Origin of the sequence: Spirosoma oryzae (assembly GCF_003002825.1) — a bacterium.
In the GTDB taxonomy this organism is placed as follows: Bacteria; Bacteroidota; Bacteroidia; order Cytophagales; family Spirosomataceae; genus Spirosoma; species Spirosoma oryzae.
Window position 1 is genome coordinate 1 of the sequence record NZ_PVTE01000029.1, and the last position, 57,671, is coordinate 57,671.

Here is a 57,671-nt window from a genome sequence, read left to right on the forward strand (position 1 = left end):
TTCAGCATTACCAGTGTGAGCCTGACCGGCTGCGAGCAGGTGACGGCCAGCGAGCGCCGGGTAACGCTGCTGCCCAACTACGCGGGCCTGACGGGGGAGGTCATCCGCTTCCGGGTGGCCAACGAGATCGACGCCACCACGTCGGCTGGTCCCTACACCCTGCGCTTGTACACTGACAACCCGGTCATCAGCCTGCGGGCTATTCAGGGCAGCGGTGCTGAGGTGAGCTACAGCTACAACTGGCTGGCGGCTTGCACCAGCAATGGCCGGGTCCGAGCGCAGGAACAAACCGAGCCATTGACTGTAACCGTACTGGGTAACCCGGTCATTGGTGAAACGGTCGACGTGGAGATTCGCGGAGTCGAAGGGCAGGCGGTTCGCGTTCTGGCCGTCGATGGACGCGGGCATACCGTTAGCGACAGCCGTATTGAGCAGGCGACTGGCGTTGAAAAAACGTCGGTACGACTCGGTCGCGCACCGGGTATCTACCTGCTACAGATCAGCACAGCCAGTCAACAGCAAACGGTTAAGCTGATCCGGGAGTAAAAGCCAGCCTGACCAACAAACAGGAGGGGGCTTCCTGCGCAGGAAGCCCCCTCCTGTTTGGCCGATAGGTCAATTGATTTGATGAAAATAACCGTCGTTTTGCCTTACCCTCAACCCCCTGAAGGGGGCTTTATTCGTCTGTGAACTGAGCCCCCTTCAAGGGGTTGGGGGTAAGGTAGCTTGCTAATTCGGCTATTGTTTAATTCAACCTACTAACTCAAAACACCAGATTGTCGATCAGCCGGACCTTGCCGAGGTGCGCGGCAATACAGATGGCGGTCTGCCCCGGTGCCAGTACCTCGTCGGCGGGCATTAGCGTATCAGCGTTGGCAATTTCGATGTATTCCAGCCGGAATGTCGGTTTGGCGCTCATAAAGTCGCGTACAGCGGCTTTTGCCTGCGCCGGTGTCCGTCCATCAATGAGTCGGTCATGGGCCAGTGTGAGGGCTGCAAACAGCGTTGTCGCCTGCTCACGTTCGTCGGGCGTCAGGTTACGATTGCGGGACGACATGGCTAGTCCGTCGGTTTCGCGCACGGTTGGGCAGCGGACCAGTTCAACGGGAAAACTCAGGTTGCGAATCAGACTGCGGATCACGGCAACCTGCTGTAGATCCTTTTGGCCGAAAAAGGCTTTGTCGGGCTGAATGATGTTGAACAGTTTGGCCACGACCAGTCCGACGCCGTTGAAATGACCGGGGCGGAATGCGCCTTCCATTACTGTCTCTAACGCGCCGAAATTGAGCGTCAGGCTGGGGGCTTCCGGATACATCTCGTCGGCAGAGGGCGCGAACACAATATCGCAGCCCACTGTTTCGAGCAAGGCACAATCGGCGTCGAGCGTACGCGGGTAGCGGGCCAGATCGTCGGCGTTGTTAAATTGAACAGGGTTGACGAAGATGCTGCACACCACGACGTCGGCTTGCTGACGGGCCTGTTGAATGAGCGTCAGGTGGCCGTCGTGCAGGGCACCCATCGTTGGCACAAGACCGATCGACTGGTTGGCGCGCAGGCCGGCGAGATGCTGACGGAGGCTGGCAATTGTATCGAAGCGAAGCATAGCGATAGGCAGGATTGAATCTGCAATGATACAGGATCGCTATCTTTTATGGCCAAATCGTATTGAAATACGAGAAAAATTTGTATAATTTTGCAAGTTTTTCGGTGATCTAATTAACACACCCAGCCCGGTTTATGAGCAAATTACGTATTCTTTATGTGGCCAGCGAAATCAATCCGTTCCTGAAAACATCCGATGTTGCCGACTTCGTCCGGAAGTTACCACAGGCCATGCAGGAGCGGGGAATGGAAATCCGAATTCTGGTGCCGCGCTTCGGTCTCATCAACGAACGTAAGAACCGGTTGCACGAAGTTGTTCGTCTGTCAGGCATCAACATTGCCGTCGGCGACGAAGAAAAGCCGTTGATTATCAAGGTGGCTTCTATCCCAACGGCAAAATTACAGGTCTATTTTATCGACAACGAAGATTACTTCCAGCGGAAGTATGTCTTCCACGACAAAGAGAACCGGTTCTATTCTGATAACGATGAGCGGGCAATTTTCTTCTGCAAAGGCGTTCTGGAAACGGTGAAAAAGCTTGGTTGGGCACCGGATATCGTCCACTGCAGCGACTGGATGACTTCGCTGATTCCGCTGTACCTCAAAACGACGTACAAGAACGACCCGATGTTCAAAGACACCAAGTCGGTGTTCACGGTCTACAACAACGCGTTCGAGCACCGCTTCGACGGCGACATTCTGGAAAAAGCCCGGATGATGGACATTGACGATTCGATGCTGGCTGAGCTGAAAACCGCCGATTTCTCGGGCTTTACCCGTATCGGCTGCGCCTATGCCGACGCGGTCGTTCGCGCCGAAGAGGAGTCGAACGAGAGCCTGAACGCCATTCTGAACGACCTGCCGGAGCATAAATTCGACAGCGCCGACGACGAAGACGTGACCGAACGGTACTACAATCTGTACAACCAGTTGGTGAGCTAACCGTACTACCACGTAATACTATTCGACGACAAAAAGCCGGGGTTTCCCGGCTTTTTGCATTACTTTACTATTGAATCTCAGGATTCAGCTACCTTGATAAACCTATTTTAACAGACTGATTATGTGTGGAATTGTGGCCTATGTGGGGCATCGCGATGCGTGTCCACTTGTCATTAAAGGCTTGAAACGACTTGAATATCGGGGCTACGACAGCGCCGGTATTGCGCTGATGAACGATAGTGGACTGGCCGTCTACAAGAAAAAAGGAAAGGTCTCGGCACTGGAGCAGGAACTAGCGGGGAAAGCGGTTCAGTCGCACATCGGTATGGGCCACACCCGCTGGGCTACCCACGGCGAACCCAACGACGTCAACGCGCACCCGCACTACTCGTTTCACCGCAAACTGGCGATCATCCATAACGGGATCATCGAAAACTACGCGGCCATCAAGCAACGATTGCTCGACAAGGGTCACACCTTTGCGAGTCAGACGGATACCGAGGTGCTGGGGCAGTTTATCGAAGACATCTGGGAGAACGCCGGTGGTACGCTGGAAGAAGCCGTCCGGCTCGCGTTGCAGGAAGTGGTCGGGGCCTATGCTATTGTCGTCATGAACGAAGCCGAGCCGACCCAGCTGATTGCTGCCCGCAAAGGCTCACCGCTGGTGATTGGCGTGGGCGAAGACGAATATTTCCTGGCTTCCGACGCGACCCCGATTGTCGAGTACACCAAGGAGGTGATCTACCTGAACGACTACGAAATCGCGGTTATCAAAGACGGTAATTTGCGGGTCGTTACGCTCGATAACACGATTACGACGCCCTACGTGCAACGCGTAGAACTGGAACTGGAAGCCATCGAGAAAGGCGGCTACGACCACTTCATGCTTAAGGAGATTTTCGAGCAACCCCGCTCTATTGCCGATTCTATGCGCGGGCGGGTGCAGGCTGAAGCCGGCCTGTTGCAGCTCGGGGGCCTGCGCGACTACATGGACAAGCTGGCGAAGTCGAAACGTATCGTGATCGTTGGCTGTGGCACGTCGTGGCACGCGGGGCTGGTGGCCGAATACATCTTCGAAGAACTAGCCCGTATCCCGGTCGAGGTCGAGTACGCGTCGGAGTTTCGGTATCGCAATCCGATTATTAAAGAGGGGGACATTGTCATTGCCATTTCCCAGTCGGGTGAAACGGCCGATACGCTGGCGGCTATCGAACTGGCGAAGTCGAAAGGCGCGATCATCTTCGGCGTTTGTAATGTCGTCGGCTCGTCGATTGCACGGGCGACGCACGCGGGTGCCTATACACACGCTGGCCCCGAGATTGGTGTTGCCAGTACGAAAGCCTTCACGGCGCAGGTGACGGTGCTGACACTGATGGCGCTGGCAGCGGCTCAGCGTAAAGGCACCATCTCCGACTCCCTGTTCCGGCAGTTGCTGGTCGAGCTGGAAAGCATACCCGCGAAGGTGGAAAAGGTGCTACAGTCGGCTAATAAGATCAAGGAGATTGCGTACATCTTTACCTACGCCCGTAACTTCATCTACCTCGGCCGGGGACTGAATTTCCCCGTCGCGCTGGAGGGAGCACTAAAACTGAAAGAGATCAGCTACATCCACGCCGAGGGCTACCCCGCTGCCGAGATGAAGCACGGCCCCATCGCCCTGATCGATGAAGACATGCCCGTCGTCGTGAACGCTACGAAAGACAGCTCGTACGAGAAGGTCGTCTCGAATATTCAGGAGGTGAAAGCCCGCAAAGGGCGCGTCATTGCCATCACAACCGAAGGCGATACGCTGTTACCCGGCATGGTCGACTTCACGATCGAGATCCCGAACGTACACGAGATGCTCATGCCATTGGTGTCAGTGATTCCGCTGCAACTGCTGGCCTACGACATCGCCGTCATGCGCGGCCGCAACGTCGACCAACCCCGCAACCTCGCCAAGTCGGTAACGGTAGAATAGTCGGTTTACGGTTTACAGCAATCCGGTTTACGGTGGTCCGGCGTGTTAGTATATGGTGGTTCCTTGAGCTACCGTAGACTAACACGCCGGACTTCTGGCTTTCCAATGGTTTGTTTTCTCTACTTGAACAGCTCGTCGAAGGTGAGGCTGACGTAGTACATAGCACCGACGCGGGCTAGGCCATAACCCTGCGCGTAGTAAGTGTTGAACAGGTTAGTGCCGCCGAGTTTCAGCACTGACTTGAACTCGGGTAGTTTGCACGAAAACTGCGCGTCGATGCTGCCCCAGGCGGGAACCCACACGTCGCCCTGTGTAACGCCTTGCTCGTACCACATCCGGTCGGTCCAGCGGTAGGCGAGTGCTATCCCCAGTCGGTTAGTCAGGTAGGGATTACTTAGGGTAATCGTGTAGCGGTTGGCAGGTGAATTAAAATAGGTGCGCCCCAATTGAGTAACGGCCGGATCGCTTGTCGGCCGCTGTACGATGGGGGTACCGGACAGGTCGTTGCGGACAGCACCTGCTGCGTTGCGCAGGGTGACGAGGCCTACCTGGTGGGTAAAATTGCCGCTGAGCGTGTACCCTCTGGCGAAGTTGTAGTCAAGGCTGACGCTGGCACCCCGGACAAAGAAGTCATTCGGACTGTTGCGGTTTAGCAGGAGCGTCCGGTAGCTGGCTGGCGTAAGCAGGGCCGTTGCGCCAGCCGTTGCCGACAGGGGCTGATACAATACCTCAGGCGTTATCAGGTTGGTGTAGCGACTGCTGAAGAGCGATGCATCGATAGCCAGTTTGCCGTTGATTAACGCTTTGTAGCCTACTTCCCAAGAGCGTACTGTCTCGGTCTGGAGTGGGGCGTTGGAAAGGGTAAGCGACTGGGGCGTTGTCGCCGTCGACGGGTTGCGCTGGTAGGCAACCGCGTCGGATTGGCGGTAAGCCCGGTTTGTATCGAGTCCGGCAGCCCGGTAAGCGGCACGCAGCCCGCCCACATCACCGGCGATACCGGCCGGGGTTAAGCCAAATAGCTGTTGGGGCGACGGGTTCCGAAAGGCCGACTGCCACGAAGCCCGAAATACGTGAATACCCGCTTGTACCGCGACCGACGCGCGGGGTGTGAAACCACCGTTGACGAACTGGTTTTTGTCGTACCGGACAGCCAGCAGTGGGCGTATCGTGACCGCACCCAACGCCAGTGTTTTCGCGGCCTGTACGTACCCGCCGGTTTCGTCGATGGTGTATTCCGACCCATTGGCCTGGCGGGCAAACAAGGTTCCGCCCGACGCCAGCACGTACCGGCGAAAACTGGCACCCACGGTCAGTTCGACCAGCTCGCTGAGGGCCGCAACGGTGTACATGCCTTCGTAATGCCACAGCTGCGAATTATCCCGAAAGCGTAGCCCGCGTGCTCGGGGCAGACCGGGAATCGAATCGGTGTTGAACGTCGTCGCAAAGGCGTTGCGCACCCGGTTGAAATCGACCGAACCGGGCAGATACCGGCCCCGGTTGGCGGTGAAGCGGGCATCACCGATCGATACTTTGTTCTCGACATAGGCCAGCCCGAACTCGGTCGCCCACTGATTCAGCGATTTCCAGCTGTCGTTGATGGCGCGGGCCGTCTGACCAATGTTCCATCCTTCGGCCTGCTGCTGCGTCGTGTATGCACGAATATAGAAGTTGTCGCCCTTGAGTTCGGCTTTAAACTGATGGCGTCTGTAGTCGGGAATGTAGTTCCGAAAGGCGCTGGTTTCGATCAGGTTGCCGTTGCCGAAATACCAGCCCAGGCTTGCTTCGACGCTGTTGCCGAAGCGATAGTGTACCGACGCATTCGCCCGGTTGTTGAACACCTTGCCTTGGTTGCCTAGCACGTCGAGTTCCCGGTAGCCGGTACGGGTAACAAATTGGTTCTGGAGTGTGGTGTTGGCGTAAGTAGCCGGGTAGCGGAATACACCCCCGTTATTCACGTCATCGCCGTAGATATTGACGCCGTCGTAGTCGAAACTGGTGTTGGGGTCGATGCCGGGACGGAAGGTAATACCCGTTGCAACACCACTCCGACCGGCATCTGTTGCGAAGAAGCCGGGCCGGGCCGTGGTCGAGCGGTCGGCATAATCGTCGGCGATAAAGTCTGTACCGGTCAGTCGCTGGAAGTTTACCTTGATAGCGAAACGTTCGTTCAGAACTAGTGCGTAGCGGAAGCCGTAGTCCGAATACATTTTCGGGCCAAAGCCCGGCTTGCCCACGTTGTTGGCCCCTAGCCGGGCCTGAACGCTAAGCCCTTGGTAATCGAAAGGACTTTTACTGGTTGTCTGCATCAGCCCCAGTATGGCGTCAGGGCCGTGCTGCGCCGACGAAGCGCCGGGTCGTACCTCAATTGTCTCGACGTCCAGATCGGGCAGCCCCGCCACGTTTCCGAAGCCAAATCCCAGACCCGGCGATCGATTATCCATGCCGTCGATCAGCTGTACGACACGCCCATTAGTTGTCGAGCCAAACCCGCGCATGTTTACCGACTTGAACAGAAAACTCGACGTCAGCAGGTCGACTCCGTTGGTGTATTGCAGCGCATCGGCTGGCGATAGGGCGGGGGAGTTGGCAGCAGCGTGGGCGCGAATCGTCTCGACGGTTACTCCGCTGATCGCCTGTTCATCGACCGGTTCGCTGGCTGACGAAAGGGTCGATTCTGGAATGACGACTTCCGCTTTCAGCCGGACTTCGATTGCGCGAAAGTTACTATTGCGTACCCGTACCCGCTCCGGTGCATAGCCAGTTCGCGAAACCAGCAGGGTCAACGGCAGCGGCTGATCGGTTGGTAGATTAAACGAACCATCCGACTGCGTTGACGTACTGGTCGATGTCCCCTGAACGGTAAGTTTAACGCCCGCTAACGGTAAGTTCTGTTCACTAACAACGCTGCCACCCAGAATAAGCTGGGCCTGAACCGCCGACCAGGTCAGCCAGCACAGGAGCGTCAATGCGTAACGTTTCATAGTTGGTTGGTAAAGCCATCAGCCGGATAAGTGCTGTAACGATTGGCAAAAATAGTCCCTAAACGACAGACGCCGACCATCAGACTGCTGATCTTGCTCGTTTGCCCCTACATCCGAAAAGCAGGAAACCGGACGAACCTGCCCGCTATACGCAGCGACTGACTACCAACACAGCAGCCCATCGCCCTGGTTTTTTATGACTCACCGTTGAAACGAACCGGTCAGTTCACCATAGCCCAGCACATGGCCATGCATCGCATCGAGCAGATCCTGACGGGTCGGAAGGCGGGTAAAGGAAAGACGGGTGTCCAGTGCGTACACCCGGAATGTATACCGGTGCCGGTCGAAGGGCGGGCAGGGTGGAATAAAGGTTTGCTCACCCATTCCGTTGTCGCCGATCCTGCCGCCCAGCAACAGTAGCTGCTCACTGGTAACGCCTTCGGGTAAGCTACGGACGCTCGGCGGCAGATTGTACAGAACCCAGTGGGAGAAATTGGCGATTGGGAAGCGAGCCAGTACCGCGTCGTAGTCGGTGGTTAGCAGTGCGTAGCTTTTCACACCCGGTATGCGGCTTTTCCAGGTAAGCGATGGCGAATGACCGGAGCCTTTACAGCTACAGGCCAGGGGAAGGTCGCCACCGGGGGGAAATGACTGACTGGACAGCGTGATGGCTTTGGGGAGCGTCGACAACGTCAGTTCTTCTTCCCGACGATTTCCCCGCGCCCGAACGTGTAGTACAAGGAGCAGTAGAGTCAGTACAATCAGAACACCTGTCAGGATTCGCCAAACCATACCAAATACAAAAGCCGGTTGTGTACGTTTGTCGTAGCTACCAACCGGCTTCTGGACAGAAAGTTTAACCGATGCCCGTTAGGCTGCCCTGCTGCTCGATGGCCGACGCAGCGGCACGGCGCGCGGAGCAGGCTTGCTGTTCAGTGTTTCTTCGACTACCTGCTCGGATACCATGCCCAGGTGGTTGGCCCGCTTCAGCACGTAGTTGAAGGGCAGGTTGAAATAGTTTGCTACTTCACTGCGGAAACTATCGGGGAACTTCGACAGGCGCAGGCCAAAGAATTTCTGCACCTCCGATTCCGGTAGCAGGGCGGCCAGGGCGGCCCGTTCGGCTTCGGCGAGTAGTTGCGCGCGCGACGTGTACAGGTGGTTGAGCCCAACCGATGCCGCCAGTATGTTCAGGAACAGATTTTTGTACATGGCCGACAGTTCGGCGGGCAGAATGATCCAGCCCTGCTGCCGGAACGTGGCCGAGAAGCCGGTCAGACCCTGCTCTCCGCGAATTTCGCCGGCAATCAGTTCGTCCGGGAAGTGCATCCGGTTGTCACCACTGTCGGTATCCAGCTTTTTAAGCCGGAACACGACCGCTTCGACGGGGCTTTTCTGAAACAGCAGGTCGCCGGGAATCACCTGCGTGTTCTCCCACTGATCGGTCATACGCATGAACAGGCTCTCGTTGACGGGCAGGTTTTCCGGCCCGCCCAGACTGATAAGCATCCGGCGGAAAGCCGCCAGAAAATCAATTTGAAGTTGGTTTGAATTCGCGCGTCCTCGCTTCATCGGGTTGAGGTCATTGGGTAGCGTATGAAAGCCCCCGCCGACGCATTAGTATGGTTGTTTGTTGCTTGACTTAGAAGGATAAAGATACGCAATAAACGGCTGATAACAAGGTAGTATTGTGAAGAGATTGTGATGATTTAGCTCGATGGTAGATTTGTCGTTACGTCAACGAAAGAAGCCCCCTGATAACACCAAAATGGGTCATCAGGGGGCTTCCTGTACGGGCTAAATCAGCTTATTTCATCGTCACGACGGTCACGCCCGCACCACCGCGATCGGCGTGTTCGTCGGCCATCCGGGCGACCTGCTTGTAGCCGCGCAGGTGATTGCGGACCAGCGTGCGCAGAATGCCGTCGCCCTTGCCGTGAACGATGCGCAGTTCGGGGAAACCCAGCATCAGCGCGTCGTCGACAAAGCGGTCAACCTCACCGATGGCTTCCTCGCCCCGCTTACCCCGTATGTCCAGGTTGAAGTTGAAGTTTTGCATCTTCTCGTTGATATCCATGCCCCGGCTGCGGGGGGTATCGTCTTTCTTCTCGGTCGCATTGCGGAACTCCTTCCGGCTGACTTTTTCAAGTCGGTTGAGCTTTACGTTCGATTTCAGATCGCCGATGCGTACTTCCGCATCCTTGCCCCGCATCGACTGCACCTGACCAATCGCGTTCTGCCCGGCGATACGGACGTAACTGCCCACGCCGATTACGCCACCGTCGGTTTCGAACTCGTCTTCGACGGCCTGCGGTTTCTCAACGATCAGGGCTTCGGGCTGCAATTGTGTCCGGTCGAATTTTTCCAGCTCCTGCCGGACTTGCTTGGTCGGTTCGCGCTCGGCCTTGTTTTCCTTGATTTCTCGAATCGTATTTTCGATGCGTTGGTTGGCTTCCTGCACCAGCGACTTGGCTTTCTGCTTGGCGTCGTTGATGAGTTGCTTCTGCTCGTTGTCGAGTCGCGTTTTCAGGGCGGTGTATTCGGCGAGTTGCTGCGCGGCCTTGCGCTGATTGATACCGATCTCCAGGTTCTTCTCGGCAAACACGCGCCGTTCGATGTCCAGCTCTTTCAGCAGCTTTTCGAAGTTGACCTGCTGATTGCCCAGTTTCTCCTTGGCCCGCTCGATAACGCCTTTCGGTAGTCCGATTTTCTGCGCAATCTCGAAGGCAAACGACGAGCCCGGCCGACCAATTTCCAACTGGTACAGCGGTTCCAGGTGTTCGCCATCGAACCGCATGGCCCCGTTGACAAGGCCCGGCGTTTTATCGGCGAACACTTTCAGGTTCGTATAGTGCGTGTTGATGACACCATACGCAGCCGACTTGTTCAGCTCTTCCAGAATCGACTCGGCAATCGCGCCACCCAGCCCCGGCTCGGTACCCGTACCAAATTCATCAATTAGAAACAGCGTCCGCTTGTTGGCACCGATAACAAACTGCTTCATTGCCGTCAGGTGCGACGAGTAGGTACTCAGGTCGTTTTCCAGCGATTGCTCGTCGCCAATGTCGATGAACAGGTTCTGGAAGACGCCCATCTCGGAGAAGTCGGCCATGGGCACCAGCATACCACACTGTAGCATGTACTGAATCAGGCCAATGGTTTTCAGCGCCACCGACTTACCACCCGCGTTGGGGCCGGAAATAATCAGGATACGCGCCTTTTCATCGAGTCGAACGCTGAGGGGTACGACTGATTTACGTTCGCCAGGGCTACCGTCGGCGTTAGGGACGGGTTTCTGAAAGGAGAGAAACAGCAGCGGATGCCGGGCGTTGGTCCAGTCGATCAACGGACGATCTACCAGCTTCGGCAGAACCGCGTCGAGTTGCAGGGCCAGCTTGGCTTTGGCGCGGATGAAGTCGATCTGCGCCAGAAAATTAACCGCTTTTCTAACCTCTTCTAGGTGTGGGCGCAACTGATCGGTCAGCGCCAGCAGGATACGGTGGATCTCACGCCGTTCTTCGTATTCCAGTTCGCGGATTTCGTTGTTGGCATCGAATACTTCGGCGGGTTCCAGAAACACGGTCTGTCCCGTCTGCGATTCGTCGTGTACAAATCCTTTGATCTTGCGCTTGTGCTCGGCGGCAATCGGAATCACCAGCCGCCCACCGCGTACGGTCAGGCTCAGATCATCGGGTATCCAGCCATTTTGCCGGGCCTGCCGCAGGATGCTGTCCAGCCGTTTGCGCAGGTTCGCCTGTTCGCTGATAATGCGCCGACGAATGCTCGCCAGTTCGGGCGACGCCGAGTCACGAACAAGTCCCCGGTCGTCGATAACCCGTTCGATCGCGTCGGTCAGTTTTTTGTCGACGCCCGTCGCGCCGGTACCGCCCATCTGGGCCAGCTCACGCAGGTACGGAAAGGCGTTGGTTTCGGCGCGTTTGGCCAGAAAGCGGAAACAGTCCTGTACGGTACGCAGGGCCAGCTTGATATCGAAAAACTCGGCTTCGCTGAGCGCCAGTCCTTCGACACGGGCACGGCTCAGATGCGCCCGAATATCGATGTAATTACTGCTCGGAAAGTCAGTTTCAAACTGTACGATCTGCCGAAACTCGTCGGTTTGGCGCAGCAGTTTGTCGATCAGCTGACTATTGTCGGTGAACCGTATTTTGTCCACGTAATCCTGCCCCAGCGGACTGATGCATGCTTCTTTCAGCCGTTGGCGGATCGTGTCGAAACCAAGTTTGTGTTCTAATGTAGTAGGGTATAGCATTCAGCCAGAAAAAGACGGGTGGTCGAATCGTGGTTCCGTCTATATGGTAAACACCGGTTGACGGCGGCAGGTTCGGTAGCCTGGACTAGTGTAGCCTGGACCTCCAGGTCCGGGTGGGCGCGCCAGCGACCCAAAAAGCTGCCGCTACCAACAGTTGCCCTAACGGGCACCCGGACCTGGAGGTCCAGGCTACAGCGGCTAAAAAAGCTGCCGCTATCAACAGTTGCCCTAACGGGCACCCGGACGTGGACGTCCAGACTACTATAGCTGCCGCTACCGACAGTTGCCCTGCCGGGCACCCGCGCCGGCGGACCGGTCCAGGCTATTGGGTTGACATTCAGCTTACTTCTCTTTTTTTTGGTGATAGCTCTCTTTTGACAAACATTTCGCTGCCTTTCAAACGTTTAGGGGGTATATACGACGCCAAACGGAAGGTACCGACAAACGAATGGAGCACGAAGAAAAGAAGCAGGAGGACGCGCTGCGTCGGGAGAATGCGGCCCGTCGTCATCAGCAGGAAGGCATACACAATGATCGGGCAACGGTACGGCTACCCATGCTACTAGGTGTCGCGCTGGCTGGCGGCATACTGATCGGGGCTACCTTTTTTGGCAACACGAAAAGTCTGAACACAATCGGGCGGGGGTACACCAAATACCGCGAGATTCTGCAACTGATCGAAAACAACTACGTCGACTCGGTCAATACCGACGAGCTGGTCGATTATTCGATCGAAAAGATGCTGACGAAACTCGATCCGCATACGGCTTATCTGAACGCACAGGACGCCGTAGCGGCCCGGTCACAGCTGGAAGGTGGCTTCGACGGTATCGGTGTGGAGTTCAACATCTACAAAGACACAGTCTACGTCGTGACGCCGATTTCAGGCGGGCCGTCGGAAACGGCGGGTATCCTGAGTGGCGACCGGATCGTCAAGGTCGATGAAACACCGCTGGTGGGTGGTAAAATCGAGAATTCGCAGGTCTTCAAGGCGCTCCGGGGTAAGCGCGGTACACCGGTCAAACTGACTATCCTGCGCAAAGGCAGCAAGGACCCGCGCGTGTTCACCGTCACTCGTGAACGCATTCCGACCTATTCCGTCGATGCGGTTTACATGGTCGACAACAAGACGGGTTATATCAAAGTCAACCGATTCTCGGAAACGACTTACGATGAGTTCAAGGCCGCCCTGGCGTCGCTGAAGGAAAAGGGAATGACGCAGTTGCTGATGGACCTGCGCAACAACCCCGGCGGCTACATGGACCGCGCGACAAGCCTGGCCGACGAGTTTATCTCGGGTAACAAACTGCTGGTGTATACCAAGGGAAAAGACACGCGCTACGACCGGCAGACGTTCGCCCGCATCGCCGGACAGTTTGAATCCGGTCCGCTGGTAGTGCTGATCGATGAGGGCAGCGCGTCGGCGTCGGAGATTGTAGCGGGTGCCTTGCAGGACCACGATCGGGCGCTGATCGCCGGTCGTCGCTCGTTCGGCAAAGGGCTGGTGCAGATGCCGGTTCAACTAAGCGATGGTTCTGAACTTCGCCTGACGATTTCACGCTACTACACGCCCAGTGGCCGCAGCATTCAGAAGCCGTACGTGATGGGGCAGGAGGGCGACTACGAGAAAGATCTCGAACTGCGCTCGAAGCGGGGTGAATACTACATTGCCGACTCGATTCGAAACGATCCGAAACTGAAGTTCAAAACCGATCATGGCCGTACTGTCTACGGCGGTGGCGGCATTACGCCCGACTACTTTATTCCCCGCGATTCGACCTGGCAGACGAACTACCTGATTCAGCTCTACAGCAAAAATATCGTGCGGGAGTTTGCGATGGAATATACCAACGAGAACCGGAAGCGGCTGGAAAAGATGCCGTTTGCCGAGTTCGACAAGTCGGTAATCATCACCGATCAGCAACTAAACAAGCTGCTTGACGACGCTACGGCGGAGGGAATTCGGTTCAATGAAAAAGAGTACCTGCGTTCGAGAAACTATATCCGCAATCAGATAAAGGCACTGGTCGCCCGGTCGATTTATCAGAAAGGCAATAAAGCCGGGCAGAACAACGAATTTTTCCAGGTCGTTAACAATACCGACGATACGTACAAAAAAGCGCTGCAACTGTTCGACCGCGCCAATCGCCTGCAACTCGGCGAGGTAACGTACAACGACGCCGACAAGAAATAAGTAACCATACTGCGTGAACGCAAAAGGGGCCGCTTCGACAGTCGAAGCGGCCCCTCTTTGTTAGGTGATCTATCTACTAGGATTCGTTGCTGGCCATCGACGTGTCAATCCGGCGGATGTCAACAAAACGACGCTGGTAGTAATCGGCCCGCAGGTAGTCGTAGCGAACGCCCCCGTTCCAGGCCGAGTGAATAAACTTGATCTGGTCGCCAATGACTTCGGTAATCATACCGACGTGGCCAATGCGGCTTCCCTTCGAACTGTGGCCTTTAAATAGGATCAGATCACCGGGCTGGGCCTCCCCTTTGTCGACCGAGTGACCGACGTTGCCCTGAGCGGCACTGGAGTGGGGCAGTGCTATGCCAAAGTGACTATAACAGAACCGGGTGAAACCCGAACAATCGAAGCCTTTGCGGGTGGTACCACCCGAGCGATAGCGGATGGATAAGTGTTGTTTGGCGAAACTGATGACGTCGTTTACCAGCGGAATGCGTTCGTAAAACGAGGTTTCTTCGGTGGTTTCGGCCGATGTTGATGAAACAGCTACGGTGGATACGTTTTCGGTAACGGTGGGTACGGATTGTGCCTTACAGATGCCAAGCGAGCCGGCGAGGAGCGCCGTCAGGAGCATTTTTTTCGTCATGAGAAAGCGGTTAAAACCGAGTCAGGTTGCATAAAACTAAGGCGCTGTGGAACAAATGCCAAACAAATGGGGATCAAATTCCACAATCTTAATACAAAATTTTTATACCATTTTTTGTAGATAGCTGGTTTTCAGTGGGGTTAGTTAGTAAACGGTAAGGAGCGACGAGGACTATTTTAATGTCAGTCTATAGGTAAAATAGATAATTGTAAAAGCGTAGTATTGGCTGTACTCCAAGCCTTAGCCATTGACTAATGACCAGACCTAAACGATTTTCAAAACCGTTTAGGGCCAGACTGTGGGTGCTAGTCGTTCTGGCGGAAGCCGCGATTGCCACCGTTACCCCGGTTGCCCCGGTTCTGCTGATCGAAGGGGGAGGAGGGAACGCTTGTGCCAGCTACAAATCGGCGCAGGTTATAAACGAAGCTGACCATGAAATACTGGGTGAGTACCTGGCTTTGTACTTCTTCGACGTAAGTATCGGTCACGTTCCGCACGACGCTGCGGTTCTGATTCAGCAGGTCGAATACAGATAGGCGGAGCTCACCCTGCTTCTGCTTGAAGAGTTGCCGCGACAGAGCCGCATTCCACAGCGTGAACGACTGACTGAACGAGGACGAGCTGCCACCGTAATGACTGAACAGCACGTTGCTGGTAAACGTGAAGCGGAAGGGGAGCTGGTAGAACAGATCGAGCGAGGCTGTCTGGTTCAGGAAGGTCGTGTTCTGTTGAGGCTGTAGCGAGTATTTCGCCGATTGCAGCGTGATGTCGCCCCGTAGCGTAACGTCGAGTTTGTCGTTGATATTCGTGTTGAAACCGAGACTCTGTGTGAGTAACCAGTTCTGCGACCGGTTGGCCTGGTCGTTGATAAAGCTTGTACCGGTATTGTACGTCAGGTTGGTACCCAGATTCAGGTTGACGCGTTGCTCATCGAAGCGGAGCGGCCGGCCCAGCGAAAGGCTACCGTTGACGGTGTAATAGCCGTCGGTGTTGACCGGTCGGGTCGTTTGCGCCCCCGCGTTGCTGAACGTCGTCGAGTTGACAATTTTGTTGTCGGTCCGGCTGGCGTTGATGAACACAAACATACTGCGGAACGTCGCCGGGTTGAAGCGGTTATAATTGAGGTTCAGGTTATGGCTGTATTCCGGTTGCAGGTCGGGATTGCCCAGTTGAATATTAAGCGGGTTGACGTTGTTGGGTACGGGTTGTAACTGATTGATCGACGGCGCGTTGACGCGGGTGCGGTAGTTGAATCGCAGCCGCTGATTCTTGGCAAAGTTGTACGTAAACAGTGCGTTGGGCAGCAGGTTGTTGAACGACCGACTGATAAGCACGTCGCGGGTCAGGTTGTCGGATCGGAGCGTGGCCTGCTGCGCATCGAGCCCGATGGCGTAGGTGTATTTGAGTCGGTTGGTCTGCCAGGTGAGCCCCCCCCGATTGGTCATGAACGTATTATCGAAGTTGTTGGTCAGCGTCTGGTTGAGCCGGTCATATTGCTGTGTTTCGGTATTTCGGTCGAACACCGTCCGATTCGACGTGTTCCGGTTGTTCGACAGGAAATAATGAAACTCCAGTGTCTGCCGCATCGACAGCGGCTCGGTATACGATAGGTTGATGCTGTTCGTCATCGACCGTGTCTGCTGCTGACTAAGCTGATCGATGGTCGTTGCGAACAGGCCACCGTTGGCCGTACCAGAATTTGCGGACGTAGATACGGCCGACGTGGATACGGCCGTCGATGAGGTGGGGGTGTTGGGCCGGTTGAACCGGTTGACAGACATATTGTAACCGACGTTGTCCTGATCGTTGATGGCGGTGTTCCAGTTCAGCGAAATCGTACGACCCCGTTTGCGAAACTTGCGCATGAATAGCGCCGTATTGTTGCCCGTAAAGCCCGATCCCGTCGAGTTGTAGTTGGTCCGGCTCGTGTTGGTCGTATCGCCGGACGCGCCGAACGTGGCCGACTGACTATTGTTCTGGTAGCTGGAATTCAGCCACGATACACTGGGAATAAGTCGAATCGTCGTCATCGAGTCGAGTCGATAGTCGAGCCGGAGGTTTGCGCGGTGATTCGTGTTGGTATTGTCGGAGTTGTTGGCGCGGTTTGTGACGAAGGCGGAGTCGGTACGGGTTGTGCTGCCCGTCGTGGTTGTCGGCAGAATATTGTCCCGGCGACTCGTCTGACTGGTCAGCGTATTCGTGTTCGATGCGTTGTAACTGCCGACCACGTCGATTTTCTTGCCCCAGCCGTCGCGGTAGTTGAGTCCGGCCGCCCAGGACTGCGTAATGGCGTTGTTCCCAACCTGTCCGCTGCCGGAACCGGCGCCCCCACCACCGCCCCCGCCCCGGATTACGTTGCCGCCCCCGCCGGCTCCGCCACCCTGCCCCTGACCAGCACCACCGAAGTTACTGCCCAGCCCGAGGTCCTGCCCGGTGAAGCCCTGCTGATTGATGTTGTTGGCCATGCCCATTACCGAAAGCTGCTGCCCGTCGTTGAAGCGATTGAGCGTTGCCCGAACCGAATAACGCGGGTCGGAGCCGGGCCGGGGGCCGATGCCTGCCGACTGCTGTCCGAAGGTGCCTTTGCGTTTGTCACGCTTGGTGGTGATGTTGATGGTCTTTTCGCGATCACCATCATCGACACCCGAGAACTGCGACTGTTCTGACGCCTGATCGAATACCTGCACTTTGTCGATGATGTCGGCCGGGAGGTTGCGGGTAGCCATCTTCGCGTCGTTCCCGAAAAAAGGCTTACCGTCGATCAGGACTTTCGATACCTGTTGCCCCTGCGCTTTTACGGTGCCGTCGGTGGCGACTTCCACGCCCGGTAATTTCTTGAGCAGGTCCTCGACAATGGCGTTGGGCTGGGTCTTGAACGAACCGGCGTTGAATTCCAGCGTGTCGCCTTTTACGGCAACAGGCGCTTTTTCACCCTGAACCGTCACCTCCGTCAGCGCGTTGGCCTGCCCGATCAGCTCAAAGACGCTCATGTCTGTTGTGGGCTTGTCGGCGCTAACCGATACCCGGCGCGCCTGACTCCGGTAGCCTACGTAACTAACCAGCACCCGGTAGCTGCCTTCTTTCACACCCGTAAACGTAAACTGCCCATCGCCATCGGTAATGCCAAACGTAACCAGCGACGAATCGCGTCCTGACAACAGCGATACCGAGGCTTCCAGTAACGGCTTGCGGGTTGTCGAGTCGACAACGGAGCCGCGAATGGTACCGGGTGTCTGCGCCAGTGACATGAGCGGAAGCAGGAGGAACAGCAGGAGATAGAACGAGCGCATGGGAAGAGGAACGATTGAGCGGAAGAACGATTGGTTGGCCATTGACGGCTCACTTATTTTCCAGGGTCTGTGGTTTCACGGACCCTGGGGTAGGAGCCGTAGTGATGGCGTAATTAGGGCAGGGGCCACTTAGCCAGGGTCTGTGCCTTCACAGACCTTAGGGTGTAGATCGTTGAAAATCGACTAGTTACGACTGGGGAAGCCACCATTCTGCATCATGCGCTGCCGAAAATCAGCCATTTGCTTACGCCGAATCTGATCCAGTTCTTCCTGCGAGATAGTCTTCACGTCGGTTGGTGGTTGCAGACTAGCTGCGTCGACGGGTTCCAGCGAGACGGCCGATGCTTTGAACGATTCGTCGTCGGATTCGATCTGAAGCACTACGCCTTTGTCGGGTGTCAGGTCGGCGATGGGGGAGTAGGTAAAGGGCAGATCGGTGGTGTACCAGATCGTGTAGGGGGCGTTTCGGCGCGTGACGGTCGCTTTGTGGCAAACGTAGCCCGCAATCTTTTTGGTCTTGTCGCTTGTCTCCCAGCCTTCGGCCTTTGGAAATGGCCGCTCGGTGCGGTACCGCTGCGTCGTCGAGTCGCGCCGAACTGTCAGGATGCTGATTCGCTGGCGGCTGGCCATATCAAGATACGTTTCCTGATCGTTCATACGCGTCATCCGCATGTCGGCTCTGCCAGCCGGTGCGCCACTTGCCGAAGCTCCGTTGGGCGAACTGTTCGCATCGCCCGCCCGGTTTGGTCGCATCGGATTCTGCGTCCGGTCGCGTTCTTCTTTGGCGTACGAGCCGGCAAAAATCAGTTTCTGCGTAAATGAAACCACGTCGGGCATACCTTCCGGTACGTCGCCACTACCGGGCCGTATTTCCTGTCCGTTGACACTCATGCGTATCCGGGACATATCGACCCGGCGAAGGCCTTCGTAGGTGATTTTGCCTGATGGGGCGGTGGAGGCTGACTGGGCGTGTGCCAGTGTACAGAGGCCGGTCAATAGCAGGGCCAGCAAACGTGAAGTGGAAAAACGGATCATGCGTGAAAGATGCGTTTTGGTGCGACATGTTGCGTAAATTTCCGAAATTCAACGATTTTCTTCGGGTGACTTACCGACAGATACCGCGCAATGACCGATTTAATGCGCCGAATTACTGAATATCCGCGCCGATTGGTGTCGGTTGTTCCCTCCCAAACGGAACTGCTTTTTGATCTGGGCCTTGATGCGGAGATTGTCGGCCTGACGCGCTATTGCACATACCCCACCGACCAGGTTCAGAATCGAACAATTGTTGGCGGGACGAAGGCGCTGAAACTCGATCTGATCGATGCGCTTCGACCCGATCTGATTATCGCAAACAAGGAAGAGAATGACCGCGAGCAGATTGAGTACCTGGCCCAGCGGTACCCCGTTCACGTCACCGACATAGCTACTCTGCCGGAGGCTTTGCAGATGATTCAGAACGTAGGGCAACTGGTTGGAAAACAGCCGCAGGCGGAGCAATTGGTGGATCGAATCCGCGCGTCGATGCCCCCGCCGATCGTGCCGACGCTGCGGGTTGCGTACCTGATCTGGCGTAAGCCGTACATGGCAGCTGCCAGTCACACGTTTATCGATGATATGCTGCGGGTAGCCGGATTCCGTAATGCGCTGGCTGAACAGACCCGCTACCCCGTATTGACCCCCGACGACCTGCGAGCAGCCCATCCTGATCTGATTTTTTTGTCGTCGGAACCCTACCCGTTCGCCGATAAACACCGGGTGGAGCTGGAAACGATCTGCCCCGACGCACGGGTCGAACTGGTCGATGGGGAACTGTTTTCGTGGTACGGCAGTCGATTGGTAAAAGTGGGCGCTTACTTTGCGCAGTTACGCCGACAATTTAGTCAACGATGACTCATTTACCCATCACCAACACGCTGTCTGTCGCGTCGGTCAACATGATTCTGGGTGCGGCCCGGCAGCAGGGTATCGATACGAACGCGCTCGTTGAGACGATTGGTATTTCGCACGATAGTCTGCGCGACCCGGATAGTCGCCTTTCGATTCAGCAGGTGCAGGCGATCTGGCGTGAACTGTCGGCGCAAACGGATACCAACCGGATCTCGTTGCGACTGGGCGAGCTGATTAGCCCGTCGGCGGTGGGTGTGGTGGCCTACGTGATGATGCACAGCCTGACACTGGGCCGGGCGATCACGCAGTTGTGCCGGTATCAGGACATCATCTGCGATGGAACGCGCCTGCTGATGCGGTCGGAAGGCGATCAGGTGGCGCTTGTCTCGCAGGTTACCAGTACCGAAATCGTTTATCCGGCGCTGGTCTACAATTCGGAACTATCGATCATTTTGTCGGCCTTTCGGGCCTTGACTGGCCTGCTCATTACGCCCGCTGAAGTGCGTTTTGCCTACCCCCGTCCGGCTGATGTGGGTGAACACGAGCGGGCCTTTTCCCCGGCCCGCCTGGTCTTCGACGCGCCCGAAACGGCCCTGCTCTTTTCCGCCAGCCTGCTCGATACGCCCGTGTTGAACGCCAGCCCCGGTATGATGCCGTTGTTCGAGCAGCATGCCGACGCGCTGCTGAGTCGGCTCACGACGCCTTCACTGGCGGGGCGGGTACGTACCGAAATTGTGACTCTGATGAAAGGCGAAGAACCGACACTAGCGGGCGTTGCTGACCGGCTGGCGATGGGTGTCCGGACGTTGCAGGGGCATCTGCGCAGCGAAGGGCTGACCTACCAGAACCTACTCGATGAGGTACGGAAAGAACTGGCGCAACGACACCTGCGTGATCCGTTTCTCAGCACCACCGACATTGCCTACCTGCTTGGCTACGCTGAACCGAGTGTCTTTTTCCGGTCGTTCAAGAAGTGGACGGGACAAACGCCTGGTGCCTATCGTCAACTCGCTCACTGAGCATGGACTACCTGAGTTATGGTCGGCCAATCCAGCCCAGGCTGGTATGCTTGAAGTCGTCCGGGTATTTCAGGCCATAGCCCAGCATCCGGTCGAAGCTCGTGTGCGCGACCAGCATGATCCCCGCCAGCATCAGCCACTGACTACTTAATGCCAGTCCGCACAAACCGACGACGATCCCTGCGGCCCGGTGATGGACAATGTTGTACGTGAATGCGCCGACCGCTGGATTGAGCACGTAGCCAAGCATACTCAAATCGGGCGTCAGTAGCAGCGCCGGGAACCACCACCAGCCAAACGACAGGCGGGAAAACAGATACACACAGCCAAGAAACAGGGCCAGCTCTTCCAGTTTAAGTAACGTTTTCATGGTGAGTAATGTGGGGTCGTGTGGTTGTTAGTTCAACTGTGTTTCGGCGAACCAGCGCAGCGTATCGCGTAAGGCCTGATCCATTGGGGTTGGGCGGAAATCAGGCAGGGCCGCCAGCGTAGCGCGGTCGTCGAGCAGGATCGTATTTTCGTAGAGGTAGAGCATCTCCTTGACCTCCCGCATAACTGGATTGACCAGACCCAGGACCGAAAAAAGCCAGCGCGGATAGACCCGAACGGACGACGGTTTTCCGGTTAGCTGCGTGATTTGGGAAAACCAGTCGCGCATCGACGAAAGCGTGGTGCCCCCGTAGTTCCAGACACGATACGCAGCCACGTCGCCGGGCGATGTCAGGCGCTGGGTCCACTGTTGTTCCATCAAACGAACGATTACCTCGCCCGCGTCGGGGGTATAAACAGACTGGTGCGGAATATCGGCGTTCAAGAGCCAGGGCATTGGTTTACCCGTGAGCGCACCCAGGAAAACCGGGCGGATGCCTTCGTTCAGGACGTTGGGTCCCCAGAAGTCGGGCAGGCGAACCGTCAGTACACGACACTGCCCAGCGTCGGCAGCCTGCTCCAGCATCGCTTCCAGCTCGACCCGCAACTGCCCTTTCCGGGTACAGGGTGCCGGCCGACTGTCGGGGCGGATCGGCTGGTTCGTGTTGCCGAAGTTGTACACATTCCCGGGGAACACAACCGTTGCCGGGCCGGGCAGCGTTCGGCCGGCTATTGTTCGGTCCGGTCGGGGTTTTGCGGCTTCGATGACATGACGCGTAACCGACTCCATCCGGCCAAACCACTGGTGGTACGGATAATTGATGGCGTGTACGATGAAGTCCGCGCTGCCGGCTAGTGAATCGACCTTGGCGGCATCCTGTGCGTCGCCTTCGGCAATGGTAAGCAGTGGATTGTCGGCAAAAAGTGCAGCAGCTTTGCTCCGGGTACGAACCAGTATCGTTACCGGCCACTGGCGGGCGAGCAGGCTGTTGGTAATGGCGTAACCGATACCGCCGGTTGCGCCCAGTACCAGTGTTTTTGGGTGCGTTGACATAACAAAGCGTGTTTGTGTAGGGACGCAGCAAAGGTGGGGGGGAGCGCCCGGCCAGCTGGTGACCAACGACGCAAATCGACTGACCAATGACGAAAATAGGACGATGAGCATGCTAACGGCCGTTCGCTGCCTATCTTCACCGTCGATTTATACCGTTTATATGAATGAGTTGAAGCGACTATATGCGCTGTGTCAGAAGTCAGATTCTGTTTTTCTCGTTGTACTGATGCGCTATCTGCGCTACCGGATGTCGGGTAAGATGATCTTCGCACACCAGCAAGCCATTATCAAATGGGCCGACCATATCTCAACGAATGGCCCATTGAAAGTCGGTCTCGACTATGCCGGGTTTGCACACCGCAATGATGTAACGTATCTGAACGTCGATGGACGGCTCGACTGTAAGGGGGCCGTGTCGATTGGGCGGGGTTGCCGGATGGCTATTGGGGCGCAGGGCCGTATCGAACTGGGGAGTCGGGTGTTTATCAATGCGCTGTCTACCTTCATCATCATGCACACCCTGCGCATCGGCGACGATTGCAATATCTCGTGGGAGTGCCAGTTTCTCGATGATGATTTTCACGAGATTGAGTATGAAGGCCGTAAAGTACAGCCTTCGTCAGACATCACGTTGGGTAAGCACGTTTGGGTCGGGTCGCGGGTGTCGATTTACAAAGGTACGACCATCGCTGACGGCTGTGTAATAGCCGCCAACTCGGTCGTCAGGGGGATATTCGATGAACCAAATGCACTAATTGCCGGGAATCCGGCCCGCGTGGTGAAGCGGAACGTAAGCTGGTAGGTTACGCTTCTTCGACCGTCACGACCCGCGCCATATCTTCCCAGAAGCTTGGGTATGACTTGGCTACTACGCCCGGCTCATGAATGACGACGGGGTGCAGCATGGCCACAGGCGCAAACGCCATGGCCATTCGGTGATCGTCGTAGGTATCAATTTCGGGGACCGCCAGCGTTTCCAGCGGTTGCATTAGCCGACGCACTTCGTAGCGGTGGTTTGTTTCGACCTCAACCAGTTCGGCACCGAGTTTCTGTAGCTCGGCCTGCAAAGCTGCCACCCGGTCGGTCTCCTTGATTTTCAGACTTTCGATACCCGTCAGCGTCAGCCGGATGCCTTTCATAGCCGCGCAAACCGCTACCGTCTGCGCCAGATCGGGGCAATCGGTGAAGTCCCATTCGAGCGCAGGCTCCGCCGGACGTTTAGTTAGCCGGACACCGGTTTCCGTAAAGGTGCTCTCAACGCCTAATGGCCGCATGATGTCGACAATGGCGCTGTCGCCCTGTAGCGAGCGGGCTTTGAGTCCCAGCAGTTCCAGCTCGGCCGTATCATCGTCAGCAAGAGCCGCGACACTGTACCAGTAGCTGGCACCCGACCAGTCGGATTCGACAGCGTAGCTTTGGGGCGTGTACGGCGTGGGCTGAACGTGCAACTGATTGGCTGTCCAGTCGGTATCGACAACGGCACCGAAATGGCGCATCTGCTCGATGGTCATTTCGATATACGGCCGTGAGCCAACCGCACCCGTCAGATTGATCGTCAGGCCGTTGGGAAGCAGGGGCGCAATCATCAGCAGCGCTGAAACGTATTGGCTGCTCACGTCGCCCCGGATGCTTAGTTCGCTGGTGCCGTTTGCCGTAAACCCGTTGAGTTGCAGGGGGGGATAGCCGTCGTTTTTCAGATACGTAATATCGGCTCCCAGCGAACGCAGGGCATCGACCAGAATACCGATAGGTCGCTCGCACATACGCGCCGTACCGGTCATGACTTTCTGCTGGTTGGTGACGGTGAAATACGCTGTCAGAAAGCGCATCGTCGTACCGGCATCCAGCACATCGGCGGTCTGATCGGTACTTTTCAGCAGCCGGATCATGGTTTGCGTGTCGCGGGCGCTGGCGAGATTGGTCAGGTCGCAGCGGAAACCGGTCAGTGCATCGATGATGAGGGCGCGGTTGCTTTCACTTTTGGAAGAAGCCAGCGGAATCGTAGCCCGGACGGGGCGGTGGGGTTGGGAGAGTCGAACGGCAGTCATTGCCGCAAAGATAGGGGGCTACTCCCTGTTCGGCCAACTCAATACGTCCGCAATACCCGCAGCCGGTGGTTTTTATTGATGCGAATATGTGGATTACTCATCAGGTGAAAAATTGCTCCGCTGAGAATCAACCCCCCCGCGACGGGTATGACGCCCGTGTTGAACCGGGAATCGCGAATCAGATCGGCCGCGCCGTAAATGACGCCCGCCAGTGGGAACAGCGTGCCGGCTGCCGTTACGAACGGGATGCGCCGATGTAGGTACACCTTTTCCACTTCGTCGAAACGAAACGATACCGGCTCGTCGCGGTTCATCACTTCATTGGCCATCAGAATCGTAAACGTGGTGTCACTAACGGCGTACAGTTCTTCGCGGTATTTTTCGCCCCGCGCCTTGAAGTGCAGCTCATCGCCCTCGAAAAAACGGTAGCGGTGAAAGCCGCCGATGGTGTGATTCACGTCGAGCGCCAGGTATGTGGTGGGTCGCGTCTGTGCCAGGTAAACGCCACCCCGCCGGGCCAGTTGCTGCTCGATCGTCAGTGTATCACGGGGTTGCGCGTGGCCGAACAGCGAGAAACCAATGGTGAATAGGGTCGTGATGAGAAGCCGGATCATGGTGTCACAGGTAGCGAAACGGTGTATACCTATAAACACGCTATTTTCTTATCTGTTTGTTCGACGGAGGCCGCGAACGAGCGAATTTGATGGCGTAAAGGCGCTGTAAACAAAAAACCGGCTCTGCTATGAGCGGAGCCGGTCGAAAGAGCACGGGTACCCAGTTATTGGGTAATGACTTTTCCTTTCGGAAATTTAACCTCATAGCGGAACGTCAGCGCCTGACTTTCGCCGGGTTTGAGCGCCAGCCGCCAGGTAAGTTTGCCCGTTTCCGGATTACGTTGTGCGCCACTACCGTCGGTCAACTGAACGACAATCCGCTCGTCGGTCGATACCGGAATCTGGTCATAAACCGTCAGGTTGACCGGTTCCTGCCGCGTATTGCGGAGCGTGATACGATAGGCGTGGGCGTCGCGCTGATTACCACCGAACGTCTGCCGCGAGTTGACGTCCTCGATCTGTTCGCGCTTGGCGATGATGCGCTTATCGCGACCCAGTGAGAGCGACAGCGTGTCTTTGGCTTCGGCCAGACTCACCCGCGACTCGCCCACGAACGTGCCTTCGAAGTAAATGCGGGCCGTGCCGTTGAGCAGGTTTAGCTTGTCCCAGCCCGTGATCTGTGCGGTCAGGAAGGCGTCGGGGTCGAGTTTGGGCGTGATTTCGTAGCGATACGACGCCGGTAGTTCCGCCGTCTGTACGTCGACCAGTTGCGGACGACCATTGGTCAGAATCGTGTACGGAATCGCAATGTCGAAGCTGACGTTCGTCGGCTGATCGACGGCCTGCGTAAACGTAGCGGTGTTTGTCAGGTTAGCCGCCATTGGGTTCGGAATAACTTCTTCCGCATTAGGATCGCCTTCCTGACTTGCTAGTTTCGCACGGGCACTCCGACGAAGCATTGGCACCGCTTCGGGGGCTTCCTGATCGTATTTAGCTTCTACCTTCGGATCGTAAAAGCTGACGTAGTCGGTATTCAGTGTGGGTTGTGAGCCGGGCAGGGCGGGGTTCGCCGTCGAGAGCGTGAGTTTAACATTCTGCCAGTCGAAACCCGTGTTCTGAAACACCTGTGCTTTCATCGCCAGCGACGCCGGGCTTTTCGTATCGCGTACCCGTACGTCGTACACGGGCGACCAACCCGCGCTGTTGACGATATAACTCAGGTTCAGCGACACGGCCGTGCGGTTGCGGGCGGTCAGCGTCACTTCGATTTCGCCCACTGGCCGTTCCCGTTTAGCATCCTGTTCTTTTACCTGCGCATCCAGCCGGTCGACGCGCTTTTTTTGTTCGGTAATGCGCCGGTTAAGTGCCAGCAAGTCCTGTCCAATCCGGGTCAGGCGTTCGCGGTAAAAAGCCGCCATTTCGGCTACGGCTTTCACGGTTGCGCCCTGATCTTTCCCGGCGACTTCCTTGTTGGCCAGAATCAGGTTCCGCTCCTGCTCAAGCACGTCTTTCTGCACCAGCAGCGATTCGTAGGCTTCGCGCGTCGTGCGGAGCGAATCGTCCAGTCGTTGCAACGAGGCTGGACGTGGGGCTTTGTCGAGAAAGTTGGTGCGGAATTGGACGCCCTGAATAACGGCATCGCCCTTACCGGACACCTGAATACTCTGCGGATCGGTTTGCGCCGGCGCATTGTCGATAATGAGTCGGGTGGTTCCCGCGTCGATGGTCGCCGTCGCCTGCGCTGCGAGCTGTGCGCGGTTCAGAAAAACGGTGGCCTGCCGAAGCGTAGCCTGCACGCGCAACTCATCGGCCGACTGGCCCTGCGCAAGCGTGGATAGAAAAACGAAAAGTAACAACGGTAATCGGTTCATCGAATTTGTGTTTGTGAATGGATATGTAACCCAGACGTCCACGTCTGGAGGCCGTCAGGCCAACTGGTTCTGGCGTCAGCTACTTGGCCGCTGCGCGTCCTCCAGACCTGGAGGTCTGGGCTACACTACTGACACTGATGCGCTGGCGACAGCTATTCCATAGACCCCACTCGACACGGCTCCGTTTAATCACAACGGTAAACTTTTCAGTCAGGTTGACCAACGAACTGAGGGCAGAAACTGGACGGGGGGATGGCAAAGCGCAGAAAGGCGTATTTTTGCGCCATGATTTCCGCTAACGCACTACGCTCCTTTACCGAACAGATATTTCTGGCCATCGGCTGCTCCGAATCCGACGCCCGACTAGCCGCCGACGTGCTGGTCAGCGCCGACCTGCGCGGGGTCGACTCGCACGGGGTGGCCCGCCTGCCGGGTTACGTCCGGCTGTACGACCACGGCCGTATCAACCCGCAGCCCCGCATTCAGATCGTCCACGAAACCCCGTCCACGGCCGTTATCGATGGCGATAAAGGATTGGGGCTAGTCGTCGGTCCCTGGGCGATGCAGGTAGCGATCGAAAAGGCGCGGACGGCCGGAACGGGCTGGGTGGCCGTGCGCAACTCCAACCACTTCGGCATTGCCGGTTACCACGCGCTGCTGGCCGCCGACCACGACATGATCGGGCAGGCCATGACCCACGCGGCACCGCTCGTCGCGCCGACTTATTCGCTGGATAAGTTACTGGGTACCAATCCAATTGCTGTTGCCGTGCCAGCCGCCACTGAACCGACGTTTCTGGCTGATTTCGCCAGTACGGCCGTGGCATACGGGAAACTCGAAATCCTGCAACGTAAAGGGCAGGATATTCCGTTGGGCTGGGCACAGGACGCCGAGGGTAATCCCACGACCGATGCCAATGCCGTTCGCAACGGGGGCGCACTCGTGCCGCTGGGTACCGACCGCGAGCATGGGTCGCACAAGGGCTACGGGCTGGGTGCGATCGTCGATATTTTCTCGGGTGTGCTGTCGGGCGCGAACTACGGGCCGTGGGTGCCGCCTTTCGCTACTGCCGGGTTTATGGCTGCCAACGAAGGCGTTGGGCAGGGGACGGGCCATTTCTTCGGGGCGATGCGTATCGATGCGTTCCGCCCCGCCGACGAATTTAAAACGCATATGGATACCTGGATTCAGCGCTTCCGGCAGGCTAAGGCGGTTGAGGGCAAGCAGGTTCTGATTCCCGGCGACCCCGAGCGGATGATGGAAGCCGACCGACTCGCCAACGGTATCCCCGTGGTCGAGCCGGTGGTGAAAAGCCTGCTCGAACTGGGCGAACGTTTTGGCGTTACCCTGACGCAGTAATAAAAAAACAACGAAGCCGTTTGTTTGTCCTGTGTTACAACGGGGTCAACAAATGGCTTCGTTATGCTAATAGCAGCGAGGCTTTTTGATAGTTGCTAGGATCAATAAATCGCTGGCAGTTAAAGAGCTATTTGTCATCCCGAGCCTGCGAGGGATCTTCGGTAGCAGGCTATTTTCTTTTACCGAAGATCCCTCGCAGGCTCGGGATGACAGAAAAAACACTACGACTAGCGACCCGGTGGAACGGGAGCCGGAACCACGTTTGCGACCAGCTTCGTCGATTTGAGATAGGCGAAAAGCAGCATAAAAACAGTCGGGGCAACCCGTATGAATCGCCCCGACTGTCTGCGTTGTGTTTGATCAACCAATTAGCTTACCGCTTCCTGCGTCTTGAGTACGCCGAGTTCCTGCCCCACTTTCGTGAAAGCTGCTACCGCCCGTTCCAGGTGTTCCGGTTCGTGACTGGCCGAAATCTGCACCCGAATGCGGGCCTTACCATTGGGCACGACGGGGTAAAAGAAGCCGATGACGTAGATACCTTCCTGCAACAGTCGGGCGGCAAATTCCTGCGCGAGTGGAGCATCGTACAGCATGATCGGCACGATCGGGTGTTCGCCGGGGAGAATGTCGAAACCGGCGTCGGTCATGGCCTTGCGGAAGTAGCGGGTGTTGTCTTCCAGTTTGTCGCGCAGTGCTGTCGAACGTTCCAGAATGTCCAGCACGCGCAGCGATGCGCCGACGATGGCGGGGGCCAGTGTGTTGGAGAACAGGTAAGGTCGTGAACGCTGCCGGAGCAGCTCCACGATCTCCTTTCGGGCCGCCGTAAATCCACCCGATGCACCCCCCAGAGCCTTGCCGTACGTACCGGTGATGATGTCGATACGGCCCAGTACGTTCCGGTATTCGGGGGTTCCCCGGCCGGTCTTACCCATGAACCCGCTGGCGTGGCATTCATCGACCATAACCATCGCCCCGTATTGGTCGGCCAGGTCGCAGATTTTGTCCAGCTGCGCGATGGTACCGTCCATCGAGAAAACACCGTCGGTAACGATCAGCGTCCGGCGGGCCGATGAAGCCGCCTGTAGCTGCGTCTCCAGGTCGGCCATGTCGTTGTGTTTGTAGCGGAACCGCTTGGCCTTGCATAGCCGAATCCCGTCGATGATCGACGCATGGTTCAGCTCGTCGGAGATAATGGCATCTGCCTCACCCAACAGGGGCTCGAATACGCCCCCGTTGGCGTCGAAGGCAGCCGCGTACAGAATGCAGTCTTCGGCACCGACGAAGGCCGCCGTCCGTTGCTCAAGCTCCTTGTGAATATCCTGCGTACCGCAGATGAACCGTACCGACGACAGGCCGAAACCGTGATTGTCGAGCGTTTCGTGCGCGGCCGCTACGACGTCGGGGTGGGAGGATAAGCCCAGGTAGTTGTTCGCGCAGAAGTTCAGTACCTGCTTACCGTCGTGCAGGGCAATGACCGACGACTGTGGCGATACGATGATCCGTTCGGCCTTGTACAGACCTGCTTCTCTGATGGCAGTCAGCTCCTGCTGAAGTTGTTCTTTGATCGATCCGTACATGATTATAGCGTTGGAATAAGCGTATTGTGAAAAGCAGTTAGTCGGGTAATCATTTCCTGCGTCATGCTGGTCAGGTCAAACGCGGGTTGCCAGCCCCAGTCGTGGCGGGCAACGGAATCGTCGATTGATCGGGGCCAGGAATCCGCAATGACCTGGCGAAAATCGGGTTCATAACGCACCGTGAACGCGGGAAAATGGCGCTGAATGGCGGCTGTCAGTTCGGCGGGCGTAAAGCTCATACCCGCCAGATTGTATGACGTCCGGACGCTGATACGGTCTTCGGGTGCATCCATCAGTTCCAATGTAGCCCGCAGCGCATCGTCCATGTAAATCATGGGGAGGAGCGTATCGGGTGCCAGAAAGCAGGTGTACGGCTGTTCGCGCACGGCTTCGTGGAAAATGGCGACGGCATAATCGGTAGTGCCGCCACCCGGCATCGACTGGTAGCTGATTACGCCCGGATAGCGCAGTGAGCGCACATCGAGCCCGTAGCGTTTGTGGTAGTACAGCAGCCAGTTTTCAGTGGCTACCTTACTGATGCCGTACACCGTAGCCGGATCCAGCAGCGTCGATTGCGGTGTTCCGTCTTTGGGCGCGTGTTCGCCGAAGGCTGCAATCGAACTGGGCACGAACACCTTCCTGATGCCGTGCAGCCGGGCGACTTCCAGTACATTGAGGCTGGTCTGCATGTTCAGGTTCCAGGCCCAAATGGGATCGCTCTCGCCCTTCGCCGACAGAATGGCGGCCAGGTGATAAATCTGGGTCACCCGATACCTGCGCACAATGTCGACAAGAGCGTCGGGTTTGGTGGCATCGAGCAGCTCGAAAATGCCGGTTTCCGTTTGGGGTTTTCGTAGATCGGCCGCAACAACGTGCTGCATACCAAACTGCGCCTGCAGTCGGGGTAACAGCGCTGTTCCGATTTGCCCGTTGGCACCGATAACTAACAGGGTTTCTCGTTGCATAGCGTGAGAATAAGGGACTAGTTTGACTGATGAGTGGCCATTAGCTGACACTAATTGATAGCTAGTGTTTACGGTACAAAGTTATTTTTACGGTTAATACGTCGATAAAAAGAGAGAATATTAGAAAATATTGTTAATTAGTATTGATTATATAGATAATTTAACGGTTTCTGATTGGTTAAGGAAGTCGCCACGGAAAAATTTTCGGTATGGAGCCACTGGACGCTATTGATAAGCAATTACTTCGTCTGTTACAGAACGACGCGAAGCAGACGACAAAAGAATTGGCCGCTCATCTGGGGCTGACGCTGTCACCGGTTTATGAGCGTGTCAGGCGACTGGAAAACCTGGGCTACATCAAACAGTACATTGCCGTGCTGGACAAAAACCTGCTGGGGCAGCCGATCACTACCTTTTGTCAGGTGTCGATGCGCTACCACGACAAAGCGTTTATCGATAAGTTCGAGGAGGAGGTGCAGAAGCTGGAGGAAGTGCAGGAGTGCTACCACATGGCCGGGCAGGTCGACTTTCTGCTGAAGATTCATGTCGGTAGTCTCAACGAGTACCACGACTTCGTCAAATACAAACTGTCGCAGATTGAGAACATCGGCGTCCTGAACAGCACCTTCGTCCTGAAAGAGATCAAACGCGACATCGGCTATCACATACACTAGTGCGATAGCCGATGTCGACAGGCCGGGGGATTCATTAGAGTACCTTTGTAGCATGGATACACCCGTTTACATTCCCGTTATTTCAGACTATGGGTTCAAGGCTACTTTCGGTAACGAAGCTAATACCTTATTTCTACGTACAGCCTTACAGGCGCTGATCAAATCAGCGATACCCATTCGAGAAGTGCATTTTGATAAGAATGTATTTGAAGCGTTAACCATCGACAGCAGAAGTGGCATTTTTGATCTAGCCTGTACTGACGAGAACGGAAGCCAGTTTATTGTCGAAATGCAATTGGGCTTAGCCCCGCACTTTGTCCAACGCATGAAATTCTATGCTTTACATAAGTTCAACACAGTAGTAGAGCGTGGTGAGTTTGATTATGCCAATTTGCCCAAGATATATGCTATTGCCATTTTAGCCAAGAGTATCTTACCAACTACTCATTTTCATACGATTGCTAATTTGAGGAGTGAAATGGGGGAAATCATTGATAACCAGATGACATTCATTACCGTAGAACTAGCTAAATTTAACAAGCAAGTAACCCAGATAGAGACTGACTTAGAAAAACTGGTTTATACGATGAAGACACTGCATACGACCGAACCGACTCAGTATCCTGCTTTCTGGAACGAGGAGTGGCTAAAGCGGGCTATTGACGAGTTGGATACCAGGAAAATGACCCCGGAAGAGCGGGCATATTTTGCTCGTGTGACAGCTGCCAACGCTGAAGCGGTTAAGGCTGAGAAGCAAAAAATTCAGGAAGCTGAAGATCGCAGGGAGAATCTGGTAAGAAGCGAAACGGTTAAGACTGCCCTTCAAATGGGCCTGGCGGTCGAACAAGTGGCTAGGTTGGCGAATGTGTCGATTGAGTTTGTTGCTCAGATTCAGACTCAACTATCTGTCGATTAACGATTAATGTTTCTAGTTCGAGACGTAGTAGCCAACTATTCGTGTATAAGAATCTTGAGTCAACGTAAGCATCCGTTGGCTTTAGTCAAGTATGATAAAAATTTGTTTACAGATCTCTTATAGGCTTACATACTACTCTGTTCTATCAAGCGCCCGGTGCGACAGACAATTTCTGAGTACGTTTTGTATGAAAATGAGCTGATAAGTCGACTTTCTGCTGAAGATTCACGTCGGTAGTCTCAACGAGTACCACGATTTCGTCAAATACAAACTGTCGCAGATTGAGAACATCGGCGTCCTGAACAGCACCTTCGTCCTGAAAGAGATTAAACGCGACATCGGCTATCACATACACTAGTACGTTGGGTGTAACGCAAAAAATAGTGTGGGTTCGGCGAGTTGCGGGCGACAGAAGAAGTAATTTGAATACCAGACGTCTGGTTCGAAAATTCACTACTTCGGCGACAGAGAAAACGCTCCGGTTTGTCAGGTCTGGACTTGTGAAGTGAGTTTTGGCTGGCAAGTCGGACGCCCTGAGTTAGGTAGACTAAGAGCAAGTCTTTCGGTAGTATTGTGTCAACACCGAAATTCCTTCATTAAAAAAGAGATTTTTTAATGAAGGAATTTCGGTTCACTAATAAATAGTTGTGAAGGACGAATAGTAAGTGCTTTATAGTATTGGTGTTAGCTTATTTCGCACATTCACATTTGTAATGCATAAATCTCCTTCTGTACGAATTCAGTTGGTCTTAAATAAGCCAACGTTTTTCGGGGCGCTGATTCAGCTGGTTTTCAATCCAACGGGCCCGCTCGATTGGATATGTAACTGGGCCGGATAATGCTGATCGATCATGATCACCCGACAGTTGCCCACGTGGAGCGAGATGCATATACCCTCACTTTGGTTTTTTTGCAGTTGTACTTTTATAACCCTTCTGAGAGGAAACCTTTTTTACGCTAATTTTGGCCGAAGTTACAGGCTTTTTTGATGAATTTCGCTTCTTAACTTTTGGCTTTAGTGTTGTGTATGGTATGTCAATGTCGTTTGTGTCTGCTGCTGTAATTTCTTCAGAATCATCTTCATCTTGCAAAATAGTTGGAACGGGCTTGGGAGCAACGTAGTATTTCATGGCTTCGGGCATCTCTCTTTGCAAATCCCGAACCCGGCGTTCATCGGATGGATGTGTACTCATAAATTCGGGGGGCTTCTGACCACCATTACTAGCCATACGCTGCCAGAAGACAACAGCTTGCTGCGGGTCGTAACCTGCCATGGCCATAAAAATTAGGCCGAGGTGGTCAGCTTCCGACTCGTGCGTTCGACTGTGCGGAAGGGCTAGGCCGTACTGATAGCCTATTCCGACGGCCTGTAACAACAGCAGATTGGCCTGTCTTTTTTTTTCAGGCGAGTAAGCATTGATAAGTATCTGACCACTCTCCATCAATCCATTAGCAAGTAACGCTTCGCTCAGGCGTTCTGCGCCATGAGCTGCAATGGCATGGGCAATCTCGTGTCCCATAACCGTTGCCACACCTGATTCATTTTGGGTATAGGGCAGAATTCCCGTATAAAAAACTACCTTTCCACCTGGCAAACAGGTTGCATTAACATCCTCTTTGTGAATGAGGTTAAATTCCCATTGAAACCCTTTGATTCGATCACCATAGCCGTTGCGGTTGAGATAGTTTTCCATGGCCACCCGCAACCGATTGCCCACTCGCTGAATCATCTGGTAATTAGAACCACTATATATCACTTGGCTCTCGTTTAGCTCTTCTTTGTATCGACCTGCACTCAGTGCAAGCAGCTCGTTGCTATCAACCATGATAAATTGCTTTCGGCCTGTTAAGGGTACTTTTTGACAGCCAATCGTCAAGCCAATAATAAGCATTAGTAGTAGCGATCTTTTCATAGTCGTTTTACAATTATACTTGCTTTCGTTTGCGCCTATTTTTAGAGGAAGAAACAAGTACTTTAGATGCTAAAAACACTGAAAAGTAAACTAAACCATCACCAACCAAACCTTCTTTGACGAATAGTGAATAATTTTGTTCTTGAGATGTCGGCCACGCAAGCACAATGCTGCCTACTGTGAAGATAATGAGTGTTACGTATCTAAATTTTCTTCGAGTATTCGTCGCATCATTCAGTTCAATTAAGTTTTTGAAAAAAGCAATTTTCTGAATCGCCGGTTGGAGCCAGACTAAGCACTTCAACCTTTCATATTGAGCCTTGTCAGCCAAGACCCGGAAACCAAACCCAAACCTGCCTGACCGGGGCGTTTAAACTGTCGTACAAAATCCGGAAAATGGAAGCCTGAACAGCACCTTCGTCCTAAAAGAGATCAAACGCGACATCGGCTATTACATACAATAGTGCGATAGCCGATGCCGACGGTGGGGTATCTTATATTATTGCTTTTTCAGATCGCTGAACTTACCATACACTGACAGCCTGTAATTGCCCGTGCCACTCGTACTGATGCCGGGCGTGACGACGATCTTGTGCGTTCCTTTATTCACCTTCTCAATCGCATAAACATAGTTGGTGGCAGCAGTGCTGTAATCCAGACGGATTCCGCTTGGATTGTAGATATCTATGTTGCCAACAATGTCTGGCGAACGCAGGCTGACATCCAGCACCGAGTTATCTTCCGTTACAGTCAGGGTATAGGTAATTGCTGCCTTTTTACCGACATAGCTGCCGGCCTGGATAGCTGAGTTGTACACCGTCTGCTTCAGGTTCTGCACCTTCCCGGTAACCTCCAGACTGTACTTGCCAATATCGTCACGCTTACCTGTGCCGATATACAAGCCGTAGGTACCCTTGTTGACTTTCTTGAGGATAGTACGTGGCGTACCAGCCGGTTGCGTACCATACGTGTATGTTTCCTCCCCTGTAGGGGCGCGTAAAACCAGCCACACACTCACGTCGGCCGAAGATACATTGATCTCTATAGGGGCATTGTCCTCAGTTATGTCAAAGGTGTAGAAGTGATTACGGGGTGAAATGGGCGGGCGGTTCCCAAATCCTCCGCCCCCGCCTTCGTCGCCGAAACTAACGTTGGTTGCCTGAAGGCGGGTAGTAGGCAGGGGTGTGAACGCAGCGGCAAGGCCGCTCCCGGCCAATCGGAAGGTGCCGACGTCAGACTTCTGGCTGGTATACACCATGACGCTATATGTCCCTGCATTGAGGGTCTTGTCCAGCACAACCGAGCGATCCGTCCCCCGATCAAGAACCAGGTTCCCCAACTGGTCGTAGAGACGAATACCAACGTTAATATCGGGAGACGTCAGCGTTAGCGAAACGGGCTGATTACTGGTGGCTACGTCGAATGAATAAAACCTGTTGCGTGGTGAATAGTCTGGACCACCGCTGGTGCCATCAGCGGCTGTCCAGCTTCCGTTGACGGATCGAACGGCCGGAGTGGTAGCCGTGAGCGATACATCCTGCGATACAGCGGGCCAGATACCGTCGGTAACGGTCAAACTCAGAACGTAAGTACCCGCAACGTCGGCGGTGAACTTGGCAATTGACTCCTTCGTGTCGGTCAGGGCAGCGTTGCTACCGGTCGGTTTGGTTTTGACAGCCCAGGCGTACGTTAGTTTGTCGCCGTCGGGATCGCTGGATTTGCTGGCATCGATAGCTGTTTGCTTCCCTGTTTCTACCGTCGTTGACGTTGCGACACTAATGACAGGTGGTTTGCCAGGCAGAGAAACGTTGATGGTTAGCTCCGTGGTTTTTTTCTGGCCCGTCGCGTCGGTAATCGTCAGAACGAGAACATAGGTGCCTGGTTTATCAGGGATCAGTTCGGCCCGTAACGAGTCGGCTTTGAGTAGTGTGGCCTTACTATCAGCGGGTGCCGACTTGATGGTCCAGGCGTAAGTCAGCGTACCCTGCCCACCCGTAGATACCGAAGAAGGAGCATCCAGTATGGTTTTGGTGTTTACCGTTCCGTTTGCAGTGGCCGTAGATACGTCGGGTGTGGGAGCTGGATCTGGATCTGGCTTTTTCCCGCAGGACACGAGAATCGAGCCAGACAACGCCAGCCAAAAAAGGAAAGCAAGTGCACGATTACATATTATCCGAAGATAACAGAAGACTGTACTTTTTATGAAGTTGATCGCTTTCATACTGACGGACATGAGTGAGAAATGTACCAACGCCAAAGCATCTGGAATATGTGATTCGTGCTGATTGTTACTGAAAATGACTTTTCCAGTCTCCTTACTATTTTCTAAAACTGATGGCTTGACCTTCCTTTGTGCCGTCAAAATAAAATCCATCTATTCCATTTACGCCGTATAGCTTATTTACTATCTTTTCTACATCCTCCTCTATGGAGTTATTGATTACGCCTGCGGTAAACGCTGATTTCCACTTTATACCACCTCCTCTTGATTGGAGTACCCGGTAGCTTTTCAGTGGCTCACACATGATAAAAAGAGGCATCCCTTTTATTTTGGAGACTCTCGCAATTCCTTTGTTTTTAGCAGTTGCTTTCTGTTCGAATTTTACACCAACTATTCTTTTGCCGGATGAATAGACTACTGCATCTACATTTGCATTTTCTTTTTTTACTCTATTTATAAACTGCTCTACTCGTCCGGAAATCGACTTGTTTATTAGGCCTCCTGTCAGCAAAGACTCCGCTTTCAAGCCCGTATTTACGTCAGCAACTACCTCGTAATCAACTAAGGGTTCATTCATAATATAAACCTCTACGCCGTTTACTTTTTTGACCCTTGCTAAATAGTCACCTTGTTCCTGAGCAAAAGCGCATACGCTTGTAATCAGGAGGAGTAAGCTGGATAGTAGCGTTCTTTTCATAGTTGATGCTGAATTGAAAAAAGAGCAGTTGTAGGAGTAATTGAAAAATGAATTTCGATGAAAAAGGATCTTACTTATCTGGACAAAAAGTAGCCAACGCCAAGTCCAAATGTCCTGTTTCTGATAGCAGGATCGATCAGACCCACGCTAGGATTGATATTGGAGAGCCCTAAATTGTAGAACACGTTCAGCGTCAGACCTGCAGACAGGTCGTACCAGCCAGAAAGGCGTAATCCAAAGTCAGTCGTAGTAAAATCGTCCTTCTGGGCACTCCCTATTTTTGCATCTCGTGTTCCTATTTTTCCACCTAGTGTGTAGCCAAAATATCCACCGCCACCCAGCAAAAGCTGGCCGCTCGACGTGGGAATTTTATATAACACGTCGACGGGTACTTCCAGATAGTTGGTTTTATAGGAAGAAACATTGCCATTAATAAGGGTGCACCCCTTACCCGAATACAGTAGTTGCGGACGAACCGTCAACGCCGTATTGAGGGGTACGTCGAGTAACAGACCCACTTGAAAACCAAGAATACCTTTGGTCGATAAACCTGTTAACGTGAAGTAGCCGCCACTCTGTGTGGCACTCTGAATGCCGCCCTTGAGCCCAAATCGTATACCCTCCGACGTCGCAACCGCCCGGGAGCGGTCAACTGGAGCAGGGATGTATCGAGGCTCAGAGTCTACTGGCCTATTGTCGGTGAAAGATCCTTGCCGAACGACTTTCGTAAACTGCTCTATCTCTCCGTTGCTCCCATATTGGAGATAACTAAAATCAGTTTTCTTCGATCGAAAAACGGGGCCATCAGGATTGCTAGCTCGCTTATAAACGACCTCATTGTCCGTAATTTCGGTAACCAGTACTTCCAGTTGCGTGCCATCGCGCCGAACCAGTAAATCAGGTTTTGGCACAGGGCGCGTGGTAGTTGATTTTTTGTGGGGGGATTGAGCCTGAACTGTGGTTACAGAAACAAGCATCAAACTAGCAAACGAAATGGTGAGTAAGCATCTACGCATGATTGTGAATAATCGTCTTAGGATGAACGTCGGTGTGATTATCGCACTATTTTTTGGTGAAGACTTCTGTGAAATCGACCGAGATGCGCCTTGTCGTCGACTCTGAGTAGAGGGAGTATTTAAGCGTTAATTCGCCGTTTGTTACACTTCCCGTCAGATTCTGTATGTATAGTATTCCTTTCGTGTTATCACTGAACGTGTAGGATGAACCAGTACTGATGCTCTTATTATCAGCCTTAAAACCAGAACCGCTGATTGATGCCTTAATATCATTCGATGTCAGGTCGCTTATCGTTAAACCAGTTCCGGATTTAGCGATTGTGATCTCATCATCCGTGTCGGGCTTCCCGTTGAGCATAGTCTCGATCCAGGTGCCTACGTATTGATCGAGTGGGTCCGGGTCTGATTTCGGGCTACAAGCTGAAAACAGCAGGACGAACGTAAACAGGGCTAATAAGGGGCGGACAGATTTGACGATTGTCTTCATAAAAACAGAATTGGATTGTGTGAACAGGGATACGAGATAAGTACACGCTTCGTCAGTGTTCACTGACTCGCGCTAGTCAGTCGGGTCTGCAGGATCGGTAGCCGGCTTAGCAGGTTTTCGCGATAGTGCCGCCCTATAAGTATGGGATGCCCCCGAATCGACAACTCGTTGCCACGCAGCGAATCGATACGGTGCAGATTCACGATGTGTTTGCGGGATACGCGGCAGAACATCACATCGTCGACCTGTTGCTCGATCGTACCCAGATTGGTGGCAAGCCGGTACGATTGAGCCGTCGTTACGATGTCGACCCAGGCCCCTTCAGCCTGAATGAAAAGGATCGATTCCTTGGTAATCTTTTCATAGCGCTGTTTGGACGTAATGACAAATACACAATCAGCTAATTGAATCGGTGTGGACATAAGCGAAAAGGCCGACAGTATTCAGTGGGTTTATGGCTGATAATGCTGGAGGTAACCATCTTTTTCACTTTTTTTTTCGGGACGTAGTCATGCCGAATTTTTGTAAAAGTGCTGACTGACCAGAAAAAGACCGTCGAAGCGCGATCAATCATATGATTGTTTTGACAAAGGCCTGTTCTGTGCGAACAAACAGCATATCAGTAGGGCGGTCGTGGTCTTTTTCGGTTGCCTGGCTGTTGGGAGCCTGCCGGTTTATTGCTACTTTTCAGCGCGTTACCGGATATCCACCCATGCTCGCTTCCAGCCCATTTACGAACCAGCAACTGCTGTATCGCTCGCTACTGGCGGGTGAAGATGCCGCTTTCGAGTACCTGTACCGGCTACTTTATCAGCGTATATCAGGCTACATTTTTGCTTCGGGCGGCACACGTGATGATACCAAGCACGTGGTTCATGAAAGCATTATTACGTTCCTGTTCAATCTGCATTACGAAAAATACCAATGGCGCGAAGAAGCTGAACTCGCGACCTATGTCGTTAGCATTGCCCGGCACAAATGGAGCGAAATGGGCCGTCAGGCCACCCGGATCGTCTCGCTTGATCTTACTACATTACCCCCCGATGCCGAACCCATGTCAGAAAACGATACCGACGAACCTGATTTTGAGCAACGCCGTCTGCTGGTCGATCAGAACATGAAACTCCTTGGCGACAAATGTCGAACCTGCATCGATCTGTTTTATTTCCAGAAGAAATCAATGCAGGAAATAGCCGCCCACCTCGGCTGGGCCAATGAAGACGTAGCGAAAAAAGAGAAATACCGATGCCTCAGAAAACTCCGTCTGCTGATAGGTCTACGCCCCTGGAACGATTAACCGACTAGTCACATGACGTACGACCAGTTCGACCTCTTCGACCAGTATACCAATAAAACGCTGCCCGATGCGAAACGGCAGGCGTTGGAAGATCAACTGCGGGATGATCCAGCCCTGCGGGATAGCCTGCGCGATTATCAACAGTTCCGGCACAGTCTCGATGCCGTGCCATTGAACCGACAACTGAATCGCATTCATGATCGGTTGGCAGCGCAGGGGTTCTTTGACGAAAACACGTCTGATCGGCCACCCGTACCACTGTCGTCCTCGTTCCGTCGTCGTCGCCTGGTCCTGGTCAGTTCGGTCGTGGTGCTGGCTGGGCTACTGATCGGCGCAGGTTATTGGCTCACCAAACCTACACTGGCCGAGCAAACATTTCTGACGTATTACCAACCCGAACCCGTAGCGCGCGGAGAGATGGCCTGTTCGCCCGGTCTGCTGCCCGGTATCCAGCTGTACCGGACTCAGCAGTATGAACCGGCGCTTCAACAATTCACTGCACTCTCTGCCAGTCAGCCGTGCGTATCGTATTACGTAGGGCTGACGCAACTGGCTACCGACCAGCCCGAACTGGCTGTCCATTCGTTGGAGTCTGCTCTGAAACCGGCGATCACATCGCCCCCGCTGATTCGTCAGAAAGCCGAGTGGTATCTGGCAATGGCGTATCTGAAAGCCAATCAGCTGACTAAGGCAAAAAGCCAGCTGATACGTATCGCCCAACAACCCGACCAGCCGTTTCGGAACGTAGCGCAGCAGGCTCTAGCCGACCTCAGTCATGATTAACCGGTTGACTTACGGGATACTGGCGATTTGGCTGACAAGTTGCGCCATCAGACCCGAACGCGGCCCCGCCGGCGGGAGCGACATAGTCGTTCCTCTCTGGGAAGACGTAAGTCAGGACGCTGTCCCGGCAGGCTCGTCCCGGTGTGATAACGTAGTGGCCCTGTTGATTGGCATCGGACAGTATAAGCCAGCCACTGGATGGGAACCCCTACAGGCCCAGAATGACGTAGCCCACCTGGCCGACGTACTGAAAAAACAAGGCGTTCCAGCCAGAAATATCCATTCGCTGCTGGACCATCAGGCCACCCGTGCCGGCATCATACAGGCGTTACAGACGCTGGCCGATACCGTGCGTAGCGGAACCCACGTGCTGATTCTGTACGGTGGGCATGCCCGGCAGATACCCGACGATAACCATGACGAAGCCGATGGGCAGGACGAAGCCCTTGTGCCTTTCGACGCCCCTCCGGTCAGCCAGACCGACGTTCAGGGCTATCTGCGCGACGATGAACTGAATCAGTATTTTACCCGGATCAGGTCGACGCTTGGGTCTACCGGATTGCTCTGGTTTCTGTTCGACTCCTGTCATTCACAAACCCTGAACCGGGGAAAAACAACGCATCAGCGCGGAGGAGTTGCCGCCTTGAAGCAGGCCCGGTCAGCCACCAGTATCCGGTACAAACCACCAGGCTATTCATCCGAATGGTTCGAGAAGTCGACCGATCGGCTCGGCCTTGCTCCCTACGTGTTGTTTGCGGCCGCCACCGACGGTGCCCCCAGCTTTGAAACCACCGACGCGCAGGGTCGGTCGCTGGGGCCCTTGACCCGAGCCGTTGGCGAGACCTGGATGACCGTGACAGCGGGAGAAACGTACCGAACGTTCTTTAATCGGGTTACGGCTGCGATGGCGCAATTTGCGCCCTATCAACAGCCTACTCTCGAAGGTGACGGTAACCGCGCTTTTTCCAGTTGCGTGCCGCGTTCCGTCGATGCGTCATTCCGCACACGGGCAGAACCTGTACGGATTACCTGGCCCCGAACGGACAGAGAACTGACTCCGTTGCTGGCCGCTTTGCCATTCGTTCAGCCGGCCGCTACCCGACCCGACATCCGTATCGTCCGCCGAAGCCGTGGTTATACGCTCGTACTGCCTGACGCGCAACCCCTGACAACCACCCCGGTTTCGGCCGGCGAGTGTGTCGAATGGATTCGCCAGTTTTTTGCCCGGAACGTGCTGTTAAACCTGCACCAGACCAGTCCTGATTTTCAGGTACGAGCGACGCTGCAACGCCTGTTGGTCCGTAACGAAGGGGGGCAGCCTATCGTGACCGATACGTTACAGGCTGAATCCTCGGCGGGCGTGCCTGCGTTCCGGATTTCAGCCGATGAGCGGATGCTACTTACGCTGACCAATACCGGCCCGAAACCGTTCTACGTCACCGTCGTGGATCTGCTCCCCGACGGCAAATTGCACGTACTGCTTCCCGAAGCCGATCATGCGTCCGGGGAATACCAGCTACAACCCGGCCAATCGCTGCGCAGACGAATACGACTGACGGAACCCACCGGTACCGAGGTCTATAAACTGTTGCTGACACCGACTCCCATTGCGCTGCGTTCCGTTCTGCAAACGCGCGGCAACCAGCCCGTTCAGCATCCTTACGAAACTCTTTTTGACCGCATCTACACCACGCGCGGAGCAGCCAAAATTTCCCCCTTGTCACTATCGACAAGAACAGGAGCCACTGCTGACGTCGCATTCTGGGTCGAGCCACAAAAATATTGATCACACTTGTTGTTACACGGCCATGTCAATTACACAATTCTGTTGGCGTTTTCTTTTCGTAATAAGTCTTCAGGTGCCGGTAACGGCTTTATACGCCCAAGATTGGAAAGCGGTAATTAATAAAGCCGATTCATTGCAAAAAGCCCAGAACTTCCCGGCGGCAATCAAGGTATCGAAGGAAGCCTTGAAACTAGCGAAGGCATCTTTTGGAGAAATACACCTTAATTGTGCTGCAACACTCATGCAATTGGGTGAGATACAAGCTGAACTTGGCGATTATATGGCCTCTGACTCGACCACTTCCGCTAGCCGGAATTTGTTGAGAAAATTAAATCTGACTGATCACCAATATTATTTAAATACAACAGTCACATTAGCGCTGTTACGTAGTATTCAGAACAAATTTAGTCAGTCGGAAACCTACTATCAGGAAGCGCTTCAACTGATCGAAAAGGCCAAAGGAAAAGAGTCATTTGACTATGTGGACATCATTGGCGATATGGGAAGCATGTATTTGAGCAGTGGTAACTATGCTAAAGCTGAAGAATGGCTTTTGCTTGCCCTGGGTCTTAAAGCGAAGCTGGTAGGAAAGCAAAGCGAACCGTATGCCAATTCACTCAACAATCTGGGGCAATTGTATGCCGAAAAGGATGATTTCGCCCGAGCTGAATCATATCTACAGGAATCAATACGCATCCGGGAAAAATTGTTTGGCTCCGATGGTTTGGCGCTGGGTGCTCCACTTAGTAATCTAGCCTATGCGTATGGCAGGCAGGGTGACTATCAGGCATCATTGAAACTGGCGCTTCGAGTTATTAAGCTACAAGAAGATAAGGGGGTAAAGGATAGGGTATACCTCACTCAGCTCAACAATGCAGCTACTATGTATACCCGACTACGGGAATTCAGTAAAGCCGATAGCCTGTACGTAAAACTACACCCGATGATCGCTGCAAGTGTTGGTACCAGTCATCGACAATATGCGGTGCTACTTAGCAATCGTGGGGTGGTCCAATTATATCTCAATAATTACGAATCAGCCCGTCAGTTGCTGGAGAAAGCCTATGGAATCAATGTAGCCAATGTAGGCGAAAAACACCCCGGCTCACTAAATATGCTGGCTAGTCTGGCTCAAGTATATAGCTATTTAAATAGACCACAGGAAGCCGATTCATTGTATCGAAAAGTGAGAGTTTTGGGAGCAACGGAGTTAGGTATGCAAAACCTTGACTACTCGGAGTATTTGAATAAGTATAGTCAATTCTATCTCCATACTAATCAGGTAGACAGCGCTTTGGCGATGACCGGTAAAGTAGTGGCAGCCGTTAGTGTAAATCTCACCAGAAGCTTTCTTTATCAAACAACTCGTCAACAAGAAAATCTTCTGGTTAAGTGTGCGCCATTTGTGAGTACAGCTTTTGAGATCGCATACAACGCTCCTCGAAACGTCGATGCTATTCAACTCGCCTATTCAGGAAATTTATTCTTAAAAAACTTACTGCTTAACCAACACGTAAATCAATTTAACGGTAACACACAAGCCAATGATCGTCTTCATTCGTTGACCGATACGCTTCGTCTGGTTAGTAATCAGATCGCTACTCAGTACACCCTGCCCGTTGCCCAACGCACAGACCTGGATTCGCTCGAAACGAAGGCAGAAACGCTGGAAAAAGAACTGGCGCGCCAATCGGCTCCGTTTCGGCAGGCGCAGCAAGACGTACGGACGCGTTGGGAGGATATACGGAACGCCCTCAAACCGCATGAGGCCGCTATTGAGTTTGTCAGCTTCCCATTCCACAACGGCCGGACACAAACCGATTCGATCCGGTATCTGGCGCTGGTGCTACGTCCCAATGACCCGGCTCCACACCTCGTTCCGCTACTGACCGATGAAGCGCCACTGCGCCGACTGTTGGCCCGCCGACGGGGAGCAGCGTTGTACGCAACGCGCGGCTCCGAAATCGACACGGATCAACTCGCGCAGGGTGATTCATTATACCGGCTCATCTGGCATCCGATTGAACAGTTGCTTGCTGATACAAAGACCGTTTATTTTTCTCCAGCTGGCTTACTCCATCAGGTGGCCTTTGCCGCTTTACCCTATCACAGCAAATCGGGCAACGGAGCGAATTACCTCATCGACCGGTATCAGCTAAAGCAGGTCAGCAGTACCCGACAGGTCGTTACGCAGGCAGCAGACGTAGCCTATTCCGCTGTTGAGTCGGTGCACTTGTATGGCGGTATTCAGTATGATTCGACGGGAGGTTCGACGGAAGGCTGGCCGTACCTGCCCGGCACGCAGCAGGAAGCAGAGCAGATCGGCCAGCTTGTCGGCTCGAAAGCTCAATTGATCACCGGAAGCAATGCTACGGAAACACACCTCAAGCGTGTGTCCGGCCAATCGCCGACCGTATTGCACCTGGCCACGCATGGGTTCTCATTTCCAGAACCGACGGTCTCCGCCATCAGCACCGTTGGTGGTGGAAACACGTTCCGGCGTATCAGCAACCCCCTGTTTCGGACGGGCTTACTGATGGCCGATGCCAATCGGGTCTGGCAGGGTGGTACACCGGCCCTGGGTAAAGACGACGGAGTACTGACGGCTTACGAAGTGGCCAGTCTGAATTTATCGACAACCAAACTCGTGGTGCTGTCGGCCTGCGAAACAGCTATGGGCGACATTCGGGGGAGTGAAGGCGTATTCGGCTTGCAACGGGCGTTCAAAATGGCCGGGGTTCGCTATCTGCTGATGAGTCTATGGCCCGTATCCGATCAGGCAACCAGTCATCTAATGACCCGGTTTTATCGCAACTGGAAGAAGTATAAAACCACCAGACGGGCTTTTGAGCAAACCCTGACCCAGATGCGCCGACAATACCCACCTGCCGTCTGGGCCTCGTTCATACTGGTTGAGTGAACGGGGGTAGTCTTAACGAGTACCACGCTTTATCAATTATAAGTCGTCACAGATTCAAAACATCGGTGTCCTGAACAGCATTTTCGTACTAAAGGAAATAAAACGCAACATCGGCTACCACATACAGTAGTGGGGGGGGACTAGCCAATAAGCAAGTGTTTTGCGTCTCAATCGACAACATATAACTGACCGATGGCATCTGATCAAAATTTCGTAAACTTCGTCCTTGATCAAATCAAAAATGTAGGCGTAGTGACTGCTAAAAAAATGTTTGGTGAATACGGTATTTATGTTGACGAGAAATTAGTTGGGCTGATATGTGACAATAAATTATTCATCAAGCCAACCAATGCGGGCCGAGAGTTTATAGAGAATGTTTTAGAAGCACCAGCATACGAAGGCGCAAAACCAAGCTTTTTAATAGAAGATAAAATTGAAGATAGCGAATGGCTAAGTGAATTAGTCAGAATATCAGTAAAAGAACTGCCAACACCTAAACCAAAAAAGAAGAAGTAAAACACGACCAGCGTGAGCAAGTTTTTTACGGTGTAGTTTGTGCGTCGGTCGACACGAGACACTTGAGTTGTGGGTGGGTTTTACAACATAGAAAGCTGGTACATCAGGCTCAGCGCTCATTGATGGTCGGAAAGTGCGTTCGTTGGCGGCTTGTCGGGTGGCAGGATAATTGACAACAGGTCAGGCGGTGCAGTTCAACCGGCAGTGGGGTGTAAAGTTGTGATGTACGTTCGTTCTGGTTAACTTATAGTCACGCCATCAACTCCTAGGGCGGTGTATGGTTAAAATGCCGTGCTCGTTTGTCAGCGTGTATGCGACAGCTTGTATGCCCCGTGGCACTTGTGTAGAGATCATTATCAACAGTGAATGAAGCGTATCTATATATTCAGCGGACTTGGAGCCGATGAGCGAGTTTTTCAGTACTTAGATTTTTCTGGCTTTACCGTGACGTTTATTCGCTGGCTACAGCCTCTGCAAAACGAAACAATAGAGGAGTATGCTAAGCGACTAACGCAGCAGATTACGACAGTACGACCTATTTTAATTGGGCTTTCGTTTGGGGGTATCGTGGCTACGGAAGTAGCCAAGCTAATTGACACTGAAAAAATTATTCTTGTCGCGTCAGCTAAGACACGACAAGAGATTCCTTTCTACTACCGTCTTGCAGGTCGATTGCGTTTGCATAAATTGTTGCCAGTTGATTTATTGAAGCGGCCAAATGCGTTGAGCAATTGGTTTTTTGGGGTCTGCAGCCAATCAGACAAAAAAATGCTGGCTACCATTTTACGCGATACTGATGGCCAATTTTTGTGGTGGGCAATTGATAAAATTATTACGTGGAAAAATCAGCTTGTGCATTCAAACTCGATTCATATTCACGGGACGGCCGACAGGATTTTGCCTATTCGTTATGTGGTTAGTGATCGGCAAGTGGATGGTGGTGGGCATTTTATGACGGTGAATAAAGCCAAAGAGCTCACGGCGGCAATAAGAAGTCTGCTATAACACACGTCTTATTAATGAGAAGGGGAACCTTCTGTCAGATAGCCAGCAGAAACAGCGTCAAACTTTCCAACTACCTGAGTAAACTCATTTTGCTTACCTGCCGTTCTTCGGTCGATTCTTACAACCTGTACTAATGACGGCAACACAGTCCGCCCACTCCGTAACGTCCAGTCAACCGATACAACCTGCCAACGGTAACCTGAAAACCGGGCTGACGGGGGTGCACTACGAAATCTTCGTGCGCTCCTTTGCCGATACCAATGGTGACGGTATCGGCGACCTAAACGGCGTAACGGCTAACCTCGATTACTTGCAGGACCTGGGTATTTCGGCCATTTGGCTGATGCCTATTAGCCCGTCGCCGACCTACCATAAATACGACGTTACCGACTATTACGGCATCGACCCGGAGTATGGTACGCTGGACGATTTTCGGCGATTGATCGCGGAAGCGCACCGGCGCAGTATCGACGTGATTATCGATCTGGTGCTGCACCACACAAGTACCAAACATCCGTGGTTTGTGGAAGCGTCGAAGGGCCCGAACAATTCATACCGAAACTATTATCACTGGCTGACGCCCGACGAGATTCGTCGGCGAAAACTCAACACGCGCGACATCACCGCCGATTCCGGGGAGCGTAATCCGTGGCATGCGGTGCCGGGCGCGCGGTATTCTGAGAAGTATTACGGCATGTTCTGGAGTGGGATGCCCGATCTGAATTTCGACTACCCGCCCGTCCGGGAAGCGATGTTTACACTTGCCCGGTACTGGCTCAACGACGTGGGCGTCGACGGGTTTCGGCTCGACGCGGCCCGGCATCTCTACCGCGAGTTCGACGAGCCGAAGAATCATCAGTTCTGGTATGAGTTTGGGCAGGTAGTCGAAGCCGCCAAACCGGGTGCGTACACGGTCGGCGAAGTCTGGACCCGACCCGAGCGTATCGCACCTTATTTCCGGGGGCTGCGCGCCAACTTCAACTTCGACTTGGCCGAAACCATCGAGTCGGTTGTACGCCGGGAGTACGATTGCGACGATCTGGTGGAGTTTGTGACGTACGTGCAGGGGGCTTTTGCCGACGTAAATCCGCAGTTCATCGACGGAATTATCCTGTCGAATCACGATCAGAACCGCATCGGCAGTATGGTGAAAGGCAACCAGAAGCACCTAACCACCGCTGCCAATCTGCTGTTGACGCTGCCGGGGAATCCATACCTGTATTACGGCGAGGAAATTGGAATGCTCGGTATGAAGCCCGACGAAAGCATCCGGGAGCCGTTTCTTTGGGCCAACCGCGCGCAGGACAAGCAGCGAACGTCGTGGCGACGGGGTCGTTACTCAACCAGTCAGACCATTCGCCCCTTATCGGAGCAGCGCGACGACCCGAACTCGCTGTTTAGCCACTACCGGCGCGTGATTCACTTCCGCAACAGCCATCCGGTGTTGAACGACAACCTGAGCCGTATCGGCGAAACGGGTATCCGGCAGCGGGGTACACTGGCTTTTACCCGACAATCGGCCGATGGGCAGCGTGTGCTGATCGTGCATAACCTGTCGCGGAAGGCCATCGACGTGGTGCTGTCGCCCAACGAAGGCTGGTGCAAGCAACTGGTCTGGTCATCGGTAAACGGAACTTTGTTTCAAGATGGCGTGGTGACCCTGCCAGCCTATTGCTTTTCAGTTCTGGCGTAGGTATAATCCTTACAAAACGCACGGCCCGGCTCTTTGTCAGAGTCGGGCCGTATCGTTAGCTACCAAAGTCTCACCGGGCTTTCAGGTAAGCAAACGGAATAATCACCTCTTCCAGCGATACGCCCCCGTGCTGGAACGTATTGCGGTAGTGATTCACGTAGTAGTTGTAATTGTTCGGATATGCGAAGAAATAATCTTCCAGCGTAAAGACATAGGCCGTCGAGACGTGCGGCTTGGGCAGAAACAACCGCTCGGGTTTACGGCCGACGAACAGGTGATTATCGTCGAAGCCCAGGTTTTTGCCCTGTTTGTAGCGCAGGTTGGTGTTCGTTTCGCGGTAGCCGACAATCTTGGCAGGCTTCTGCACTCGGATCATACCGTGGTCGGTCGTTACGATAAGCCGTCCACCTTTAGCCGCGACCTTCTGCACGAATTCAAGCAGGGGCGAGTGCAGGAACCACGACCGCATGATCGAGCGGTACGCCGACTCATCGGGGGCCAGCTCCTTAATCATCGCCATGTCGGTACGGGCGTGGGAAAGCATATCCACAAAGTTGAAGACGACCACATTGAGCTGGTTTTGCAGCAGATTGTTGAAATTGTCGACCAGACTCTTGCCCTGATTGACGTTCAGAATCTTGTGGTACGACATCTTCACGTTCAAACGGCTCTGCTCCAGCTGACGACGTAGAAACTCGTCTTCGTGGTTGTTCAGCCCTTCGTCTTCGTTGTCGTCATTGACCCACAGGTCGGGGTGCTTGCGCTCCATCTCGCTCGGCATCATCCCCGAGAAAATGGCGTTCCGGGCAAAGCCGGTTGTCGTGGGCAGAATCGAGTAGTAAGGCGTTTCTTCTTCCACCGTAAAGTACTCGGCCAGCAGCGGCTCGATCACTTTCCACTGGTCGTAACGCAGGTTATCGATCAGCAGAAAAAACAGCGGAGGCTGGTTGCTGCCCGCTTCGAGTAGCGGAAACACCTTTTTTCGCATCAACTGATGCGACATGATTGGGTGGGGTGCTTTGGGATCGTTGAGCCAGTCTTCGTAATTGTCCATGAGGAACTTACAGAAGGTCGCGTTAGCTTCGCTCTTCTGCATGTTCATCACTTCCAGCATACTCTTGTCCTGCGAACTGTCGAGTTCCAACTCCCAGTAAATGAGCTTTTTGTAAACGTCCGCCCATTCGTTGAAATCCATACGGTCGTTGTACTGCATGGATATATTGCGGAAGTCCTGCTGATACCCGATGTTGGTGCGTTCGGTAACCAGGCGCTTGTTATCGAGAATTTTTTTGACCGACAGCAGGATTTGGTTCGGGTTGAGCGGCTTGATGAGGTAATCGGCGATTTTGGAGCCGATCGCTTCTTCCATGATATGCTCTTCTTCGCTCTTCGTAATCATCACGACGGGCAGATTCGGGCGCATCTGCTTGATCTGACCGAGCGTTTCCAGCCCCGTCATACCCGGCATCATTTCATCGAGAAAAACGACGTCATAGTTGGTTTGTTCGACCTGATCGATCGCATCGGCTCCGCTGTTGACGGGCGTTACGTCGTACCCTTTGTTCTTCAAAAACAGGATGTGGGGCTTGAGCAGATCAATCTCGTCGTCGGCCCAAAGTATCGAATAGTTTTGCATAAAATCCGTGGTTAAGTAGGCTAGTTTACGAATAAATGAAGCCCGAACTGGTTTAACTCCAAACGTCTGCTTCTGTTCGGCGGGTTCAGAATTAAGGTTTTTTAACAGCAGATCAACACCCCCCGTCCCCCTGAAGGGGGAGACATTAAGTTCGGATTTTCTCACCCGTCAGGGGGACGGGGGGGAATGCTTACATTGCCAGCAGTACAGACAGAAAAGCGGTACAAAGACGTTTATTAGCGGAACGAACCGTAAATTTTACCGTACTTTTACAACGGTCTTTTGCTCCCCGGAGGCTCTATATAACACCTATGAAGCAGTTCCTATTGAGTTTGTTTGGTTTGCTTGCCCTGAGTGCTACTGCGTATGCCCGGCCGGTACCTTTTGATTCGGTTGGCGTGGAAAAGAAAGACGGCAAACGATTCATTCTTCACCGGGTTGATCAGGGGCAGACGCTCTTTTCCATCGCCCGGCGCTACAAGCGATCGGTCAGTGCGATCAAAGCTGCCAACCCGGATCTGGGCGACGGTGTCCGGTCCGATCAGGTTATCCGTATCCCGATTCCGGCCAACGCGCTGACACCCAAGCAGGCAGTAGCCATCGATAAGGCAATCATCAAAGAAGACCGTACCGTAAAGGCAGCTGCGAAAGCCGCCGATCCGGCCCGGACGGGGATTCACGTCGTTGAAAAAGGACAAACCTTATATAGCCTGGCGACGCGCTACGGTGTCTCGCAGGATCAGCTTCGGCAGTGGAATAACCTTCCCTCGAATAACGTGCTGATCGGACAGGCGCTGATCGTAACGGAAAAGGCGCATCAGGAACGGGTGCCCGGTCCGTCGGTAGCGGCTAATACGCCCCGCCCCGAACCGACGAAGACCGAAACGCGGAATGCCGAAACAAAGCCGAAGAGCCAACCGTCGAAACCCGACATAGCCAGGGCCGAACCAACGCGCCCGGAGCCAGTCAAGACGGAGCCGCGTTCTGCTGAACCGAAGCCCGCTGCTACTGAACCTGCATCAACGCGCCCGACGGAGTCCCGTCCGGTATCGACCGTGCCGATTGCGGAGGTTGAATTACCACATCCCGGCAACGACGCTCCCATGCCAACGCGGGGTCGTCGTTTATCGACCACGGGTGTCGCCGAAATGATCGAAGGACCCGACGGATCGGGCAAATACCTGGCTCTGCACCGTACGGCTCCCATCGGTACGCTGGTGCAGGTGCGCAACGCGTTCAACAGCCAGAGTATCTGGGTAAAAGTGATTGGCCGACTGCCCGATACGGGGGTCAACGACAAAATTCTGATTAAGCTGTCGAGTCAGGCATTTGCGAAACTTTCCCCCGACGACCGGCGTTTCCGAGCCGAAGTCAGTTACATCGCGCCGTAGTGCCAAAGGCGCAGGTTACAGTATTCGGTTGTCAGTACACCGTATACTGTAAACCGAATACCGGCTAACTATAACGTATGGAAACCAAGGAAGAACGCTTTGCCCGACGGCATCAGGAACGGGATAAGAAAATGAGAGCCACGCCCGGCTATATGACGTTCAACGTCATGTTCACGCTGGCGTATCCCTTCATCGCGGTTTTCACGTTTGTCATGTCGACCCTGCTGGCTGTTTTTTCGGGCATATCGAAAGCAATGGCGTGGGTCGTTAGCGGAGGGCGGTCGCGTTGATTCGGGCGGAAGTCGCGGACCTGCTCAACCGCAAAGCCGATCAGTACAACCGATCACCGTTTATCGAGCGTGACCCGGTTTCCATCCCCCATCTATTCACGGCCCGGCAGGACATCGAGATCATGGGCTTCTGGTCGGCGGTACTGGCCTGGGGGCAGCGACCGGTTATTCTGCGCAAAGCCGCTGAGTTGATTGATCTGATGGATGGCGCACCTTATGAATTTATTCGCTCGCATCAGGAGATCGATCTAAAACGGTTTCTGGCGTTCAAGCACCGCACCTTCAACGCGACTGACGCCTTATACTTCATTCACTTTTTTCGGGAGTACTACCAGCAACACGCGTCGCTGGAAGACGCCTTCGTCGACGGAGTTAACCCAGGCGCGGCCGACGTTGGCCCTGCGCTGATGGCGTTCCACGACCGGTTCTGCGCCGAAAGTGAGTATTTCCCCGCCCGTACCCGCAAGCACATTGCTACCCCGGCCCGTAACTCGTCGTGCAAACGATTGCTGATGTTTCTGCGCTGGATGGTTCGGCAGGACGATCGTGGGGTTGATTTCGGTTTGTGGGCCCGGCTCAAACCCAGTCAGCTCGTCATTCCCATCGACGTTCACGTCAACCGGGTGGCGCATCGGCTTGGTCTGCTCGAAAGCCGCGACGAGAAACCTGCCCCGCCCGACTGGAAAACCGCCCTGCGATTGACCGATACCCTACGCGAACTCGATCCGGCCGATCCGGTGCGGTATGACTTCGCGCTCTTCGGCTTAGGCGTCGAAGGTGAACTGTAGGAGCAATCGATCGGGCTTTATCAAACAAAAGCAGTTCGGAATGGCTTATTTTCGCGTATCACTACCCGAAAATAGCCGTATGGCCTACACAATCACGTCAGAACCGTTTGGTGTGCTACCCGATCAGCACGATCCCATTCTCGAATATACTATCACCGACACGGAAACGGGCGAATACATGACTATCGTACCGGGCTATGGCGGTATCGTTCGGCGGCTGGCGCTGCGTAAGAACGAGAAACTGATTCCTATCCTTTACGCGCCGATCTCGCTCGAAGGCATGATTGCCGATGAGTCGTACGCTAGCGCACTGATGTTTCCCTATCCGAGCCGGATCAAGCACGGTACCTACCGTTTCGAAGGCGAAGCATACGCGCTCCGACTCAACGAGCTTAATCGCGACAACTCCATTCACGGATTCGTCAACGACAAGCCGTTTGAGGTTACGAATAAAGAAGTTACGTCGACCGAAGCCTGCCTGACGATCCGGTATCAGAACAAGGGCGACGTGGTTGGTTATCCCTTCCCATTCGATTTTACCGTGACGTACTCGCTGCGCAAAACGGCCGGACCAACGGTGATGCACCTGACGTACGAAGCGCTCAACACGGGGTCGCGTACGTGTCCGGTAGCCTTCGGCTGGCACCCCTATTTTACGTTCAACGGGCAGTCGGTCGATACACTGACGATTACGATGGCTGACCGGGCTCCGATCGTGCTGGACCAGAAAACGATGATTCCAACCGGCCGGGAGGAGTTTCGGGAGAAAGGCCCACTACCACTGGCCAATGTTCAGCTCGACAATGCGTATGAACTGAAGCCGAACGAGGAGGGGTTTGTCGAAACAAGCCTGCGCTCGGACGCTGCGGATGCGAGTATCGTCGTTCGGCAGCAAACGGGTCCGGGGAAACTCAACTACCTGGTTTGCTACACACCACCCCGTCGGGAGAGCGTAGCGATCGAGGCACTGACGGCTAACGTCGATGCCTTCAACAATGGTGAGGGACTGGTTGCGCTGGCTCCGGGCCACACATTCTGCGGAGACATCAGCGTTCGCCTTGATTAAGCAGATGGTATAGCAACTAGCAGAACGGTATCTACGTATGTCGTCGTCCCGAGCCTGCGAGGGATCTTTTGAGGCAGGCGGTTTTTGCTGCTATTCTAAGAGACCCCTCGCAGGCTCGGAACGACAAAACGCTGGGCAAGTTTAATCGGCTTTATCAAATCAAACAGGCCATGAAAGCCGCCGTCCTGGCGCACTACGGATCGCCCGATCAGCTCGTCATTAAAGATGCTGATGTGGTTAAACCGGAAGAAGGGCAGGTCCTGATTCGGAACCGGGCGTCGTCGGTCAATCCGGCGGATATAGCTGGTTTCTTTTCCGACTGTACGATGCCCTCGATCGCTATAAAAATCAAATTTGGTAATAAGGTACCGAGCAGGTGCTGGCAATGAGTAGTTAGCCCAGCGCTCGTTGTTTTAACCGCTAGTTTCGGATAGTTATGTACTAATGATAGCTTAGAAATTCTGGTTTTGTATTATGAGGAAACGTCTTGACGGTTAAGTTTTAGTACTTATTTCGAACGGTTAATATGAGTAGGAAACTATGCAGCCTGTCAAACCAGATTACGTCAATCTAGGATTGTCTACTCCAATGGGGCCTCAACTCAGGGCATTGGTTGAGCAGTACTTGTTAACTGATTTAGCTGCGTATGTGGTACTAAACCAAAAGTTAAAATTTGATTGGTCAGGCAGTTGTATTGAAGGGCGTGATAGCACTTATTTAGATGGGAGTTTAGAAAATTATTCCGGTATTCTGCTATTTGACGAGCAGGACAATTTGGTTGCCGACGGCTGGATGGAATTTATTCACGAAGATGATTTCTTTCTGGTGTATTGGGACTATGTAACAGTTTGGCAGGACGGCAAAGAGATTTTTGATAAGCCCGACCCCGGTATTCCAGACCACGTTTGGGCGCAACTACCTGATTATAGTAAGCTAATTTGTGAAAAGGCGAGCCGGAGGTATATAAGATAAGTTTGTAGGGACTAAGTCATACAGTTGTGAATAAATAATAACGGCTTTGGCGATCGGCAACTGGCCATTGTCAATCCTTCGATTGTTAAACGTTCGGATGGAAAACGCAACTCGCTGATATGGTGAATGTATGGTAGAGATTTCGCTATTGAGTCCCGAACGATATACGCTTGACGAGCTGATAACAGACGAGTTGAGTCTTGAAAAAATTGTCACTGTTGAAACAGACGGTTATCTAAGCGTTGAATGCTTCTGTGTTCAGGAACAGAAGAACGTGACTATATTTTTCTCTTTTGTCTTTAACGGTAAGAGTGAATTTTCCCAACTTTACGACCGTAATGGCCTGACTATTTATGATTTGTCAGGGGTAAAAAGTGAGGTGATTTCATTTGATGAGTTAGAAAATCAATACATAGACTGGTTGAGCCGATCTGGACATGAAAACACGATGGATGAGTACGGAATGTTGTTAGGTGTTGTTGGCTTTATCGAGCGTAATCGACATAGAGAGAATCTGCTGGCTGTCGTTCGCGATATGAGTAAGGCTTGATTGTTATAGATATGATTTACTGTTATACCTAATCTATGAAACGCTTATTGAGTGTGACGATTGCAGTGATAACCCTGCTTGGCGTCAGTACGGGCTGCTACCGCTCGACAGTCGGGTACACGGCTACGAAACAGGCGGAATGGTGGCTGACTAACCCGGATGGCTCAGCCCTGTTTGTGAAGCAGCCCACGGCGTTGTCGTTTGCCAGTGTAGCGAATGCGTACCCAACCATTGGCGTGGATGATAAAGAGACGTACCAATCCATCGACGGGTTTGGCTACACGCTGACGGGCGGTAGTGCGATGCTGTTGCAGAAGATGGACTCGGCGGCGCGGGCTGCGTTGCTGAACGAGTTGTTCTCAACGCAGAGCAATGGTATTGGCGTCAGTTACCTGCGCGTCAGCATCGGCGCGTCGGATCTGGACGAGACCGTTTTTTCGTACGACGACCTGCCAGCGGGGCAAACCGATTCTACACTGGCCAATTTTTCGCTCGATCCCGATCGGACTTACCTGATTCCTACGCTGAAGCAGATTCTAACCATCAATCCGAACATCAAAATTCTGGGGTCGCCCTGGTCTCCGCCGACCTGGATGAAAAGCAATCAAAACTCGAAAGGAGGGAGTCTGCTACCTGCGTTTTACGGTACTTACGCGCAGTATTTCGTCAAATATATTCTGGGGATGCGGGCCGAAGGGATACCCATCGATGCGATTACGATTCAGAACGAGCCGCTGCATCCGGGTAACAATCCAAGTCTGCTAATGCTGGCAACCGAGCAGGCTACGTTCATCAAAAATCATCTTGGACCCGCCTTCCGGCAGGCGAAAATCGACACCAAGATTCTGCTGTACGATCACAACGCCGACCACCCTGATTACCCGCTGACGATTCTGAACGACCCCGATGCTCGTCAGTACGTCGACGGGTCGGCGTTTCATCTTTATGCCGGGCCGGTCACGGCGCTGTCGGAAGTACACAAGGCATACCCTGATAAAAACATCTATTTCACCGAACAGTGGGTCGGTGCGCCGGGTAACATGGTCAATGACGTGAACTGGCACGTTAAAACGCTGATTATCGGGGCTACCCGCAACTGGGCCCGGACGGTGCTGGAATGGAACCTTGCCGCCGACCCAAACCAGAATCCACACACGCCCGGTGGCTGTACGCAATGTCTGGGAGCCGTTACGATCGCTGGTAACGACGTCACCCGTAATCCGGCTTATTATACCGTTGCCGTCGCATCGAAACTGGTGCGGCCGGGATCGATACGGATTGCGTCGAATACATACGATACGCTGCCCAACGTGGCGTTCAAAACACCCGACGGCGGCATAACCCTGATCGTGCTGAACGACAGTGAAACATCACAATCATTCAATATTCGCTACAAAGGACAATCGATCACGAGCGCACTACCCCGCAAGTCGATCGGTACGTTTCATTGGTAACAGCGTACTGATTGTTACCTGGATAAGTTGTCATTCTGACGAAGGAGGGATCTCAAATTCCCCGGTCTGCCACCGTGGCGCGGTGATGACACAGACCGGGGAATGAACCATCTTTATGAGTAGCAGCTTGAAGACTGGATCGGTACAATCCCCCGGTACGCTACAACTCGAACGTGATTCCTTGCGCGAGGGGCATTGTTGCCCCGTAGTTGATGGTATTGGTCTGGCGACGCATGTACGCTTTCCACGCGTCGGACCCCGACTCCCGTCCTCCACCGGTTTCTTTCTCTCCGCCGAATGCTCCGCCGATTTCCGCGCCTGACGTGCCGATGTTGACGTTGGCAATACCACAATCTGAACCGACTGCCGACAAAAACCGCTCGGCTTCGCGCAGATTCAGCGTGAAAATGGCAGACGACAGACCCTGTGGCACGGCGTTCTGCTGCGCAATGGCGTCGTCGAGGTGGGTATAGCGGAGCAGGTACAGGATCGGCGCAAACGTTTCGTGTTGAACGATAGGCCAGTTGTTCTCTGCTTCAGCGATACAGGGTTTTACGTAACAGCCAGACGCAAAGGCTGGCTCATCGAGCAGGCCCGGCTCCACAACAAATTGGCCACCAGCCTGCCGGATGGCGTCGACTGCCTGCTGATACCCCTTCACGGCGTCGGTGTCGATCAGGGGCCCAACGTGGAACGACTCGTCCAGCGGGTTGCCGATACGAAGCTGGGCGTAGGCGCTGGCCAGTCGTTTCTTGACGTCGTCGTAAATACTGTCCTGCACAATGATCCGGCGGGTCGTCGTGCAGCGTTGCCCGGCTGTTCCGACAGCACCAAATACGATGGCCGGAATCGCCAGATCGAGGTCGGCATGTTCGGTGACAATAATCGCGTTGTTGCCACCCAGTTCGAGCAGGCTCTTACCGAGTCGGCTGGCTACTGCTGTCGCCACTGCCCGGCCCATACGCGTGCTACCCGTTGCGGAGAGCAGGGCGATGCGTGGGTCGTGCGCCAG

Annotated in this window: 49 protein-coding genes (1 of these 49 running past the window's edge); 26 read left to right on the forward strand and 23 right to left on the reverse strand. The window is 53.9% G+C overall.

Features of this window, described 5'->3' with window-relative positions; translation table 11 throughout:
- A partial coding sequence (locus CLV58_RS23490) for a T9SS type A sorting domain-containing protein (protein WP_146141521.1) occupies window positions 1–546 on the forward strand: 546 nt, incomplete at its 5' end.
- A gap of 217 nt (window positions 547–763) precedes the next feature.
- Here CLV58_RS23490 and panC read toward each other — a convergent pair.
- Window positions 764–1,603, reverse strand: a complete 840-nt coding sequence (gene panC / locus CLV58_RS23495) for a pantoate--beta-alanine ligase (protein WP_106140284.1) — start codon at window positions 1,601–1,603, stop codon at window positions 764–766.
- A gap of 134 nt (window positions 1,604–1,737) precedes the next feature.
- Here panC and CLV58_RS23500 point away from each other — a divergent pair, with 134 nt between their 5' ends.
- Both CLV58_RS23500 and glmS read left to right on the forward strand, forming a co-directional pair.
- Window positions 1,738–2,544 carry a glycogen/starch synthase gene (locus CLV58_RS23500; protein WP_106140285.1) on the forward strand — a complete coding sequence of 269 codons (807 nt, stop codon included), beginning with the start codon at window positions 1,738–1,740 and terminating at the stop codon, window positions 2,542–2,544.
- Between the two features lie 121 nt (window positions 2,545–2,665).
- Entirely contained in the window at window positions 2,666–4,504 is a 1,839-nt protein-coding gene (glmS, locus tag CLV58_RS23505) for a glutamine--fructose-6-phosphate transaminase (isomerizing) (RefSeq protein ID WP_106140286.1), read from the forward strand.
- A gap of 119 nt (window positions 4,505–4,623) precedes the next feature.
- Here the strand turns inward: glmS and CLV58_RS23510 are convergent, their stop codons facing one another.
- The 4 genes from CLV58_RS23510 to CLV58_RS23525 form a co-directional block, all read right to left on the reverse strand.
- Window positions 4,624–7,485: a TonB-dependent receptor plug domain-containing protein gene (locus tag CLV58_RS23510; RefSeq protein ID WP_106140287.1), complete on the reverse strand. Its 2,862-nt coding sequence runs from the start codon at window positions 7,483–7,485 to the stop codon at window positions 4,624–4,626.
- A 201-nt stretch (window positions 7,486–7,686) separates the two neighbouring features.
- Complete coding sequence (locus tag CLV58_RS23515; RefSeq protein WP_106140288.1) at window positions 7,687–8,277, reverse strand: YbhB/YbcL family Raf kinase inhibitor-like protein; 591 nt, start codon at window positions 8,275–8,277, stop codon at window positions 7,687–7,689.
- Window positions 8,278–8,355: 78 nt separating this feature from the next.
- Window positions 8,356–9,057 (reverse strand): hypothetical protein, encoded by a 702-nt coding sequence (locus tag CLV58_RS23520; RefSeq protein ID WP_106140289.1) that lies wholly within the window; start codon window positions 9,055–9,057, stop codon window positions 8,356–8,358.
- Window positions 9,058–9,292: 235 nt separating this feature from the next.
- On the reverse strand, window positions 9,293–11,755 hold the full coding sequence (locus CLV58_RS23525; protein ID WP_106140290.1) for an endonuclease MutS2: 2,463 nt from the start codon (window positions 11,753–11,755) through the stop codon (window positions 9,293–9,295).
- Between the two features lie 556 nt (window positions 11,756–12,311).
- Here CLV58_RS23525 and CLV58_RS23530 point away from each other — a divergent pair.
- The gene (locus CLV58_RS23530) at window positions 12,312–13,949 is read left to right on the forward strand and encodes a S41 family peptidase (RefSeq protein ID WP_245882439.1); all 1,638 of its coding nucleotides are present in this window, start codon (window positions 12,312–12,314) and stop codon (window positions 13,947–13,949) included.
- Between the two features lie 76 nt (window positions 13,950–14,025).
- Here CLV58_RS23530 and CLV58_RS23535 read toward each other — a convergent pair whose 3' ends face one another.
- From CLV58_RS23535 to CLV58_RS23545, 3 genes are all read right to left on the reverse strand, one after another.
- Window positions 14,026–14,592: a C40 family peptidase gene (locus tag CLV58_RS23535; protein WP_106140292.1), complete on the reverse strand. Its 567-nt coding sequence runs from the start codon at window positions 14,590–14,592 to the stop codon at window positions 14,026–14,028.
- Window positions 14,593–14,897: 305 nt separating this feature from the next.
- Window positions 14,898–17,882, reverse strand: a complete 2,985-nt coding sequence (locus CLV58_RS23540) for an outer membrane beta-barrel protein (protein ID WP_106140330.1) — start codon at window positions 17,880–17,882, stop codon at window positions 14,898–14,900.
- 183 nt (window positions 17,883–18,065) lie between these two features.
- Window positions 18,066–18,917 (reverse strand): GLPGLI family protein, encoded by an 852-nt coding sequence (locus CLV58_RS23545; protein WP_106140293.1) that lies wholly within the window; start codon window positions 18,915–18,917, stop codon window positions 18,066–18,068.
- A 102-nt stretch (window positions 18,918–19,019) separates the two neighbouring features.
- Between CLV58_RS23545 and CLV58_RS23550 the strand changes: the two genes are divergently transcribed.
- Window positions 19,020–19,775 carry a helical backbone metal receptor gene (locus tag CLV58_RS23550; RefSeq protein ID WP_106140331.1) on the forward strand — a complete coding sequence of 252 codons (756 nt, stop codon included), beginning with the start codon at window positions 19,020–19,022 and terminating at the stop codon, window positions 19,773–19,775.
- The gene (locus CLV58_RS23555) at window positions 19,772–20,791 is read left to right on the forward strand and encodes an AraC family transcriptional regulator (RefSeq protein ID WP_106140294.1); all 1,020 of its coding nucleotides are present in this window, start codon (window positions 19,772–19,774) and stop codon (window positions 20,789–20,791) included. The genes CLV58_RS23550 and CLV58_RS23555 overlap by 4 nt, the downstream gene beginning before the upstream one ends.
- A 16-nt stretch (window positions 20,792–20,807) precedes the next feature.
- Here CLV58_RS23555 and CLV58_RS23560 read toward each other — a convergent pair whose 3' ends face one another.
- Both CLV58_RS23560 and CLV58_RS23565 read right to left on the reverse strand, forming a co-directional pair.
- Window positions 20,808–21,161, reverse strand: a complete 354-nt coding sequence (locus CLV58_RS23560; protein ID WP_106140295.1) for a DUF4260 domain-containing protein — start codon at window positions 21,159–21,161, stop codon at window positions 20,808–20,810.
- Window positions 21,162–21,188: 27 nt separating this feature from the next.
- On the reverse strand, window positions 21,189–22,214 hold the full coding sequence (locus tag CLV58_RS23565) for an NAD(P)H-binding protein (RefSeq protein ID WP_106140296.1): 1,026 nt from the start codon (window positions 22,212–22,214) through the stop codon (window positions 21,189–21,191).
- A gap of 160 nt (window positions 22,215–22,374) precedes the next feature.
- Between CLV58_RS23565 and CLV58_RS23570 the strand changes: the two genes are divergently transcribed.
- Window positions 22,375–23,016 (forward strand): acyltransferase, encoded by a 642-nt coding sequence (locus CLV58_RS23570; protein ID WP_170108777.1) that lies wholly within the window; start codon window positions 22,375–22,377, stop codon window positions 23,014–23,016.
- Between the two features lies 1 nt (window position 23,017).
- On the opposite strand, the gene CLV58_RS23575 is transcribed toward CLV58_RS23570, so the two are convergent.
- The 3 genes from CLV58_RS23575 to CLV58_RS23585 form a co-directional block, all read right to left on the reverse strand.
- Entirely contained in the window at window positions 23,018–24,262 is a 1,245-nt protein-coding gene (locus CLV58_RS23575) for a 3-phosphoshikimate 1-carboxyvinyltransferase (protein ID WP_106140298.1), read from the reverse strand.
- Between the two features lie 38 nt (window positions 24,263–24,300).
- Entirely contained in the window at window positions 24,301–24,876 is a 576-nt protein-coding gene (locus tag CLV58_RS23580) for a hypothetical protein (protein ID WP_106140299.1), read from the reverse strand.
- A gap of 164 nt (window positions 24,877–25,040) precedes the next feature.
- Window positions 25,041–26,687, reverse strand: coding sequence for a mucoidy inhibitor MuiA family protein (locus tag CLV58_RS23585; protein ID WP_106140300.1), 1,647 nt, complete (start codon window positions 26,685–26,687; stop codon window positions 25,041–25,043).
- Window positions 26,688–26,972: 285 nt separating this feature from the next.
- On the opposite strand from CLV58_RS23585, the gene CLV58_RS23590 reads away from it, so the two are divergent.
- Complete coding sequence (locus tag CLV58_RS23590; protein ID WP_106140332.1) at window positions 26,973–28,046, forward strand: Ldh family oxidoreductase; 1,074 nt, start codon at window positions 26,973–26,975, stop codon at window positions 28,044–28,046.
- Between the two features lie 368 nt (window positions 28,047–28,414).
- On the opposite strand, the gene kbl is transcribed toward CLV58_RS23590, so the two are convergent.
- Together kbl and CLV58_RS23600 are read right to left on the reverse strand one after the other, a co-directional pair.
- Window positions 28,415–29,623: a glycine C-acetyltransferase gene (gene kbl, locus CLV58_RS23595; RefSeq protein ID WP_106140301.1), complete on the reverse strand. Its 1,209-nt coding sequence runs from the start codon at window positions 29,621–29,623 to the stop codon at window positions 28,415–28,417.
- Window positions 29,624–29,625: 2 nt separating this feature from the next.
- Complete coding sequence (locus CLV58_RS23600; RefSeq protein WP_106140302.1) at window positions 29,626–30,588, reverse strand: NAD-dependent epimerase/dehydratase family protein; 963 nt, start codon at window positions 30,586–30,588, stop codon at window positions 29,626–29,628.
- Between the two features lie 209 nt (window positions 30,589–30,797).
- Here CLV58_RS23600 and CLV58_RS23605 point away from each other — a divergent pair, with 209 nt between their 5' ends.
- From CLV58_RS23605 to CLV58_RS23615, 3 genes are all read left to right on the forward strand, one after another.
- A complete protein-coding gene (locus CLV58_RS23605; RefSeq protein WP_106140303.1) occupies window positions 30,798–31,262 on the forward strand; it encodes an Lrp/AsnC family transcriptional regulator in 465 nt (154 codons plus the stop codon).
- A gap of 52 nt (window positions 31,263–31,314) precedes the next feature.
- Window positions 31,315–32,178, forward strand: a complete 864-nt coding sequence (locus CLV58_RS23610) for an Rpn family recombination-promoting nuclease/putative transposase (RefSeq protein ID WP_106140304.1) — start codon at window positions 31,315–31,317, stop codon at window positions 32,176–32,178.
- Window positions 32,179–32,395: 217 nt separating this feature from the next.
- Window positions 32,396–32,536, forward strand: a complete 141-nt coding sequence (locus CLV58_RS23615; protein WP_281257945.1) for a hypothetical protein — start codon at window positions 32,396–32,398, stop codon at window positions 32,534–32,536.
- 538 nt (window positions 32,537–33,074) lie between these two features.
- On the opposite strand, the gene CLV58_RS23620 is transcribed toward CLV58_RS23615, so the two are convergent.
- From CLV58_RS23620 to CLV58_RS23645, 6 genes are all read right to left on the reverse strand, one after another.
- Window positions 33,075–34,091 (reverse strand): M48 family metalloprotease, encoded by a 1,017-nt coding sequence (locus tag CLV58_RS23620; RefSeq protein WP_106140305.1) that lies wholly within the window; start codon window positions 34,089–34,091, stop codon window positions 33,075–33,077.
- A 499-nt stretch (window positions 34,092–34,590) separates the two neighbouring features.
- Window positions 34,591–36,222 (reverse strand): PKD domain-containing protein, encoded by a 1,632-nt coding sequence (locus CLV58_RS23625; protein WP_245882437.1) that lies wholly within the window; start codon window positions 36,220–36,222, stop codon window positions 34,591–34,593.
- A gap of 187 nt (window positions 36,223–36,409) precedes the next feature.
- On the reverse strand, window positions 36,410–37,009 hold the full coding sequence (locus tag CLV58_RS23630; protein WP_106140306.1) for a hypothetical protein: 600 nt from the start codon (window positions 37,007–37,009) through the stop codon (window positions 36,410–36,412).
- Between the two features lie 74 nt (window positions 37,010–37,083).
- A complete protein-coding gene (locus CLV58_RS23635; RefSeq protein WP_245882438.1) occupies window positions 37,084–37,986 on the reverse strand; it encodes an outer membrane beta-barrel protein in 903 nt (300 codons plus the stop codon).
- An 85-nt stretch (window positions 37,987–38,071) separates the two neighbouring features.
- Window positions 38,072–38,512 carry a hypothetical protein gene (locus CLV58_RS23640; protein ID WP_106140308.1) on the reverse strand — a complete coding sequence of 147 codons (441 nt, stop codon included), beginning with the start codon at window positions 38,510–38,512 and terminating at the stop codon, window positions 38,072–38,074.
- A gap of 59 nt (window positions 38,513–38,571) precedes the next feature.
- Window positions 38,572–38,934: a LytR/AlgR family response regulator transcription factor gene (locus tag CLV58_RS23645; protein ID WP_106140309.1), complete on the reverse strand. Its 363-nt coding sequence runs from the start codon at window positions 38,932–38,934 to the stop codon at window positions 38,572–38,574.
- A 290-nt stretch (window positions 38,935–39,224) separates the two neighbouring features.
- Between CLV58_RS23645 and CLV58_RS23650 the strand changes: the two genes are divergently transcribed.
- The 7 genes from CLV58_RS23650 (at window position 39,225) to CLV58_RS23685 (ending at window position 48,512) form a co-directional block, all read left to right on the forward strand.
- Window positions 39,225–39,809: an RNA polymerase sigma factor gene (locus CLV58_RS23650; RefSeq protein WP_106140310.1), complete on the forward strand. Its 585-nt coding sequence runs from the start codon at window positions 39,225–39,227 to the stop codon at window positions 39,807–39,809.
- 12 nt (window positions 39,810–39,821) lie between these two features.
- Entirely contained in the window at window positions 39,822–40,592 is a 771-nt protein-coding gene (locus tag CLV58_RS23655; RefSeq protein WP_106140311.1) for a tetratricopeptide repeat protein, read from the forward strand.
- Window positions 40,585–42,378 (forward strand): caspase family protein, encoded by a 1,794-nt coding sequence (locus tag CLV58_RS23660; protein WP_106140312.1) that lies wholly within the window; start codon window positions 40,585–40,587, stop codon window positions 42,376–42,378. The genes CLV58_RS23655 and CLV58_RS23660 overlap by 8 nt, the downstream gene beginning before the upstream one ends.
- Window positions 42,266–45,298, forward strand: coding sequence for a CHAT domain-containing protein (locus CLV58_RS28680; RefSeq protein ID WP_211300896.1), 3,033 nt, complete (start codon window positions 42,266–42,268; stop codon window positions 45,296–45,298). The genes CLV58_RS23660 and CLV58_RS28680 overlap by 113 nt, the downstream gene beginning before the upstream one ends.
- A gap of 192 nt (window positions 45,299–45,490) precedes the next feature.
- On the forward strand, window positions 45,491–45,814 hold the full coding sequence (locus CLV58_RS23675; RefSeq protein WP_106140313.1) for a TfoX/Sxy family protein: 324 nt from the start codon (window positions 45,491–45,493) through the stop codon (window positions 45,812–45,814).
- Window positions 45,815–46,180: 366 nt separating this feature from the next.
- Window positions 46,181–46,819 (forward strand): alpha/beta hydrolase, encoded by a 639-nt coding sequence (locus tag CLV58_RS23680; RefSeq protein ID WP_106140314.1) that lies wholly within the window; start codon window positions 46,181–46,183, stop codon window positions 46,817–46,819.
- A 133-nt stretch (window positions 46,820–46,952) separates the two neighbouring features.
- Entirely contained in the window at window positions 46,953–48,512 is a 1,560-nt protein-coding gene (locus CLV58_RS23685; protein ID WP_106140315.1) for an alpha-amylase family glycosyl hydrolase, read from the forward strand.
- A gap of 70 nt (window positions 48,513–48,582) precedes the next feature.
- On the opposite strand, the gene porX is transcribed toward CLV58_RS23685, so the two are convergent.
- A complete protein-coding gene (porX, locus tag CLV58_RS23690) occupies window positions 48,583–50,148 on the reverse strand; it encodes a T9SS response regulator signal transducer PorX (protein WP_106140316.1) in 1,566 nt (521 codons plus the stop codon).
- Between the two features lie 311 nt (window positions 50,149–50,459).
- On the opposite strand from porX, the gene CLV58_RS23695 reads away from it, so the two are divergent.
- The 8 genes from CLV58_RS23695 (at window position 50,460) to CLV58_RS23730 (ending at window position 56,659) form a co-directional block, all read left to right on the forward strand.
- On the forward strand, window positions 50,460–51,539 hold the full coding sequence (locus tag CLV58_RS23695) for a LysM peptidoglycan-binding domain-containing protein (protein WP_106140317.1): 1,080 nt from the start codon (window positions 50,460–50,462) through the stop codon (window positions 51,537–51,539).
- A 77-nt stretch (window positions 51,540–51,616) separates the two neighbouring features.
- The gene (locus tag CLV58_RS23700) at window positions 51,617–51,829 is read left to right on the forward strand and encodes a hypothetical protein (protein ID WP_106140318.1); all 213 of its coding nucleotides are present in this window, start codon (window positions 51,617–51,619) and stop codon (window positions 51,827–51,829) included.
- Window positions 51,826–52,617 (forward strand): TIGR02757 family protein, encoded by a 792-nt coding sequence (locus tag CLV58_RS23705; RefSeq protein ID WP_425443555.1) that lies wholly within the window; start codon window positions 51,826–51,828, stop codon window positions 52,615–52,617. Before CLV58_RS23700 ends, CLV58_RS23705 begins: the two co-directional genes overlap by 4 nt.
- A 79-nt stretch (window positions 52,618–52,696) precedes the next feature.
- Window positions 52,697–53,683, forward strand: coding sequence for an aldose 1-epimerase (locus CLV58_RS23710; protein WP_106140335.1), 987 nt, complete (start codon window positions 52,697–52,699; stop codon window positions 53,681–53,683).
- A 170-nt stretch (window positions 53,684–53,853) separates the two neighbouring features.
- Window positions 53,854–54,072, forward strand: coding sequence for a hypothetical protein (locus tag CLV58_RS23715; RefSeq protein ID WP_146141523.1), 219 nt, complete (start codon window positions 53,854–53,856; stop codon window positions 54,070–54,072).
- 151 nt (window positions 54,073–54,223) lie between these two features.
- The gene (locus CLV58_RS23720) at window positions 54,224–54,655 is read left to right on the forward strand and encodes a hypothetical protein (protein ID WP_146141524.1); all 432 of its coding nucleotides are present in this window, start codon (window positions 54,224–54,226) and stop codon (window positions 54,653–54,655) included.
- A gap of 130 nt (window positions 54,656–54,785) precedes the next feature.
- A complete protein-coding gene (locus CLV58_RS23725) occupies window positions 54,786–55,205 on the forward strand; it encodes a hypothetical protein (RefSeq protein WP_106140321.1) in 420 nt (139 codons plus the stop codon).
- 35 nt (window positions 55,206–55,240) lie between these two features.
- Complete coding sequence (locus CLV58_RS23730; RefSeq protein WP_106140322.1) at window positions 55,241–56,659, forward strand: glycoside hydrolase family 30 protein; 1,419 nt, start codon at window positions 55,241–55,243, stop codon at window positions 56,657–56,659.
- 160 nt (window positions 56,660–56,819) lie between these two features.
- On the opposite strand, the gene amaB is transcribed toward CLV58_RS23730, so the two are convergent.
- A protein-coding gene (gene amaB, locus CLV58_RS23735; protein ID WP_106140323.1) for an L-piperidine-6-carboxylate dehydrogenase crosses the window boundary here: on the reverse strand, window positions 56,820–57,671 show its 3' portion. The gene runs 672 nt beyond the window's last position; the window shows 852 of its 1,524 coding nt (coding positions 673–1,524); its start codon lies beyond the right edge, outside the window — the gene reads right to left on this strand; its stop codon occupies window positions 56,820–56,822.

Excerpts from the sequence above, each read along its gene's own strand:
- CLV58_RS23620 (WP_106140305.1), bottom strand. The coding sequence starts at position 34,091 with ATGAAAAGATCGCTACTACTAATGCTTATTATTGGCTTGACGATTGGC.
- CLV58_RS23585 (WP_106140300.1), bottom strand. The coding sequence starts at position 26,687 with ATGAACCGATTACCGTTGTTACTTTTCGTTTTTCTATCCACGCTTGCG.
- CLV58_RS23730 (WP_106140322.1), top strand. The coding sequence starts at position 55,241 with ATGAAACGCTTATTGAGTGTGACGATTGCAGTGATAACCCTGCTTGGC.
- CLV58_RS23530 (WP_245882439.1), top strand. The coding sequence starts at position 12,312 with ATGCTACTAGGTGTCGCGCTGGCTGGCGGCATACTGATCGGGGCTACC.
- CLV58_RS23725 (WP_106140321.1), top strand. The coding sequence starts at position 54,786 with ATGGTAGAGATTTCGCTATTGAGTCCCGAACGATATACGCTTGACGAG.
- CLV58_RS23570 (WP_170108777.1), top strand. The coding sequence starts at position 22,375 with ATGAATGAGTTGAAGCGACTATATGCGCTGTGTCAGAAGTCAGATTCT.
- CLV58_RS23695 (WP_106140317.1), top strand. The coding sequence starts at position 50,460 with ATGAAGCAGTTCCTATTGAGTTTGTTTGGTTTGCTTGCCCTGAGTGCT.
- CLV58_RS23635 (WP_245882438.1), bottom strand. The coding sequence starts at position 37,986 with ATGCTTGTTTCTGTAACCACAGTTCAGGCTCAATCCCCCCACAAAAAA.
- CLV58_RS23700 (WP_106140318.1), top strand. The coding sequence starts at position 51,617 with ATGGAAACCAAGGAAGAACGCTTTGCCCGACGGCATCAGGAACGGGAT.
- CLV58_RS23520 (WP_106140289.1), bottom strand. The coding sequence starts at position 9,057 with ATGAAGCGAGGACGCGCGAATTCAAACCAACTTCAAATTGATTTTCTG.
- CLV58_RS23545 (WP_106140293.1), bottom strand. The coding sequence starts at position 18,917 with ATGATCCGTTTTTCCACTTCACGTTTGCTGGCCCTGCTATTGACCGGC.
- CLV58_RS23710 (WP_106140335.1), top strand. The coding sequence starts at position 52,697 with ATGGCCTACACAATCACGTCAGAACCGTTTGGTGTGCTACCCGATCAG.
- CLV58_RS23650 (WP_106140310.1), top strand. The coding sequence starts at position 39,225 with ATGCTCGCTTCCAGCCCATTTACGAACCAGCAACTGCTGTATCGCTCG.
- CLV58_RS23605 (WP_106140303.1), top strand. The coding sequence starts at position 30,798 with ATGGAGCCACTGGACGCTATTGATAAGCAATTACTTCGTCTGTTACAG.
- kbl (WP_106140301.1), bottom strand. The coding sequence starts at position 29,623 with ATGTACGGATCGATCAAAGAACAACTTCAGCAGGAGCTGACTGCCATC.
- CLV58_RS23655 (WP_106140311.1), top strand. The coding sequence starts at position 39,822 with ATGACGTACGACCAGTTCGACCTCTTCGACCAGTATACCAATAAAACG.
- CLV58_RS23565 (WP_106140296.1), bottom strand. The coding sequence starts at position 22,214 with ATGTCAACGCACCCAAAAACACTGGTACTGGGCGCAACCGGCGGTATC.
- CLV58_RS23540 (WP_106140330.1), bottom strand. The coding sequence starts at position 17,882 with ATGCGCTCGTTCTATCTCCTGCTGTTCCTCCTGCTTCCGCTCATGTCA.
- CLV58_RS23640 (WP_106140308.1), bottom strand. The coding sequence starts at position 38,512 with ATGAAGACAATCGTCAAATCTGTCCGCCCCTTATTAGCCCTGTTTACG.
- CLV58_RS23550 (WP_106140331.1), top strand. The coding sequence starts at position 19,020 with ATGCGCCGAATTACTGAATATCCGCGCCGATTGGTGTCGGTTGTTCCC.
- CLV58_RS23500 (WP_106140285.1), top strand. The coding sequence starts at position 1,738 with ATGAGCAAATTACGTATTCTTTATGTGGCCAGCGAAATCAATCCGTTC.
- CLV58_RS23610 (WP_106140304.1), top strand. The coding sequence starts at position 31,315 with ATGGATACACCCGTTTACATTCCCGTTATTTCAGACTATGGGTTCAAG.
- CLV58_RS23675 (WP_106140313.1), top strand. The coding sequence starts at position 45,491 with ATGGCATCTGATCAAAATTTCGTAAACTTCGTCCTTGATCAAATCAAA.
- CLV58_RS23590 (WP_106140332.1), top strand. The coding sequence starts at position 26,973 with ATGATTTCCGCTAACGCACTACGCTCCTTTACCGAACAGATATTTCTG.
- CLV58_RS23715 (WP_146141523.1), top strand. The coding sequence starts at position 53,854 with ATGAAAGCCGCCGTCCTGGCGCACTACGGATCGCCCGATCAGCTCGTC.
- CLV58_RS23555 (WP_106140294.1), top strand. The coding sequence starts at position 19,772 with ATGACTCATTTACCCATCACCAACACGCTGTCTGTCGCGTCGGTCAAC.
- CLV58_RS23660 (WP_106140312.1), top strand. The coding sequence starts at position 40,585 with ATGATTAACCGGTTGACTTACGGGATACTGGCGATTTGGCTGACAAGT.
- CLV58_RS23535 (WP_106140292.1), bottom strand. The coding sequence starts at position 14,592 with ATGACGAAAAAAATGCTCCTGACGGCGCTCCTCGCCGGCTCGCTTGGC.
- CLV58_RS23515 (WP_106140288.1), bottom strand. The coding sequence starts at position 8,277 with ATGGTTTGGCGAATCCTGACAGGTGTTCTGATTGTACTGACTCTACTG.
- CLV58_RS23720 (WP_146141524.1), top strand. The coding sequence starts at position 54,224 with ATGCAGCCTGTCAAACCAGATTACGTCAATCTAGGATTGTCTACTCCA.
- CLV58_RS23645 (WP_106140309.1), bottom strand. The coding sequence starts at position 38,934 with ATGTCCACACCGATTCAATTAGCTGATTGTGTATTTGTCATTACGTCC.
- CLV58_RS23580 (WP_106140299.1), bottom strand. The coding sequence starts at position 24,876 with ATGATCCGGCTTCTCATCACGACCCTATTCACCATTGGTTTCTCGCTG.
- glmS (WP_106140286.1), top strand. The coding sequence starts at position 2,666 with ATGTGTGGAATTGTGGCCTATGTGGGGCATCGCGATGCGTGTCCACTT.
- CLV58_RS23510 (WP_106140287.1), bottom strand. The coding sequence starts at position 7,485 with ATGAAACGTTACGCATTGACGCTCCTGTGCTGGCTGACCTGGTCGGCG.
- CLV58_RS23575 (WP_106140298.1), bottom strand. The coding sequence starts at position 24,262 with ATGACTGCCGTTCGACTCTCCCAACCCCACCGCCCCGTCCGGGCTACG.
- CLV58_RS23560 (WP_106140295.1), bottom strand. The coding sequence starts at position 21,161 with ATGAAAACGTTACTTAAACTGGAAGAGCTGGCCCTGTTTCTTGGCTGT.
- CLV58_RS23630 (WP_106140306.1), bottom strand. The coding sequence starts at position 37,009 with ATGAAAAGAACGCTACTATCCAGCTTACTCCTCCTGATTACAAGCGTA.
- panC (WP_106140284.1), bottom strand. The coding sequence starts at position 1,603 with ATGCTTCGCTTCGATACAATTGCCAGCCTCCGTCAGCATCTCGCCGGC.
- CLV58_RS23680 (WP_106140314.1), top strand. The coding sequence starts at position 46,181 with ATGAAGCGTATCTATATATTCAGCGGACTTGGAGCCGATGAGCGAGTT.
- CLV58_RS23525 (WP_106140290.1), bottom strand. The coding sequence starts at position 11,755 with ATGCTATACCCTACTACATTAGAACACAAACTTGGTTTCGACACGATC.
- CLV58_RS23600 (WP_106140302.1), bottom strand. The coding sequence starts at position 30,588 with ATGCAACGAGAAACCCTGTTAGTTATCGGTGCCAACGGGCAAATCGGA.
- porX (WP_106140316.1), bottom strand. The coding sequence starts at position 50,148 with ATGCAAAACTATTCGATACTTTGGGCCGACGACGAGATTGATCTGCTC.
- CLV58_RS23685 (WP_106140315.1), top strand. The coding sequence starts at position 46,953 with ATGACGGCAACACAGTCCGCCCACTCCGTAACGTCCAGTCAACCGATA.